The following is a 57,671-nucleotide window of genomic DNA, read 5'->3' as shown; positions in this document are numbered from 1 at the left end:
GGATTATGACATTGTTGCCGATGCAACCGATAACTATGTATCGAGATACCTGATAAGTGATGCCTGCGTACTGGCAGGAAAACCGGATGTGTTTGGTGCTGTACTTCAGTTTGAGGGACAGGTTACGGTTTTTGATCCTAATAATGGTCCTTGCTATCGTTGTGTTTATCCATCACCTCCTCCTGCAGGATTAGTACCTACCTGCTCATTAGGTGGCATTTTGGGAGTTCTGGTGGGTATTATCGGCAGCTGTCAGGCGGCAGAAGTAATAAAACTCATTGTCGGCACCGGTGATGCTCTCATCGGAAAACTTCTGGTGATCGACGCATGGCATTGGAAATTCACGGTTTTGGATATTCCTAAAGATCATGCATGTCCTATTTGCGGTGACAACCAGACAATAACGGATGTGCAGGAAGTTGACTATCAGGAACTCTGCGGTCTGGTTACACATGAAAAGGAAGAAGAACAGGTTACAGGAATTGCTGCAAAAGATCTGAAAGCAAGACTGGATAGAGGAGACAAGATCAATCTGGTTGATGTGAGAGAACCGCATGAAAGAGCTATTGTTAAATTTCCTGGAGCCGTAGTAATTCCTATAGGACAGTTGGCAAGAAGACAGAACGAACTGAATTCTGAAAACGACACTGTTTTTATATGTAAGGAAGGTAAACGGAGTATTCTTGCCATAAATACTCTGAAAGAAGCAGGATACAAGGGTAAATGCTTCAACCTTATAAATGGTATCAACGAATGGGCTAGAACCATTGATACCAGTATGGCCGTGTATTAAACATTATTTAATTATAAAGTTTAATTTCTTTTCCTTATATTCATTTGGAGATTTTTGAAATGACAGATACTACCAACAATCCTCTTAATGCTTTATCGCTTGAAGCTGCTCGTAACCTAGCGGATGTAACAAAGACCAGACCACAATTCGGTTCAATTACTCCTAGATGGCTCCCATCCCTTCTCGAATTCAAGGGTATCAACAACGGTGTATTCAGAGTAAACAAAGTTGTTGAAGGCGCTACTCCACTGGATGTTTTATGCAGCCAGACCAAGAAGAGTGACATCATTCCTCAGGGCTTTATCGATTATGAGCTTCAGCCTAGAGAATACCAGCTCAACTCTATTTCAACCATTCTTAATGTTAACACCACAGCTGATGATCTTTTCAGCAGTCCATATGACCAGACAAGAGAACAGCTTGCCCTGGCTATTGAAAGCTTACGTGAACGTCAGGAAAGCCAGTTAATCAACAACGATGACTACGGTTTATTAAAGAATGTTGCTGACAGCCAGAGAATTCAGCCTAGAAGCAGTTCAGGTGCTCCAACTCCTGATGATTTCGATGAATTAATCAGCAAGGTGTGGAAGGAACCTTCATTCTTCTTAGCTCATCCTCGCGCCATCGCAGCTTTTGGCAGAGAATGCACCAAGCGTGGCGTGCCACCTGCAACCGTAAATATTAACGGCGGCACCTTCCTTACCTGGAGAGGTATCCCTATCGTTCCTTCAAACAAGCTTCTTGTTGACGGCTTAAAGGAACCTAAGAGCCAGAGTGGCAAGACCAACATTCTGTTAATCAGAACCGGCGAAGCAAAGCGTGGTGTAATCGGTTTGTTCCAGCAGGGTTTAAAACACGAAAACGCTCGCGGTCTTTCTGTTCGTTTCCGTGGTATTGATGATAAGGGTGTTGCCTCTTACTTACTTTCTATCTACTGCTCTGCAGCTATTCTTGCTGATGATGCCATTGCCGTTCTTGAAGATGTGGAAGTAGGTGAATACCATGACTACGAATAACAACCCGCTCGGGTTCGGTTTTCCAAGCGAGGAGGATATTCTGAAGCTCATCACGGACATTCCGTCTGAAAGATGTGCTCAGCGTATTCACCAGGCTGAAGAAGCCGCCCGTGGCAATTACAACATAACGGACGCTTCCGGTGCACTGCAGGGTGATGCTGAAACTCTGCTTGCATCTGCGAATGTCCCAACAGATATCGATTCATCGCAAAATGATTATCAAAGTCTCGCAGACAGGGTTATTGACGAAGCTATCAACGCATCTTTGTCAGCAGGAACCCCTTATGTGCCAGGTAATGAATTAAATCGTGCAAATAATGAATCAAAGTTTCTGGTAGAAGAAAGTAGCGGTTATTCTCCTGTAGTTGTTTCTGCCGCACAGGCAGACGACTATCATTCAGTCCGCAACAATGATTCAAATCATTCTTCTACCAGCTTTTTAACAAACAAATCAGGTGTTACTGTAGGCGGCAGAAGTATTGAATCAATCCGAAATGATTTCCCTATTCTTGAAGAAAGAGTTAACGGACATCAGTTGGTTTGGTTTGATAACGGAGCTACCACTCAGAGACCGGAAGCTGTAATCAGCAGAATAGATCATTACTATCGTCATGAGAACTCCAATGTTCATCGTGCGGCTCATGAACTGGCTGCAAGATCTACTGACGCATATGAAAACGCCAGACAGACTGTTGCCGACTTCATAGGGGCACCGTCAAAAGATAACATTGTTTGGGTAAGAGGAACCACTGAAGGCATTAATCTGGTTGCCCAGTCATATGTCCGTCCGTTGCTCAGACCAGGTGACGAAATTATCGTATCTATTCTGGAACATCATGCGAACATAGTACCATGGCAGCTGGTTGCTCAGGCTACAGGTGCGGTTATAAAGGTTATACCTATCAATGCATCAGGAGATTTAGACCTGAAGGCATACGCATCCCTGTTTACTCCAAGAACACGCTTTGTGTCTGTAACTCAGGTGTCAAATACTTTGGGAACAATCACTCCGGTTGAAGAACTGGTTCAGATTGCTCACTCTCACAGTGTTCCTATCATGATTGACGGAGCTCAGTCCATTGCTCATCTGCCTGTAAATGTATCCGCCTCAGGAGCTGACTTCTTTGTGTTCTCAGGACACAAGGTTTATGGTCCTAACGGTATCGGTGCAGTATACGGACGCAAGGAATTATGGGAAGAAGCTCAGCCATATCACGGCGGTGGCAATATGATTCGAGACGTAACCTTCGAACGCACCATCTACAATCAGGCACCAAACAAGTTTGAAGCAGGTACAGGAAGTATTGCCGATGCCGTCGGACTTGGAGCGGCTCTTGATTACCTATCAGGTATTGGTATGCATGAAGTGGCACGTTATGAACATGAACTCACCACATATGCCGTGAAAGAACTGTCTAAAGTTAAAGGACTCACTCTTGTAGGTCGTCCGCTGAACAAATCAGGCGTTTTATCGTTTGTACTTGACGGACATTCTATTTCAGAGGTCGGTAGTTACCTGAACAGTTATGGTATTGCCGTTCGTGCCGGTCATCACTGTGCTCAGCCAGTGCTCAGACACTTAGGCTACGAAGGGACAGTAAGACCAGTATTAGGACTCTACAATACTCCTGAAGAAATAGATTATCTGGTTAAAACTTTATACGCCATCAGATAACACTGGATGACAGGAAACAACGGTCATTGCCGGAATTTTTCTACAATGGCCGTTTTTTGCCACTTTTGGATTAATTTTAATCTGTAAATCATTCGTAAAAAGGACTTACGGAGGGATTTAATATGACAGCCTTAGTTACCCACAAAATACTGACTATTGAGGAAAACATCCTCAATATTGCAACAGAAATCGTAAATGATTATTCCCACAAGAGACATGTGGATACGACCGGAGATGTTTTTAATCTGCTGGATCGAAATGTTATATTTGACTGCATCCGGGACTTAATAAGCATTATCTATCCAGGATACTATAAGACCAATGATTATAAGATATATAATCTTGGCACCTCTGTATCGCTTCTACTTGAAAATATCCTGTATCATCTTAGCCGTCAGATTGCAATTGCCTTAAATGAAGACGAAAACAATCACGGAATAAGTCCGGAGCTTATTCAGGAAAAATCATATAACATAGCTCTTCATTTTCTTGAGAAGATACCTGAAATACGCTCAAAAATTAATGATGATATCGATGCGGCAATGCAGGGAGATCCGGCAGCATTCAACGTTGGAGAAATAATCGTAACCTATCCGGGGGTCTATGCCATCACCATATACAGACTGGCTCATGAACTGTATAAAGCCGGAGTGCCTTTGATTCCAAGATGCATGAGCGAATATGCTCACAGTAAAACAGGCATAGATATTCATCCCGGAGCAGAAATTGGCAGGTTCTTCTTCATCGATCACGGCACGGGTGTTGTTATAGGTCAATCAACAATCATAGGGAACAATGTAAAAATCTATCAGGGAGTTACCCTTGGAGCAGTGTCAACCCATAATGTTGAAAAACTTAGAACAGCCAAACGTCATCCGACTATCGAAGACAACGTAACCATATACTCCAATGCCTCAATACTTGGAGGAAACACTGTTATCGGACACCACTCCGTAATCGGCGGAAATACATTCATAACCAAATCTATTCCTCCATACACCAGAGTATGCGCTAAGAATCAGGAACTTACAATTTCTGAATTAAAACAGGAAAACAAAAAAAAAACCACAGAAGAGTGTTGGTATTACACAATCTAATGTCACTGTATAAATTTCAAAAAACCTCGTTATCCGCTATAAAGCAATAACGAGGTTTCTTTATCCATAGGCTAACACCACGCCAGAACAGCACCACAGACTAAATTTGCCAGTGCCGCAGCAATAGATGTTTTTTTCAGCATTGGATCAAGCTCTCTGCCGGTATGCGCAGGATGAATGCAGTATACGGAAGCAATGGCAATAGGAATCAGTGAAATCCATGCAGACAGTCCGGTCATGGAACTGTCACTGAAATGATAAATCAGACAGATCAGCGCAGAAATCAAGGCACTTAAAATGAGCAAAGCATGATAAATCTTCCCCCCTTTAAGCCCCATCATGACAACAAGCGAACGCTTACCGTTTACTCTGTCACTTTCATAATCACGCAGATTATTAACGTTTAAAACAAGAGTAGCCATAAATCCGGCAGTAATCCCCCATAGAATACTTTCCATCGAAATATTTCCAGAGAGCATAAAGCTGCTACCCATTACCGCCACAAGTCCGAAAAATATAAAAACGGAAATGTCACCAAGGCCTTTGTAGCCATACACCAGTCCAACTGTATAAGTAATTGCTGCTATTACGGAAAGAGCCCCCAGCAGTACAAATACTGCAATGTTCACATAGTCTGTTCCAAAAGCCAGGAACAGAGAGGCTGTCCCCGTTATCAAGGCCATTACCGTTACTGCGACAATCCCCTTTTTCATTTCAGACATGGTCATATCCCCATTCTGAAGCGCCCTTCTCGGTCCTATTCTGTTATCAGAATCAACTCCTGATACGGCATCACCGTAATCATTGGCAAAATTGGATAAAATCTGAAGCAGTACGGCTGTCATTACAATCAGAATAAAGAGAATCAGCGACATTGCGGAAATACCGCTCTTTGATACCCCCATAAAGCATCCTGCAAGAACAGCTGAAAGTGATAACGGTAATGTTCTGAGTCTTGCCGCAACTACCCAATTTTTTATATTCATTTTCTTAACCTTGCAACAGACCGGATACAGTTATCCACCGTATCCGGTCTTAAGTTCTCATTAAATGATTTCTGTATTACGAAATTCTTGGTATCAGCTCACCTATAATGGCGCGACTTTCATTGATTTCCACAATTCGTACCTGAACTTTCTGTCCCAGACGGATTACCTTCTTCTCTCCGTCAAGAATTACTACTCCAAGACTATTGTTTCCTTCAATGCGCTTTTTGTCATTACAGATCATGCTGGTCGGAACAAACACTCTGGCACCGTTATCAAGCAGCATTGCCTTAATACCACCTCTTGATACATCCATTACCTCAGCTTCGAAAACAGTTTTGTTAATATGAGGCTTCAGATAATCCATATAAAGCCAATCCTTTACCTGTCGCTCTGCAGCACGATTGCTCTTTTTTGAAAGATTCATGCTCTCAATAACCTCATCACTCGGGATACGAGGCTTCTCAGTATTGGTAATGGCAGACTTAATCAGACGATGGTTAATCATGTCCCCATACTTTCTGATTGGAGAGGTCCAGGTCGCATAATAATCAAGTCCCATACCGAAATGAGGACCAGGAACAGGAGACATCTCAGCAAAAGCCGTGCACTTGTGAATTCTGGCATCAAGATATGCTGATTCAGAATCGTAAAGCCATCTCTTCAGTTTGCAGTAACCTGTCATGGTTTCAATCTGTTCAATGTCGTCTATTGGGTAACCGTTCTCTTCCAGAACCTCATTAACATCGGCAATCTTTTCATGATCAAGACCGCTGTGGGTATTAAAAATACCGGCGTTGAAGTGCTCAGCCAGAAATCTTCCTGCACAGGTATTGGCAAGAATCATTGCTTCTTCAACAATTCCGTTTGCCACCCTCTTGTGAACAACTTTGATTTCTTTCAGACCGCCGTTTTCATTCAGAACGAACTCATATTCAGGTTTATCTTTGAATACACAGGCATTGGTCTTACGATAATTGTATCTGACTCTGCTGAAATCCCTAAGCATATCGATCTGTTCCCGGATAACAGGTGAAGGACTGAATGAGGTCTCTTTTCCTTCAAGCAGGTCAGAAACTTCATCGTATACCAGTTTTCCGTGAGATTTGATTGTCGCCATCATGAAGTCGATTTTCTGATCGCAGCTACCGTCTGCACTGATATTGAATTTACCAACCAGAGCAAATCGTTCTTCATTTTCTCTCAATGAACACAGATCATCACTCAATGTTCTGGTAAGCATTGGAATGTCACGCCCAGGAAGATATATTGAAAAAGCTCTTCTGGCGGCATAACTGTCGAGCTCATCATCTTCATGAATATATCCAGTAGGATCGGCTATGGCTACCCACAGGCACCAGCCACCATTCTGTAAAGATTCAATATACAGAGCGTCATCCATATCCTGCGTCTTTGCAGAGTCAATGGTCACAAAAGGCTTATCAGTCAGGTCAACTCTAGGTAACGATTCATCTTTGTATTCGTATGAAGGCAGATCTTCAGGGGCGCTCTTTGGCAAATCAAGCCCGCGGAGAACAACCCACCAAGGAGTCTGTTCATCATTGGCATGTACTATAAACTCAATTACTTCAGCCATATGACCGTTTCTGTTTCCTTCAGATAAGGCATGCTTTGTTAAAACCGCAATAACCCAGTCTCCCTCACGCAGTGTTACCCCGTCAGGGACATGGTTTACGGCATTGATGTTAAAATTGATGCAGGGATGATCAGGCACTACAGTAAGCTTACCATTCACGTAAGCAACTCTGGCAACGAATCTTGACAGGAAAGGTTCTATCAGAGTTATTCTTTCAACTCTTGATTTCTCACCCTGGTATACCACGTAACCACTGATTTTATCTCCGTGCATAAGGTTTTTCATTTCCTTAGGAGGTATAAAGAAACTTTCACGGGATTCACTTTCTAGAAAACCGAAGCCTCGGTCATTAGCCTTAACAACCCCCTGTTCCATTGTCGAATTGGCATCGGCAGATATCTTAACTTTTTGGATATTCTGTCGTATTCTGTGCTCTCTGTGTTCTTTATTTTCTGAGCGGACTTTTACTTTGGCGGTATCTTCTTCAACGTATTCGCCACGTGATTTTTTTTCATCAATGCTTTTCTGCTTCAGTTGCATCAATATTGGATTGTCTTTTAATAGCATGTACCAAACCTATTCATTAATTGAAGATATCGTGTTCTGAATATCAAATACATGACATCAGCTATCTCGTCGGTAGTTATCCCACGACTGATAATATTCTTTATTTTTTTGTCTTTCAAAGGGTATAATTTTATCATATTTCGGAAAACAGTTATCTAACTTTATGATAGGCCGAAGATTTTTATTTCCTATTGAACCTACAAACAATTATCGACTATTCTGATTGAATATTTCTTCTATTAACGTATTAAAATAAAAATAACCATATCATGGATATGGTTATTTCATTCCTTAATGTACGGTACTACTAAGTAATCAAGACTTTGAATTTGTAATTCCGGAGTGTCTCAATAAAGGTTCAACTGAAGGTTTGCGACCTCTGAAACTGATAAAGAGATCCATAAAGTCCTTTGAACCGCCGTTACTTAAAATAGTTCTCACGAAGTCATTACCTACTTTAGGATTCAGAATCCCTTCCTCCTCAAAGCGGCTGAAAGCATCTGCTGACAATACTTCCGCCCATTTGTAGCTGTAATACCCTGCTGAATATCCGCCTGCAAATATGTGTGTAAAACTGTTCTGGAACCGATTGAAATCAGCAACAGGTATCACGCAAACATCCTTTCTCACTTCCTCTATAAGTTCCTGAGCCGGCTTACCTATCTTATATTCCAGATAGCTTCTGAAATCATAAATAGAGAATTCAAGCTGTCTCAGCATAGCCATGGCGGAATGGTAATTCTTTGAAGCAATCAGCTTATCCAGAAGATTCTGAGGCAGAGGTTCATGAGTATCAACATGCCCCGAGATCATGTTCAGAACTTCAGGTTGCCAGGTAAAGTTTTCCATAAACTGACTAGGAAGTTCTACCGCATCCCAAGGAACTCTGTTAATACCTGACACCTGACCGATATCAACGGTTGTCAGCATATGATGCAGAGCATGTCCGAATTCATGGAACAGAGTCTCAACCTCATCATGATTGAGAAGGGCCGGTTTATCGCCTATCGGAGGCATGAAATTAGCGACAATATAGGCAATAGGAAGCTGCAAAGTACCATCTGCTCTATAACGGCGATCGGCACAGTCATTCATCCACGCTCCGCCTCTCTTGTTTTTTCTTGCATAGAGATCCATGTAGAAGCCGCCAATCAGCTCACCGTTACGGTAAATATCATGATAAACGACGTCCGGGTGCCATACGGCAACACCGAAATGAGGTCTCACTTCTACACCGAAAATGCGATAAACAAGGGAGAATAGCCCGTTTACAACCTTGGTCAGAGGGAAATAAGGACGAATCTGTTCATCAGTTATGGAATATCTCTCCTGCTTTAACTTTTCACTGAAGTAGCTTATATCCCATGGTTCCAGCTCATATATAACACCAAGCTTTTTGGCATAATCACGGATTTCCTGTATTTCCCTTTTACCCTGTTCCTTTGAATGATCTACAAGGCTGTACAGAAAATTCATAACTTCTTCAGGAGACTTTGCCATTTTCTTAGCAAGTGACAGATGTGCTGCTGACGGATAACCTAAAAGTTCGGCCTGTTTGTCAGCTAAAGCAAGTTCCTCTTCAATAATATCGGTATTATCATATTTACCTGCTGTAGGCCCGAGTTCTGAGGCTCTGGTAACGTAGGCACGGTACATCTCCTCACGCAGGGCACGGTGATCGGCATACTGCATTACAGGAATGTATGAAGGATACTGAAGAGTCAGCACATAACCATCAAGATTTCGGTTTTCAGCCTCCTGTCTGGCTAAAGCCTTGGCACTTTCAGGAAGACCGCTCAGTTCCTTTTCATCAGTTATGTGCTTTATGTATGAATTGGTCGCATCAAGCACATTGTTGCTGAATTTTGAGGAAAGTTCTGACAATTTGGCTTCTATTTCGCCGAAAAGAACTTTTTCATCTTCAGGAAGAGAAATACCGCATAATTCAAAATCCTTCAGTTCCTCTTCTATTGCTTTCTGCTGTGCTCCGCTCAGCAGAGAAAATGAATCAGAATTCTTAAGTCTGAGATATGCGTGATACAAATCCTCATTCTGTCCGAGCCATGTATAAAACTCAGATACTTCAGGTAAAAGTTCATCATGAGCCTGACGTAACTCATCACTGTTTACCACACCATTTAAATGACCTACCACTCCCCACGCTCTTGACAGCTGATCCAGAGATTCTTCAATAGGTTTCACCAGACTATCCCAGGTAGGCTCGTTTTCTTCATCGGAATTGATATCGGTAATGTAAATCACCGTATCTCTGCATTTGTCAATCAGCTGTCTTATTGCCGGACGGATATCTGAAACATTTATTTTGTCGAAGTCCGGTAACAGCTTCATATTCAATAACGGATTTGCCATAAATTCCTCGTATACCAATATTAATTTATCTCAAGCTGATTATATCAAAAAACTTCCCCCACTCATGCTTTAACATCATGTCATGCTGTTCTTTATCAAATTTTTATATGGCTTTTAATCGCGGGAAACTGCTGTTTGGTCTATATTCGGAACTTAAAGCATTTTTCCGAGTCCCTGACTAAAGCTTCCACATAACAGTTATACGGCGTTTTTGTCTTTTTACTTTGCAATATTCCCGTTTTTTTGAGAATATTTCAAATAGAACTAAAAACACACAAATAAATCACAATCCTTAGGAAAAGAAAATGTACAAAAAAATACATCTGTATGCCATTGCCTTCATCGGCCTGATTATTACATTCTGTACCATATACAATATTTTTAACAACAATCATATTCTTGATGCGGGCAATCTTTTTCTTCTTCTGCTATACGTGTGTTTCGCCGGAGCATATGTGCTTATTTACCAGAGATTTCACTTCAGATTCAAATATTCATGGATTGCAGGTCTAGTGTCATATCTTCTGACGGTACTGTTTGCCGGACTGGCCGTATATAACCATTCATGGAGCGATTACGGACTGTTCTATCAGATACCGCTTGTTCTTGCTCTAACTTTAACTCATATATGTTTTGTTAATTTTTCCAATGCAAAAGGTTTATTTTACACTCTGATATCGGGACTGCTTAAATTCCTTGCCGTGGGCACCGCTGCTATAATAATTGTTCTTCTGTTCATGGGAGATTCAACTGCTGCAGACTTCTTGCAAAAACTGGCAGCATCTCTATTTATTATGCTGTTATTCGGTGATTTTATGGTTTTCTATGTTAATTATTTCTACAGCCCCGAAAATGATAACTATAATGTTCTTACTCTGTACAAATCGTACAGAGAAAATGTGTATGCCGATAAATACGGCAGGCTTTATCACGTAGAAGCAGAAGACGTACCTGCAGACAAACAGAATTAATAAAGCGGAGGATTAACTCTGTATGAATGAATATCAGAATTTCCAGTCAATGGACAACAATGAAACCTACGAGACCGACTCAACTCATTTAAGTCGTCTGGATCGACTCAGAAAGACTATGCAGCATATGAATCTCGACGCTCTTATTATTACCAGAACTGATGAGCACTTAAGCGAATATCTTTCTCCCGACAAGGAACGACTCGCCTATATTTCAGGTTTTACCGGATCTGCCGGAACAGCAGTGATTCTGGAAAATGAACACCTGATAGACAGACTCAAGAATAAAACCGTAAAAAATGCGGGGAACACTGACATCACACTGAAAAATCCAGCCGCTATATTTGTTGACGGAAGATACACAATTCAGGCAAGAGTCCAGACCAGCGAAACACTGTTTGACGTTTTTCATTTTACAAATGTCAGACTTGAAGACTGGCTTATAGCAACTTTAGGAAATACGGCCCGCATAGGCATAGATCCAAAATGCATCAGTTACAACCGCTATTCAGCCATTAAATCCGCTCTGAGTCCTTATCAACTTGAACTGATATTCACTGAAACCAATCTTATTGATGAAATTTGGACAGACAAACCTCAGGTACAGCCTTCCCCTGCACTGATATTCGAAGATCACTACAATGGCAACCCTAGCATTGAAAAAAGACACCTCATTGCTCAGAAACTGAAAGAAAAAAACATCGATGTCACCATTATCTCCAGCAGCGAATCGGTAAACTGGCTGTTAAACATTAGAGGCCGGGATGTTCCGAATCTTCCTATAGTAAACTGTTTCGCTGCAGTATACAGTTGCGAGGAAATCGAGTGGTTCGTTGATTTAAGAAAAATTCCTGAAGATAAAATATCAGATTTTCAGCATCATTTCGGTAATATAACCTACATGGAAGAGAATAAGCTTGAAGATCTTATAAATAGACTGGCCAAGCATAAATATTCTGTTTACATTGACGAAACATCCACTAACGCATGGATTATTGAAAAGCTCAAAAAAAGCAATATTCCACTGACCTTCGGACAGGATTTGTGTGAATACCCAAAAGCCTGCAAAAATCCCACCGAACTCAAGGGCATGAGAAACTGCCATCACAAGGATGCCGTAGCCATGTGCAGATTTTTGGCATGGCTCGACCACCTTACTGAAAATCTTATAAACGGGGAGCTCAAACCTCAGGCAGAAGAACTTGTCAAATCTCACAATGAAGCTACTTTGAGTGATCAGCTGTTTAAATTCCGTTCTGAACAGGACGGCTTTATTGAAACCAGCTTTGATACAATTTCCGCATTGGGTCCTAATGCCGCCATCATACATTACAACCATGTAAACCTTAACAGACCTAGAGCTTTAGGTAAGGATCCTTTATATCTTGTGGACAGTGGAGGACAGTATAACGAAGGCACTACTGATATTACCAGAACGGTTCTCGTAGGACCGGGACTTACCGAAGAGATGAAAGAGCGTTTCACTCTTGTACTCAAGGGAATGATAGCCCTGCATCTTGTAAAATTTCCGAAAGGTACTTTTGGTGGAGCATTGGACGTGCTTGCACGTGCACCATTATGGCAGAACGGTCTGAACTATGACCACGGAACAGGACATGGTGTCGGTCACTGCCTTAATGTTCACGAAGGACCTCAGGCCATTTCATACAGATATGGACAGACTCCGCTGGCCCCGGGAATGGTTACATCAGTAGAACCGGGGTATTACAAAGAAAATGAATACGGTATTCGTTGTGAAAACCTCTGTGTTGTAGAGACTGTACATGACACCCAAAATCAAACAGAGATGCTTGCATTTTTACCTATTACTTATGTACCATTTGACATCAGACTGATTAAAAAAGATTTACTGACGGATGATGAAAGAATATGGCTGAACAACTATCATCTTAAAATCAGGGAAATTGTCAGAGAACATCTGAGTGACATGGAAATAAACTGGTTACTTAAAGCTACGGCGGCGATTTAATAAATGAAAATTATAAACACTCTGCACGGTCTGTTCGGCAGTGCGAAACATAAAATCGAAAATTTATCCAAGATTGCGGTAAATGCGGACGCATACAATATTCTTGAGGATCCGAAAGTCTTCCGTGAACGTTTGCTGACCAATATCAGAAATGCAAAATCCCGCATCTGCATATGTGCGCTTTACTGGCAGAATGATGAAATGGGTCAGGAAATAATGCAGGCCGTAAATGAAGCCGTAAATAAAAATCCTAAATTATATGTTCGCATTTACGTGGATTTTCACAGAGCTCAGAGAGGTCTTGTGGGCAAGACAAATCAGGTCGTAAACAGTGACTGGTACCATGAACTTGCCAAGAAACAGTTAATTCATCCTATCATCTACGGCGTACCTGTAAAACGCAGGGAAATTTTCGGCGTTTTTCATCTTAAGGGTTTTGTTATTGACGATACTGTTCTGTATAGCGGAGCCAGCGTAAACAACGTCTATCTGCACAGACTGGACAAATATCGTATTGATCGTTACCACGAGATAAATTCACGTGAACTGGCCGATTCACTGTTCTATTACTGCGTTGATGTTTTCCACAGACACAATGCCGTTCAGGATTTTGCTCAGGATTCAATTCCAACATCAAAAGAACTTAATCTTGAAATCAAGAAGCAGCGTCGGGAACTGAGTACTGAAAGGTACAAAATCAACGACATGGAAATCGGAAGCCGACAAGTCGGTGTAACTCCGCTGGTCGGTCTTGGAAAGAAAAACAACATTCTCAATACTTCAATAATAAATCTTATTGAAGCTGCAACAGATGACATAACCATCTGCACTCCTTATTTCAATTTTCCAAGTCAGGTATTGAAAGCCGTAAACAGAGCCCTGACAAAAGGAGTAACCATCACAATCATAGTAGGAGATAAAGAAGCTAATGACTTCTTTATTCATGAAGGAGAACCTTATAACAAGGTAGGAGCAGTTCCTTACATCTATGAAATGAATCTCCGTGATTTCGTGAATACACATACAGGGTACATAAATGATGACAAGCTCAGAATCAGACTATGGAAAGACGGACTTAACACATATCACGTCAAGGGGATATCAGTAGATAACAGATACCATCTAATTACCGGAAACAACCTTAATCCTCGTGCATGGGGACTTGATTTGGAAAACGGGCTGCTGGTTGACGACGAACATCACCTTCTACTTGAAAAAATTACTCACGAACGCAATTATCTTTTAAGCAAAACCACTCCGATAACAACGCCGACGGAACTTCAGACAATAGACGATTATCCGGAAGACTATCGCAAAGTTATCCTGAAAGTTAGAAATTTCGGGGCACAGTGGTTATTACGAAAGCTGCTCTAGTTCATTTCCAAATACTTTATTGATGCAGAACCTTAGTGGTTCTGCCTGTCAGAGCAGCCATATACACATTGTTATACACAGACATAACGGTTACATATGGATATATCAGCTATTTCTATTGATGAACTGAAAGGCATTACAACCAAACAGGTATCAGCCTTGAATAAAATAGGCATCTTTACCGTTATGGATCTTCTGTTGCACCTTCCATATTCATATCTGGATCGAACCAAATTTACCGCGATAGATGAGCTTCCGGTTGATTCTTATGCCAGTGTCAGAGCAAAAATAATTTCCCGAACAACCGGCAGAAACAACATGCTCATTCTTACACTTTCCGATGACACCGGAGTTCTACGAGTTACTCTGTTTAACTGTCCAATATTTATAAACAGAGAACTGAAAACGGGAAACATTCTTATATGCCATGGTAAAGTAAGCATTTTCAATAACAGTCTGCAGATGACCAATCCAGAACTGAATCTAAATGATTCCGAACTGCCTAAACACTACACACCTATATACAGACTGACCAAAGGCATCAAAATGCAGTCTATGCGAAATCTTGTGCAGAAAGCGTTAAACGAACTGGATAATATAGATGTCTGTGAAGAACTGATACCTCCTGAATTAAATCATACCGGTCTGACATTTAAGGAGGCTCTACAACTTGTGCATGCCCCTAAAATAGGCTCGTCTCTTTCCGAACTGTCATTATTCAATTCTCCTCAACAGCAGAGAATTATCTGTGAAGAACTGATATCCCAATACATAACTGTGCTTAAACTTAAGGAAAGCAACAGATTTCTCAATGGAATTCCTTTAAAACCTGTTGATAACCTGATAAAAAAATTTTTATCAACATTACAGTTCAGTCCAACAAATGCTCAAATCAGAGTTTTTAATGAGATCAGCAGGGATCTTGCAGAAGCCCAGCCGATGAACCGACTGGTACAGGGAGACGTGGGTTGCGGTAAAACACTTGTAGCCGTTATGGCCTCCCTGCAGGCTGTAGGCAACGGCATTCAGGCAGCAATCATGGCTCCAACCGAAATTCTTGCTGAACAGCATTTTGTAAACATCCAGAATTTTTTAAAACCTCTCGGATTAGAAACAGCAATACTTACCGGAAGTCAGAAAAAGGCAGAAAAAAACAAACAGCTTGAACTGATTAAAAGTGGTAAGGCATCCGTTATTGTCGGTACTCACGCCATTTTTCAGGAACAGGTTAATTTTCACAGTCTCGGACTGATAATAATAGATGAACAGCACCGGTTTGGTGTCGAACAGCGAATGAAACTCAGAAGCAAGTGCAGCATAGAAAATAAAGTTCCCCACATGCTGGCCATGACAGCCACACCTATTCCCAGAACACTGGCACAGACCATATATGCAGACATGCATGTGTCCGTTATTGACGAATTACCTAAAGGTCGTAAACCTATTACCACCATCATGATCCCGGAAACAAGAAGAGATGAAATTATTGAAAGAATCGGCGTGAACTGTGCTGATAAAAAACAGGCATACTGGGTCTGCAGTCTTGTTAATGAATCTGAGGTTCTGGAATCTCAGGATGCGATTAATGCCTGTGATTACCTTACAAAAAAGCTCCCGAATCTGAAAATCGGCCTGGTTCACGGTCAAATGAAATCTGCAGACAAAGATTTCATTATGCGTGATTTCAAAAAAGGAAATATCGATGTACTTGTAGCCACTTCAGTTATTGAAGTAGGTGTTGACGTTCCAAATGCCTTCCTAATTGTTATAGAAAATGCTGAAAGATACGGACTAGCCCAGCTGCATCAGCTTCGAGGACGAGTAGGACGAGGACAGCTTGATTCATTCTGCTGTCTTATGTACTCAGACAAAATTAACAGCATAGGAATGGAACGCCTATCTACTCTTAAAAACAGTAATGACGGCTTTGTCATAGCCCAGAAGGATTTGGAAATCAGAGGACCGGGAGATCTGCTGGGAACAAGACAGACAGGAGAAATATCCTACCGCGTGGCTGATGCCATACGTGATTATCAGTCTATGGATAAATGTACAGAAATAGCCACGGAAATTTACCACAAACACAAAGACCTGACGCAAAAGCTGACGAAACGCTGGTTCCCAAACAGTGAAATCGTGAGTGTAATGTAGCTTCCACAAAAAAAGCATACTATTTTGGAGTATGCTTTTTCATTATCTAGTGATATTTTCTACTGCTTCTCATTTTGAAGCTGGAGTTTGTATTGCTTGTAACTAGACAAAGAAGCGGAAATTTCTGCTCCAAGCAGAACAATATACCAGTTGATATATGTCCATACCATCAGTAAAGGAAGTGCTGCTACGGCTCCGTATATCAGTGTATAACTGGTAAAATTCATAATGTAGTAGGTAAAAAACTGTCTCAGTAATTCCTGCACAAGAGCAGCAAATAAAGCGCCTATTACTGCATGAGTAAAATTTACTTTAGTACACGGAACAGCCGTGAACAATAAAGTAAAAACCACAAAGGTTAAAAAACATGGAAGCATCTTCATCCCCAAGGTATTCAGCCAGATTGCAGCAGAACTCTGCCCCAGATAATTGGATGCCAGAATAGAAGAAGAAACAACAATAGAAGCTCCCAGCAGAATAGGTCCCAACGTCAGCACGGTCCAATAGACTGAAAAAGTGGTTACCTTGGATCTGTTCAGCTTAACATGCCAGATTCTGTTAAGAGTGATATCAATTCGTCTAATCAACGCAAGAGCTATAAATATCAGCGTTATAACACCTACTGCCGTGGTTTTGGATGCATTTGAGACAAAAGAATCTATGTTCTCTTTTAATACCCCTCCTACCTGAGGCATCATATTGTTAAGAATATAATTCATCATTTCATCACGATAAGTAGTGAAACTTGGAGAAAGTGAGAAAACACTTAAAAGAACGGCCAGAACCGGAATGAGCGACATTATGGTAGTATAAGAAAGAGATGAAGCCAGAACATCTATTTCATCATCAGCTATTCTTTTGGATAAAAAGAATAGATAGGAGAGCTTTTTCTTCAGAAATTGATAAAAAGTAACAGCTTTCTGCTTCAATGAAGACTTTTTCTTATTCTGCTGTCCACCTTCCTGTACGTGAGCCGAGACTGTTTCAGGCTGTTCACGCTTTTCAGAAGTCGTTATCTCTTGTTCAGTCATTTTTCCCCACCAAAATGCAAATACAACACTGAAGAATGCAACTTTATTCTTTATGTCCTCAAAACAAAGATCAGTAAAAATAAAGACGCTTACTTCATTATAGACAAAAAAAATCTCTCAATACCTGCAATTCCTCTCTAATATGAAATTTAATCATCTAAAACCTGAATATAAGTTTTACGACGCACCTGAAATAGAAATACTGAATTCCATGTCTAACCAAGCTGAAAAACCCCATGTAATAAGACATTACACGGGGTCTCTTACGACACATCAGTCCAACTCTGTTATTTTCCCTTTACAGCATTGACTACTGCGCTGTACAGGAACTGAGTCATCTTTTCCCCGTGATTTTCCAGCATCTTAGGGAACATTGATATAGGAGTCATTCCTGGGAAGGTATTGATTTCATTTAACAAAATCTGATCTTCACCAACAAGGAAAAAGTCAATTCTGGATAAATCCTTTAATTTAAGAACCTTGAAAGCTCTGGCGGCATATTCTCGAATCTTTGCTTTGAGATTATCAGGAATGTTGGCCTCCACAATAGTGGTTGACTTTGAAGTACTGTTGTACTTTTCTTCAAAGGTATAGAAATCATTATCCGGGGTAACAATCTCCCCGGGATTGGTCACTACCAGCCTGCCTTCATATTCGTATGTGGCGACTTCAAGTTCACGCGGTTTTACAGCCTGCTCAAGCAGAACATCTTCACTGTATCCAAAAGCCTTTCTGATATACTCATCAAGTGAGGCTTCATCTGAAACCTTGTAACAGCCAACAGAAGATCCCTGAGAAGCAGCCTTAACAAAAACAGCTCCATACTGTCTGAAGAAATGATGAGCCTTTCTCAGATTCTCTTCATTATCTGAATCAATAAAACTGAAAGGTGTATTAGGAATGCCTATTGCACTTAGCCATAACTTTGTGCTTACCTTGTTAAAACATAGCTTGCTTGCTTCTGAACCGCATCCAAGATAAGGAAGATTCATGATTTCAAGCAGTGACTGAATATCTCCGGTTTCACCGGGAACACCGTGAATGCATGGAATCACGTAATCAATATGATACGAAGAATCTTTGAAAGACAGCTCATGATTATAATTTATACTACACTGATTACCTGACTCATCAACCCACTCGTTTTTGTGAATAACTACTTTTATTACATTAAATTCAGGAAATGTATTTAACTGCCGCTCAATATATGAGGCACTCACAAGAGATATTTCGTGTTCAGATCCGTCTCCGCCGCACAGGAGGAGAATATTGTATTGTTCCATGATTATGATTCCGTTGTTTAAGCATCCTTTGCTTATTATAAATACGCGATAATTATACTTTCATGTAATTATCGTTACAATCTGAAAAACCTAATGAACATCGATAATTTGACGACGAACAGCACAAATTTTTCGTTTTTTTAACCATTACTGATAAAATAAACCAAGTTTGAATTTTGTTGGATATGAACTGAAAATGAATTTAAGCAAAATTGTCGCATATGCAGTAATATCAGCTGTTATCACCACCGGTTGCGTTACCGTTACAGCTGACGGAAGAAAAATTAATGACAATAATGAGGTAGCTACAAATAATACCTCCAAAGAACTGTCACTTATGCTGAACACGTTAAAAGGTGATTATCTCAAGCTGAATACTCAAAAAACCAACAGGATTGTACAGGAAATTACTGATGGCAACCTGGATACCATAAAAATGGTCATGGATAACCCGAATGATTATGAACCACCTGTACTTTTTGCTTATGCTGATCAGGTATATAAATCCGGACATTATGACACGGCAATGTTCTGGTTCTACACGGCACAGCTCAGAGCCCGTTCCGATGCGAATAAATCTCTGGATAAATCAGTGCAGGAAGGTGTTACACGTTTAAGTTCTGTCTACAGCCAGACAATCGGTGTATACGCACTGGAACATCCCAATGAACTTGAATCAACCATGAAAAAAGTTTTGGAATGGGATGCCATCACCGAAAGAAACTACGATCCAAAATGGGTTGCGATTTTAGGCAACGAAGCCAAAATAAGTGATACCATTCGATTCTGCGAGCCTGAAAAATATAAATCCATAAATCAGGAAGTAAGACGCGGCTGGAAGATAGGTTTTGATGCAGCATTAAAAAAAATACGTGAAAGCAAGCTTGAAACACCGGATAATTAACCGAAGTTTCAACAAACACAACAGCTTCTTTTCTCAAATAAAAACATCCTGAAATATTGAAAATCAGGATGTTTACAATCTACACAGACAAAACCGTCATCCACAGAAGAACTGCCCCGCGGATATGTCAAGGCAATATCTTAAGCTGTTGCCTGCTCAATAAACTCTTTCATTTTCTGCTTGTTCAGGGCACCGACCTGTTTTGCAACAAGCTCACCATTCTTAAACACCAGTAATGTAGGAATATTTCTCACTCCGTACTGCGCAGCAAAATCTCTGCTCTGATCCACATTAACCTTAACAAAGGATACGTCGCTCATTTCCCCTGCCAAATCCTCAATAACAGGACCAACCATCTTACATGGTCCGCACCATGGAGCCCAGAAATCAACAAGCACAGGTTTTTTGCTGAACAGCACCTGTTCTTCAAATAAAGCATCATCAATTTCTTTTACTAAATCACTCATTTATATCTCCTTATAATTATTAAAAACCAGAGATCCCATTGGCATAACAGAAACCAGCCAAAGAATATTACGACTTGTTATAACCAACTTTATAACGATGCACATTTCGGCTTACCCAACTGACACATAAACAGAATTCCGGCCGGCATACATCTGGAAACATTTCAAGCCCTCAATATAACATATTGACAGCTTATTTTTTGTTAAATTCCCCCAAAAAAGATTATTTCTCCTTTTTGTGAACTTATGCCAAGAAACTAAAGTGAATAAAAAAATAATCCACACAGAGCATCACTATATTAATCCAGTAACTGACATTTTTACCTGAATATTGAAACCAATGCAATAATTTGTGATAAAAAGCTAATGAAAAATCCATTTAAACACAAGCCGATACATATAATGTATACTGTAAATAACTTTCAATCATATACTAAGATCTGGCCTTCTTTCACTCTCATTCAAAAGTCAGACTGGAAAAAAGCAGAATTTAAGGAATACGGATATGCCTGGTTCTTCTCCTTTATATGCAGCAATAGATTTGGGATCAAACAGCTTCCACATGCTGGTTGTCAGAAATGTCTCCGGCGCAATCAGAGCTGTTTCCAGAGTTAAACGCAAAGTTAAACTGGCTCAGGGGCTCGATGAAAACAATATTCTTTCTGACGAAGCAATCCAAAGGGGGCTCGACTGCATCCGTCTTTTCTCAGAACAGCTAAAAGATATCCCGGAACAGAATATCCGAATCGTGGCCACTGCGACATTGCGTCTTGCGAAGAATGCATCCGTTTTTATTGAAAAGGCGGAAAAAATACTGGAACACAGCATTGAGATCATTTCAGGAGAAGAAGAAGCCAGAACAATCTACCACGGAGTCGTCAGCACCTCCAGTGCATCAGGTAACGTACTCGTTATTGATATCGGCGGGGCATCAACGGAACTTATCATAGGTCAAGGGCTTAATGTAAAGGTTCTCCACAGTACTCAAATGGGGTGTGTAACCTGGTTAAACAATTTCTTCACCGATGATGAAATCACCGAAGATAAGTACGATAAAGCCATTGAAGCGGCAATAGAGATATTATCTCCTCTGGCTGATGAATACCTGAGAGAAGGATTTGCAACATGTGTCGGGGCATCCGGCACAATTCAGTCACTTCAGGAAATTATGATATCCAACGGCGAAAGTGAGGTGGTAACACTCGAAAAGCTTATTCATCTGAAGGAAATGACCCTTGAATCCGGAGCTTTTTCCAAACTTAACATTGCCGGCTTATCTGCTGAAAGACTGACTGTTTTCCCTTCAGGATTATCAATTTTAATTGCCATTTTCAGAATACTTGATATCAAGGGAATGACTTTGGCCGGAGGAGCTCTGCGTGAAGGGGTTATCTACAGGATGCTGGGAGATTACGCTCCGAGAAATATCAGGACCAAAACCGTGGACAGCCTGATTACCAGATATCAGATTGACAGGGAACAGGCTGAAAGAGTAACGAAGGTATCATTATTTGCTTTTGACAATCTCAAGGAAGCTTGGCAACTTAACGACCCTTCGGCAAGACCTGTTTTAAAATGGGCATCCATGCTGTACGAAATAGGCCTGTGCATCGAATATAAAAAAGCCCCTAAACATGCATCTTACATAATCGATAACATTGAAATGCCTGGTTTCACCAATGCACAGAAACATCTTCTCAGCGCTCTTCTGCTTAATGAAAGAGATGCCTTTAAGCTTGAAGCCCTAAAAAAACAGAGTGCCGTATCTTATGAAGAAGCATGTGCTCTGGCAAGAATATTACGTCTGGCCATTATAATATGTGTTCGTCGCAGTCCTGATGCCATTGACGGAGAGATCAGTTTTAACATGCCTGAATACGGCAGACTAGAGCTTGTCACTACTAAAGACTGGCTGGACAATCATTACCTGAGAGCCACCCTGCTGAAAGAAGAATGTCAGAGGCAGCAGGAACTTGGCTGGTCAATGACAATCAGAGAAAAATAAAATGCAGATTCAACCCATACTCCTGGTAGCTGCCGGTGGGGCAATAGGAGCCGTATGCAGGTACTTGACCACTGGTGCTATCACTTCATTTTTCGGAAAAGAATTTCCCTATGGAACAATAACAGTAAATATCATAGGCTCCTTTCTGATTGGACTGCTTACCTCCGTACTCAGTCAAAACTATTTGGAACCACAGCTGAAGCTTCTTTTGATTACCGGGCTGTTGGGTGGATTTACGACTTTCTCGACATTTTCTCTCGATACAGTTAATCTAATTCATGCATCTGATTACATCAAATTATTCCTTTACATTGCCGGAAGTATTGTATTGGGAGTCGGCGCGGCCGTTACCGGTCTGCTTATCGGAGAAGCCATAAAAGCTCATTAGTTTTCACAGAAAAAAAATATCAACACATTAAATTACTGAAATAGGATTTTACATGGCCACAAATTCACAGTTAGTACTCATTGACGGTAATAACTTTCTGTACCGTGCCTACTACAGCACGGCCCGTTCCGGTCTGACCAACAGTAAAGGCGAACCCACCGGAGCCACAAAGGTTTACATCAGCATGATTCAGAAACTGGAAAAATCATACCCCAATGCACTCATTGCGGTAGTATTCGATGCTCATGGTCCATGTTTCAGACATGAATTGTTTCCCGATTATAAAGGAACGAGAAAACCAATGCCTGACGACCTCCGAGCCCAGGTAGATACCATAAAAAAAATAATTACAGCCATGGGAATTCCTTTGATTTCCGTACCTTGTGTTGAAGCTGACGATGTTCTCGGAACATATGCAAAACTAGGTTCAGAATCAGGAATGGATGTATTCCTTGCAACAGGAGACAAAGATCTTGCGGCAATGGTTAATGAACATGTATTCATTGTAAACACCATGGACGACACTGTTATGGATCGTGACGGTGTAATAGCAAAATTCGGGGTTCCACCTGAGCTTATCAGTGATTATTTGGCACTCAAGGGAGACACTGCCGATAACATTCCAGGAATGACCGGCATAGGTGATAAATCAGCAACTGTACTGTTAAATTCCATTGGCTCAATTGAAAAAATTGCTGCCAACCTTGATGAGGTAAAAAATCTTAATTTCCGCGGCTCAAAAACATTTGCGGAAAACTTCATTAAACAACAGGAAAACGTCAGACTGTCCAAAATACTCACAACAATTAAGACAGATGTGGACGTACCGCTGAAACCGTCAGAACTTGTAAGACAGAAAACCGATCACAAAACGTTGCTGGAAATATACACAGCTTGTGAATTCACTAAATTAATCGCCACCGAAAAAGCATGCATCGCCAATGAAGCCAACGGAGATCTGTTTTCCACTCAGCAGGAAAGCACAAACAGTGAAGACGCCATTACTGACAATCGCAGTTCAGAAAACATCAATTTGTCTCAAAAGAAACATATCCGTGTAACCGTAAGCAGCGAAAATACACTGAAAATGCTTATAGCAGAGCTGAAAATCAGTGATTCCCCTGTTCTTTATCCTTTAAGAACATGGATTAACGCAGTAAATTCCTGTTTAACAGGGCTTGCAATAAGGACAATTAATTGCGACTTCTACATACCACTGGGACACACATATTTAGGAGCTCCGGCTCAGCTTGAATACTCAGAGGTGTTCTCGGCTTTATCTCCAGTCATCAACAACGGACAGAAGGAAATAATCTCATACGACATCAAAGATCTGATGCATACTTTGGATAAGTATGGTATTGAAATAACAATGCCATATCAGGATATAATGAATGAACTCCACAGCTTTAATTCGGCAGCAGATACGGATTTATCCAAAGCATCAGAAATCTTCTTAGGCCAAAGTCTTGATGACGAACAGGAATTATGTTCTGTAGCCGTACCATCAAGCAAAAGAAAACAGAAAATTCCTCTGACAGAAGTAGAGGTTGAAAGAGCAGCTGAATTTGCGTTCAAACACCTTGAGGCAATACAGAACCTTCATCAGATCATAGGTCAAAAATTAAATGAAATGCCTGAAAACAAACAGGCTTATCTCGTTCAGGAATTACCACTGATAAAAGTTCTTTACAAAATGGAAAACAATGGTTTTTATCTGGATAACAACGAGTTTTCAAAACAGAGCTTATCCCTTAATCAGAAACTGAGGGAAGTTAAAGACAATATACTCATGCTGGCCGGAGAGGATTTCAACATCAACTCAACCAAGGAAGTATCATACATTCTGTATGATAAACTCGGTATCGACTGTCCCAAAAAAACTCCTACAGGTCAGCCATCAACATCAGAAGAAACTCTTTCTCTAATTGCCGAGAACTATGAAATAGCCAGACTTATCCTTAATTACAGAGCTCTGGCAAAACTTATCAACACCTACGTTGACAAACTTCCTGCTCTGGTTGATGCATCCACCGGAAGAATTCACGGCTTGTTCCATCAAACAGGAACATCAACAGGTAGATTATCTTCAAGCGATCCAAATTTACAGAACATTCCGGTAAGAACACCGGAAGGAAGAGCCGTTCGAGCAGGTTTTGCAGCAAAGCCTGGATACAAAATCGTAGCAGCTGACTATTCCCAGATTGAGTTACGCCTTATGGCTCATATCGCCAACGAGCATAACATGATCAGATCATTCAATGCTCATGAAGATATTCACAGATCAACAGCAGCTCAGATTCATAATATCAGCTTAGATGATGTTACTTCCGATATGAGACGTTCAGCCAAAGCTATTAATTTCGGACTGATTTACGGTATGAACCGTTTCGGTCTGGCTAAACAACTCAATATTTCCAACGATGTTGCCAAAAACTACATAGATAATTATTTCGCCAAATACCCTGGAGTAAAAACATATATGGCCGAAATCAAAAAATCGGTTCATGAAAATGGATATGTTTCAACCATAAGCGGAAGAAAGCTGAATTTTGATGCCATACATACCGCGTCAAAAATGGCACTTTCCGGGATAGAAAGAGCAGCAATAAATGCACCAATGCAGGGAAGCGCGGCTGAAATTATCAAATCAGCAATGATCCGGATAGATGAATGGATGAGCAAACTCCCGGATGACAACATAAAAATGCTTTTACAGGTTCATGACGAATTAATTTTTGAAGTTAAAGCAGAATTTGTAGAAGAATATAGCAGAATTATTTCAGAAATCATGTCTTCCGTGATAAAACTTGAAATACCTCTTGAGGTCAGCGTTGGAGTGGGACAAAACTGGAGCGAGGCACACTGATTATGATAAAGAATTTATTATTTACTCTTTTTATGTGCGGTATGACATCTACCGCAATGGCAGTTGATCTGACCGCCACAAACGATCTGGAAGATGTATCAGAGGCTCTGATGTACATGCCTTTAATCGAAAGAATGGACGATATCAGAGCAGAGATATTTCTTAGCAATACTCCTGACGCACTGGCTAAGAACTCCAACGATATGATGAAACTAAAAAAGGTGTCTCTTGATGAAGACAAACTGGAAGTAGTTTACGATTTTGAAGTCATCATACCAAAGGAAATGAAAACAGAATCCATAATTAGTGATTATGCACAGGATATAAAGAAAATCACAACAGAAGAAGACTGTTCATCAATGAACTTTTATCACGCTAATGTAGCCAATCACTATATTATAAAAACAGCTGACACAGGCAACGTTATTGCGGACTATGTGACTTCCTATGGTTTCTGCAGAAATAAAGTACGGATTCCGTATGCACACTAAACTTTTATTCTGATTAACAAAATATAAAAGGCATTTCCGATGGAAATGCCTTTTGAATAATAATTATATGATTAGGGTAAAATTAGAAATTCCTTTTTTCAATGGTTATTGAAGGTCTATTTTCAGGATTAACCTTATCATACTCAATCTTTATATAAGAAAATCCTCTCTGATTCCAATCGCCTGTATCCATAATAAGATACTGATTATCAATCATAACTTCTTCAGCATTATGGGTATGCCCGTGGATTAACACATCTGCTCTGATTTTTTTCATAAGCTTAACAGCCTTGTCAGTATTTATCATCCGCTTAACAAAATTGGCAGCAGCAAAATTACGTATGCTCCTGTCACGCATGTTCATGGCGATTTCCGCCCGATAACTGTACGAGGTGCACACATTAAAAAGCCACTGCATAAAACCGCAACGGCTAAACCACCTGAAGAAACGATATCCCAGTGATTCATCACAGAGTTCATCACCGTGAACCATGGCAATTACGGAACCATTAATCTCCACTCTGCTGATATCTTTAAGAAGCTGAATTTTAAAATAACTGGCATCTCTGTTATTAAGCAGAAAATCTCGATTTCCATGGATAAAATACACCTTGCCACCTCTGGAAATTATGGATGAATTAATTTCCCTGACAGCAGTATGCACCTTATCATCAGGATTTATACCGACATAATAATTAAAAAGATCCCCTAGAATGTACAGTTCATCCTCAACCGAAATCTCGTCAGCGAAAGCCCTGAATTTATCGAGTAATTCAGGAGTATCCACTGACAAGTGGAGATCTGCAATAACAAAGACTCTCACTATTTTACTTGGCCACTACTTCGTTAATTACGATATCCTCTACAGGAACGTCGCCGTAAGGTCTGAACTTATTGGTTGTTTTTACTGATTCAATCTTATCAACAACATCAAAACCATCAACAACCTTACCGAAAACGCAGTAACCCCAACCATGAAGATCTTTACCTGAATGATTAAGAAAATCATTATCCTTGGTGTTAATAAAGAACTGAGAGGTAGCTGAATGAGGATCCATGGTTCTTGCCATTGCAATGGTATACTTATCATTCTTTAAACCATTATCAGCCTCATTTTCTATCGGAGCTCTACGGGAAGCCTTATCCTTTAAACCTGCTGTAAGGCCTCCTCCCTGGATCATAAAACCCTTGATTACACGATGAAAAATAGTTCCTTCGTAGTAACCATCAGCAACATATTTTAAGAAATTATCTACGGTTACAGGAGCTTTTTCCGGATTTAATTCAAGAGTGATATCACCGACATTTGTTTTAATAATTACCATTGACATACGACAAAACCTTAAAAAAAACAAAAACAAAGCTGCAAACAGGCACAGCCATTTAACTGTCATGCATTATACCACAACAGAAATAATGACTTATAAACATATAAAGACAGAAATTATCACCGGTACTCTCGCCATGTTAAAACCGAAGAAGGAGATTACAAAGACAGCAAAATATCCCCCTGCATAACAATGATTCGGTTAAAGGAAGAAATTTTGGCACCAAAAAAGAAGTTTTTCTCTTATAACAGACAAAAATTTAATAATTTTCTATAGACTCAACGTCTTAAATTATTAAAAAACACATAATTTTGTATAAAATTATATCTTTTGCTATACAGATCACATAAATAAATGTACAATAGCCCCGAATTTTAATAATAGCAGAGGCTGGTATGTTAGAAAAACTTCGTAATATTGCCATTATTGCTCACGTAGACCATGGCAAGACAACTTTAGTAGATAAATTATTACGCCAATCCGGAACTCTCGATCGTTCCCTGGATGGACAGGAACGAGTAATGGACTCCGGTGATATTGAAAAGGAAAGAGGCATTACCATATTAGCTAAAAATACTGCTATTGAATGGAATGGCTACAGAATCAATATCGTAGATACTCCGGGTCACGCTGACTTTGGTGGTGAAGTAGAACGTGTTATGAGCATGGTAGACTCTGTTCTGCTTCTTGTTGATGCAGTTGACGGTCCTATGCCACAAACCAGATTCGTAACCCAGAAGGCTTTCAAGCAGGGACTCAAGCCTATCGTGGTTATCAACAAAATCGATCGTCCTGGTGCAAGACCTGACTGGGTTATTGATCAGGTTTTCGATCTGTTTGACAATTTAGGCGCCACCGATGAACAGCTGGACTTCCCTATTATTTATGCATCAGCTTTAAATGGTTACGCAACTTTAGATCCTAATACTCCGTCTGATGACATGACTCCTTTATTCCAGGCGATAATTGATAACGTTGAACCACCTAAGGCTGATCCAGATGGTCCTTTCCAGATGCAGATTTCTCAGCTTGACTATACATCATATGTTGGCGTTATCGGTATCGGTCGTATTACTCGCGGTACAGCAAAACCAAACGCTGCTGTTACCATTGTTAGTCCAGACGGTTCAACCAGAACAGGTCGTATCGGTCAGGTACTTGGCTACATGGGTTTACAGCGTTCTGAAGTTGCTGAAGCAAAAGCCGGTGACATAGTCGCTATTACAGGCCTTGGGGAGTTACAGATTTCAGATACCGTTTGTTCAAATGACAAGGTAGAAGCTTTAACCCCGTTATCTGTTGATGAACCAACTGTTACCATGACCTTCCAGGTTAACACCTCACCATTTGCAGGTCAGGAAGGTAAGTTTGTAACATCAAGAAACATTTGGGAAAGATTACAGACTGAGCTCGTTCACAACGTTGCTTTACGTGTTGAACAGACTCAGGATCCAGACAAATTTAAGGTTTCCGGCAGAGGTGAATTACATCTTTCAATCCTTATTGAAAACATGCGTCGTGAAGGTTACGAATTGGCGGTATCACGTCCTGAAGTTATTCTCAAGGAAGTTAACGGCGTCAAGATGGAACCGATGGAAAATCTTACCATTGACATTGAAGAGCAGCATCAGGGTTCTGTAATGGAACAGCTTGGTGTAAGAAAGGCTGACCTCAAGGATATGGTTCCTGACGGAAAGGGACGTGTAAGACTTGACTATGTTATTCCATCAAGAGGTTTAATCGGCTTCCAGACCGAATTCATGACTCTTACATCCGGTACCGGTTTAATGTATCACACCTTCGATTCATATGGTGAATGGCGTGGCGGAAACATCGGTCAGAGAAAGAACGGTGTTATGATTTCAAATGAAACCGGTAAGGCCTTAGGTTACGCAATATGGTACTTGCAGGACAGAGGCAGAATGTTCATTGAACATGCACAGGAAGTTTATGAAGGTCAGATTGTAGGTATCCATAATCGTGAAAATGATCTGACCGTTAACTGTCTGAAGGGAAAGAAGCTTACCAACGTTCGTGCTTCAGGTACCGATGAAGCCATTGTACTGGTTCCACCTGTACGTCTATCACTTGAGCAGGCACTTGAATTTATCAATGATGATGAACTTGTTGAAGTTACTCCTACAAGTCTCCGTTTACGTAAGAAGTTACTTACCGAACTTGACCGAAAGAGAGCTTTCAGAGCCGCAGGCGGAAAGGAAGCCAACAACGAATAATAGTTACGTGTAACTTTAATATCATCCAAAACGGGGCTTTAAAAGCCCCGTTTTTTCAAAAAATTACGATCCACATTCAGAAAGTAAACAATTAACAAAATCTTAACTACAATTTCTTATATAATTGCCGTAAAACAAAGATAACATCACTCTAAATATTTTTCAGTCGATGTAAAATAACGGAATATCATTATATTTGCTATTTACCAATTGCTTTACCGTCAGGACGTGTCACTTGCTCAGTACAACTAAAGCAATTCATTTATTAAAGAATTTACTTTTGAAGGTCTAATATGAATTTTCATTTTAAGAAATATGTCTCTGTAATTTCAGGCGCTCTATTATTAGCCTCACTTCCAATTACCAGCTGGGCTCTTGATAATAATTACGGCGTAAGAACCATCAACAAGGATATAACCGCCTCTCAGTTGGAACATAAAGCAATTGACGGGTACAATTTCATTTTTTCCGCAGCCTTTGTAACAAAGGGAGCCTGGGGATATGACAATCCAAATAATTTCACTAAGTTAATCACTATTCTGGAAAAGGCTCAGAAAGAAAAGGAACTTACCAGCGAAGGTGCCAATTTACTTGCCGCCCTATTGAAGCTGAAACCAAAAATTCTTGCCAATCCTAACGATGCACTTACCATGACGGGTATAAACTCTGTGAATCAGCTGGGAACCAGTTACGCACAGACCAGAAAGAATCTGCTGTTATCACACAAAACATTCGATAACAACATTGACGTTCTTTTTGCATATGACGGAAGCAACATATCTCTGAAAACCGGGGAGCAGTTCGTTCTCGGACTTATTAAGAGCTTCACCAACGACAAAATCCAAATTGAATACATTCAGGACGAGCAGCCTGATGTTCTGGCATACTATGAATCCAGAGAATTCAGAGACTGGGTTAATTCTTACCCGGATACACACAGATTACTCGGTAAGATAAAATACAGTTCACAACAGAAATCAAATCAGATTAAAAATTATGTTGATAACGTTAACCAGCGTATTTTCAAAAAGAAGTTTCTTAACAGTGTCAATGGTAACAGTCTGATAATTGACTCATCACGAGTTGAACCTCGCGACATTGTTGATTATATTTTCGAAATATACAAATTCTTACCTAGCATCAATATTCAGGAAGCTAATGATTTCAATACTGTTCTTGATGACATCATGAGAAATGAAGAAAGACGTCAGTTCAGTGCCATAGATAATGCAAACCTGTTTACTACTGTAGGACCTAGTGTAACCGGTCAGATTCAGACAACTGAACAAGGAAGAAGGCTTTTCAACGATCTGCACATAACACTGCAAGACTTTTTAGAAACCAATGATGAACCTGTAAAGCTTTATTTTATTGACCCTAGAGCCTTGCTGTCTTTCCTTACCCTGCTTGAAGGATCAAAGCTCGGCAATACTCTGGGACCTAACGAGGACTATTCATATACCGCAGACACGTTCAAAGTTGGAGATCTTTCTCCGCTGAACTCTATACTTATTTTTGATTTTTATAAAAACAGAGATAACAAGATTCTGGTGAAAATCAACCATAACGGCAAAATTCTTACATTAAAAGACACCTGTCAGTCATTAGAAAATACTGCATATAACTGGGAAGATTTAGCAAAGTGTCTCACAAACTAGTTGATTGTACTAACAACTAAATTCTGGTTACAAATCAAAAATCCTCCCTCGGGAGGATTTTTTAACTAATAAGACAAAACTTACAGTTACACAAACAGAATATTACGGCTCAACAAAACAAACTCAGTAGATAATGCGTGCTACAATATAGCAAGAATAATTCAAGGAGATAACTTTATGTATTGTGGAAATTTTAACGATCTTCCAGAAAAAGAACATGATACCCCTTTAGTTAAATACATCAGAGAAGCTGTGGCTCTAAATGCATCCGGCCGGGTTGAGCTGAAAAAAGGACTGGTTTATGCCAATTTTGATACCAGTAGAACCGAACTGACTGCTAATCGTAAATTTGAATATCACAAAGATTTCCTTGATGTTCATGTAATTCTTACAGGTTGTGAGACCATTGGGTTCACACTAAAAAAATTTCAGGAAAACTCCGGTATAAAACATACTTTTGACAGTGAAAAGGATTTAGGTTTTATTGAAGAAGAATTACCTGCATGCTACGTGACACTTCATCCTGGTGATTTTGCAATATTTTTACCTGAAGAACTTCATAAACCGCTCTGTGCAGTCAATGAACAGCCGATTGAAATTAAAAAGATAGTGCTTAAGGTTCACAAAGACTTCTACGCCCGCTGTCTCAGCCTCAGCGTTTAACTATAATTATTTTCCGCGAAGTACATGACAAGTACCGGAATAAGCAACAACCATACAGATAAAACACAACTAAAAGAAAACAATATGGAAATTACAGATAATTTAAAATACAGGTTCAGAGGTCCACGTGCTCTTTACGGAGAAGAGGCTGTAAACAAATTCGCGCACAGCCACGTATGTATCGCCGGTACCGGAGGAGTGGGTTCATGGGCAATAGAATCTCTCGTAAGAACAGGGGTTGGACATATCACAATCATAGATAAAGACACTATTGATGAATCAAACACCAACAGACAGCTTCATACTATGCAGAGTACCCTTGGAGAATACAAGGCTGAAGCAATGAAAAGCAGGATGAAAGACATAAATCCTGATGTACAAATCGATGTAATTACAAAATTACTTACGATCGATAATATTCCGGATATTATTTCCAATGTAAACGCAGATATCTATATAGACGCTATCGATGATTTATCAGCAAAAGCCGCATACATACATCATATACACAGAATAATGAAGAAAACAGTGATTGTAGCTGGCGGAGCAGGAGGAAAAACCAACCCTCTTCTTGTTACCAAAGGAGACCTGTCAGAAACAAAGGGAGATAAACTGCTTGCCAGATTACGGGCAAAATTCAGAAAAGAATACGGATACCCTCAGGCAGGGAAAAAAATGAAGCTGACAGCCGTTTACAGTACCGAACAGGGTAAACTTGCAAAAGATGTAAACGACGCAGATGACGTTCCTGTTTTTGGAGCCGCAATGTGTGTAACTGCCGTAGTAGGGCTTAATATCGCTGCACTTGTACTGGAAAAACTCAGAGGTTAATATGGACCGCGAAGAAACCAAGCAAAAACTAAAAGGTTTTTTAGTTCAGTATTTATTGAAATATAAAGGAATTAACAGCAACGATTATTTTTCATGCCTGAATCCAGACCATCAGAATTCAGGGAAATCAATGCATTTTAATCCCAAGGATAATACAATTCATTGCTATGGTTGCGGCTGTACCTACGATATTTTTTCATTGATAGGAATTGATTTTAATCTGCCTCACTTTCAGGATCAGCTTGATAAAGCCTGTGAACTGTTTCTTGATACCAGAAAGATCAACAATCCCAAAATAACACCTAATGAGATTACAAACATGTCAGACCGAGGAACAAAGATCGTAGATTACACATCTTTCTTCAGAATATGCGCCAAACAGGCACAAGCCACAGACTATTTTCATGAAGCGGGAATCACTGATGAAACAGTATCACGATTCAATCTCGGGTATGATCCTGAATTTTCCATTGGCAACAATCAGCAGATTAAAGCAATGATTATTCCTAACGGGCCATACGGATTCTGGGCAGTCAATACAGAAACCGACCCTGATGACGATTGCCTTTTTTATTATGGAAAAGATGCTTTATTCTGCCCGCATATTAACGATAACATAGATGACGTTTTTATAACAGACAACATTATAGATACACTGTACATGTGTCAAAGCGGAGTCTGTTCTATGGTCATTTCTAATGAAATTCAGTTAAATGAATTTGTTTATCTGCTTTCACAGCAGGTAAAAAAAAGGAATTACTATATCACTGCCGAAAGTGATAATCGCATAACCGGTCTGATTATCAGAGAACTCATTAATTATGAACAGCCAAATCATCTGATTGACCTTGCCTACCCCACAAAGTCAGTCAGTGAACTGATTATGGCCTGTCCTGACAAATTCACGGACAGGATAAGAAACATCAAAAAACTTCTGGGCATAACCCCCAGAAAACTGCTTGCACGTAAAACATATGATCTGATTTCTGATGAAACATCCTTCTGCGAAATATACTATTCCAAAGGAGTATACGGTATCTCTACCGATGTATTAACTAAACGGAAGCTTCTGTCAAACTGGATTATAGATTCTTCAGAAGACACGGATTTTATTTACCACACATGTATATCAGAATGGAATATTCTCAGTGTTGAACTTGATGCCAGAACCACTGATATCAGCAAATCATACTATTCACTTCTCCCCAAAATAGGCTTATCCGAAAACACCGGAAATCCTGATGCTGATGCCGGCAATCTCCTGACTGTGTTCGCATCTAAAAAAATCCGCAGACAGGAAGGAAGCGTACTCGTTATAAATCTCCAGAACTGCAGTGTGGAATATATAAAAAAGCTGGTCAATCGACTCATGACAGAGCTTAGAAACTACAATCATTCTATTATCTTCTTCTGTCAGGAGGATAACAGATCACTTATCGAAGAATTCTGTTGGCAGACATTCACTGTTAAGCCTGATATTGATCCTGATTCAAACGACGATGATGATTTCAGCAGTCATGACTATCGCGTCGTTGCCAACAATGCTGTCTCAGGAAAAATTCATTTTTATACCACTCTGGAGTAGCAAGTGCAACTTAATGAACAGCAGCTTGAATCTGTTTACTATATCAGCGGTCCATGTCTGGTACTGGCCGGAGCGGGGTCAGGAAAAACCCGCGTAATTACTGAAAAGATTATTCATCTGATTCAGGACTGTGGATACAAGCCGTATAACATATTCGCTGTTACCTTCACAAACAAGGCGGCCAGAGAAATGAAAGAGCGTATAAGCGCCTCTCTAAGCAGTGATACCATTAAGGGGCTGCACGTATCAACATTTCACTCCGTAGGTTTGGATATTCTGAGGCAGGAGCATCATTACGCAGGTATCAGGCCTAATTTTACTCTTTTTGACGAATATGATCAGATGACTGTTATCAAGGAAATTCTGCAGGAACTGCAGGGAACCTATGCAGATAAGGATCATCTTAAAGACGAATGTCAGTTCTGGCAGAACAAAATCAGCAGCTACAAAAACGACCTTATCGGATATGACGAAATTGACCAGGAGCTCAATGACACCAACCAATTAGCAGCCATTATCTACAAGCGCTATGAAGAAACGCTCAGAGCCATAAACGCAGTGGATTTCGATGACCTAATTTATTTACCTGTACGAATGTTTCAGAATCATGAAACAGTTCTGGAAAAATGGAGACAGCGAGTAAGATACCTGCTGGTAGACGAATATCAGGATACCAATGCAAGCCAGTACCAGCTTATAAAACTGCTGGTAGCCAAACGTCAGAGATTTACCGTTGTTGGAGATGATGACCAGTCAATATATTCATGGAGAGGTGCAAGACCGCAGAATATCAGTCTGCTTAGAGAAGACTTCCCAGAACTTAAGGTTATTATGCTGGAACAGAATTATCGTTCATGCGGACGTATTTTGAAATGCGCCAACCAGCTTATATCTCAGAATAAACATGACTTCGTTAAACAGCTTCATTCTAAACTGGATTATGGTGCAAGAATAAACGTTATAGAAGTGCCTGACGCTTCTCTTGAAGGAAAAACACTGGTAACCGAACTTCTGGCTCATCATTACATGAATAAGACCAAATACAGTGATTACGCCATTCTGTATCGAGGAAATTATCAATCAAGAGAAATTCAAAAAGCATTACAGGAAAGCAATATACCATTCAGAGTCGTTGGCGGAACAAGTTTCTTCGCTCAGGCTGAAATCAAGGATTTCATGAGTTACCTGAGAATTATAGCCAACGATGACGATGATAAAGCATTCTTACGCATAATCAATATTCCCAAAAGAGAGATTGGACCGACATCAATAAGCTATCTTGATACGTTTGCGAAAAAATACGGCATCTCGCTGCTTCAGGCCTGTAATCATCCTGAACTTATAAATGAAGTAAAACCAAAAACCGTTGCAATCTTCAGAAGCTTTTACGATATGATTGACAGTATAAGAACTGATTTAAATGGTGCCGAATGGGAAAAACATCTTGAAGAACTGCCAGAACGACTTGGATATACTGACTGGCTTTATCTTGATTCAAGCAGTGAAAAAGCAGCAGAAGTACGTTTGGAAAACGTAAGAACCCTCCTTAAATGGGTGAACAATGCCGTTAACGGAGATGATAATGAATTCATTGGAGACATGCTGATAAATGACGCCATCAATAAGTTGTGCGTAAGAGAACTGCTGGACAGAAATGAGGAAGAATATGAACTGGAAGAAGTTCAACTCATGACTCTGCATTCATCAAAAGGTCTTGAATTTCCATATGTGTTTCTTATAGGAATGGAAGAAGGATTGCTTCCTCATGAAACCAGTATAGAAGAAAACAATATTGAAGAAGAAAGGCGTTTAGCATATGTCGGTATTACCAGAGCCAAAAAAGAACTATATCTGATGTACTGCAAAAACAGAAAATCCAGAAAAAGACTTGAAACCAAAGTTGAACCCAGCAGATTTCTCTTTGAACTTCCTGAAGAAGATCTGCATTGGCCTGCAAAATTAAAAGATAATCGTACTGAAGAAGAAAAAAAACAGACTATGGACAGCCTGTTTGAACAATTATTAAACACTTTAAAGTAAAAAGATGAAAATATCGCCTAAAAATTCACATTTCAGGATTTTTGGTAGTAAAATTATGCAAAGAGTGGTTGACATGCAGTCATAAGTATTTATAATTGTACTTCGTTGACTACTTCCGTAGCTCAGTTGGATAGAGCATCGCCCTCCGATGGCGGAGGTCGCGGGTTCGACTCCCGCCGGGAGTGCCAGTATACAAGACAATGCGAATGTGGCGAAATTGGTAGACGCGCTAGGTTCAGGTCTTAGTGCCGCGAGGCATAAGGGTTCGAGTCCCTTCATTCGCACCATATCTTTTTAATATCTTTATATTCCTCTTTAATCGATTCTTAGCTTGTTGGTTTTAAATTTTTTTTGTTTCTTGACAATATAGAATTTCACCTATATCAGACATGTCGGTAATGAGCTTCAGAAATAACCTTTTACGAAATTATTCAGTATTATTCTAAAAATCGTCAAAGACGGGCTGATTCGTATGCGTGTAAGTAATTAGGGTTATTTAAAATTGAAGCTCACTGTGCTACACCACAGTGAGTTTTTGATGTTGTAAAGGTTTAGTCCTCGGAAGCTGTTTCAGCCTGACGCAAGTCTTCCAGATTATTTGACCTGCATGAACTGCCTTCAGTGTTATCATCAGTAGACGGTTCTTTACATTTAGCGGAACCACCGCTGATAAGACCGAGTTCTCTCAATTTGCTGATTCTTTTCAAATAGGTCTTATACGATATTCCCTGTTCTGAAGTCCACTGCGTGGTGCTTAGACCGCGGCTCTGCTGTTCATAATACTGATTCAGCCACTGCTGATGCCTTGAATGTGTTTTAGTCATAAGATTATCTCCGTAAAATACGGTGACATCTTAAAGCGTTGTTTTTGGAAAATGAATAACCCTAATTGCTTACACTGATTCGCCTGTTATCTTGAATTGTAAACGTAATATTCCAGATAATCCTTGTCCAGTTCATCGAAAAACATACTAGCTCCCCCCGAAAAGAAATTACCGAAACTCATTCTCATATCAGCAAAGGTAAGCACAAGGTTGTTTTTTGCCCTGGTTATAGCCACATACGCAAGTCTTCGTTCTTCATCGAGCTTCTTGCTATCTCCAAATGAATATTTGTTGATTCCGTGAGGCATAAGTCCTTCCTCAAATCCGGCAACAATCACACACGGAAATTCCAAACCTTTGGCACTATGTATGGTCATGAGATTAACACCGGTATCCCCTGAATCATCATCATTTTTAGAGTTACCAAGATCATTATCTCCGTTCATAGCAACGGTTGTAACAAAACCTCGAAGAATATCTTTTGGGGTCAGCGCCTGTCTATCTGAAACATGTTCCTCCGGAGCAGAAACGGTATCAGCTGACGGTTCAGGCAGTATGTTTTTTTCTTTCCTGTTTTCCGCAATATCACTTACATTCTGAGCGCTGTTTTCGTTCTCTGTAACAGAGTCTTCATCAGGGAAATCCAGCTTGTTATCAAAATCCTCTACATCCAGATTACTGATTACGTCAACAAGTTCTCTGATGTTATTACTGCGATTCAATTCATCATGGTTTTCATCAATATCTTTCTGACGATAATATTCTATAAGTCCGCATTCCACCAAAAGGTTCATAACCTGATCACCAATACCGAAATCTCTGCTCTTTTCATCGAATTCATTCCCTGCTCTCAGAATAAAATCGACAAAATTCTTTATACCCAGTGATTTCTTATTGGCCTTGCAGTAAAGCATACATGCATCAAATAATGATACCCCCTGCTGTGAAGCAACAGTTTTAATTTTAGATAAGGTAACTTTACCTATCTTACGTGATGGAACGTTAATAATACGTTCAAGAGAAGCATCATCTTCATGATCCAGAATAAGACTAAGATAGGACAGAGTATTCTTTATTTCCTCTCTATCATAGAATCGCAAACCTCCGATAATCCGGTGAGGAATTCCAGCATTCACAAATGCAGATTCAATAGCTCTTGACTGCATATTAGTACGATATAAAACAGCAAAATCTGAATTTTTATAATGATATGCCGCTTTGTACTTCTTAATAATCTGCGCAATGATTTCCGCTTCCTTGTCAGGACTACCCGTCTGAATTACTCTGACCTTATTTGTATCATGTCTTTCAGTAATCAGGTTCTTTTCCGTAAATCTTGACTGGTTATAACCAATAAGCTTGTTGGCATTAGCAAGAATGGCACTGGTTGAACGATAATTTCTGATAAGCTTATGTAATGTTACGTGAGGATAATCATTATAAAATCTATTGAGAATATCCATTACCGCTCCGCGCCAACCGTAAATCGACTGATCATCGTCACCTACAATTAAAACATTACTGTTCTCTCCGCTTATGAGCTTTAACCATTCATACTGAATTGAATTTGTATCCTGAAATTCATCAACCAGAATCTGTTTGAATTTTCCATTCAGAAAATTCTTTACATCCGGATTGGAACGCAACAGTTCCACACATCTTAGAATCAGCTCGGAAAAATCCAGAACATTTGTTTTATTACACTTATCCTGATAAAGAGCATATACATCATCAAGCTTATAAATATCGCTTAACCCGCCAAAATCATGATGAGGTCTAAGCCCCTTATCCTTAAGTTCTGAAATGTATGATGCGTACTGTTTTGGGGAAATCTCCTTTGTCTTTTCAATTTCCAGTTCCTCAAAACACTCCTTAACAACTCTGGTCTGTTCCGCAGTATCCAGAATCTTAAAGTTTGGTCTCAAACCTGCCTGATTCGCAAAATTTCTCAGGATCTTGCAGCAGGCTCCGTGGAAGGTACAGCACCACAGATATCTAGTATTCTGTTCACCGATAAAATCATGAATTCGCTGATTCATTTCCTTAGCAGCCTTATTGGTAAAGGTCACCGCAAGAATGTTATGAGACTGAATCTGATGTCTGATAATAAGATACGCCAGTCTTCTTACCAGAACCGTGGTTTTTCCGGTTCCCGCACCAGCTATTATCAGCATGTTTGATAACGGCGAAGTTACAGCCTTAAGCTGTTCCGGATTCAACCCCTTAACGATATTATCAACAAATCCTAATGACATTATGACAAACTCTCTTTACATAAAACAAGTTCTGGTCTGAACTCAAAAAAGCAAATCATGTAATTCATACATTTTTGATTTACAAAACCATGTTATATTTATTATACTCGATATCCACCCAAACTTATCATTATTACAGCAATAAATCCGTTAGTTCAGCGATATTGTTTATACACACATGAGGCAAAATTCTTAACTCAGAATTGTCACAGTGATACTGAGTCTGGCGAACACTCATTGCCCCCGCTTTTATCGCACCTAAAACATCAGTATTCTCGTTATCTCCGATGTGACAGACTTCAGATATGTCTACTCCGACATACATTGCCGCATAAAGAAACATGGCAGGATTAGGTTTTGAAGGCATATTCACCGCAGCAAGTATAACTTCATCAAAACAATCTTCGTATCTGGCCAGCTTCGGGCTGGAATTTCCGTTAGTAAGACCTATCAGGGGATATCGTTGTTTTAAACGATATAAAACATCTAATGTTTCACGTGGAACATTAATGCGTGAACGGACTTTTATAAAATCATGCATCAGATCCTCAGCTATAGCCCCGGAGTCATCAGACGACTTACCTGCTCGCAGAAGCAGTTCCTTGAAAATAAAGTACCTGAGCATTGAAACATCGTACTCAAGTTCAGGACATACAGATAACATCTCCTGACGTACAGAGGAATAGACCTCATTGCTTAACCTGTTACCGTCCAGATATTCAACTCCAATTCTGGTTTTAATGTAATCTTCAGCATAATCAATCACAGGACCATTATCGTATAAGGTATCATCGAGATCCAATGTGAGCACACGAGGTGTATGCCAGTCACGATAAAAAATCATAGAAATCTCCACCCCCGTCTCATAAATTCACATAAAAAATACACGGCCTGTTTTCTGCTTATTTTAACTGATATTCACTATTTTATCCGATAATAAATATAAAACGGAATAAACAAACAGAACCACTTTTCTATTCTTTCTGCTCTGAAGTATTACCATCCATTAAAGCCAGAGGATGAGCTTTAGTATAAACATCTTTAAGTCTTTCAATATCCAGATGGAGATATATCTGTGTCACCGACAGGGAAGTATGCCCCAAAATTTCCTGAACAACTCGTATGTCTGCCCCTCCTGCCAACATTTCTGTAGCAAAGGAGTGTCTCAATTTATGTGGAGTAATCTTTAAAGGAATATCTGCGGTCAGCCCCATCTTTTTTATTGAAATCTGTACTGCTCTGGTTGTCATCTGTTCCCCGAATCTGTTTACAAACAGATAATCACAGTCAGGTGCTGCCAGCAGATCCCTCACAGCGAACCATTCCATCATTGCCTGGAGGGAATAACTGCCGAATGGTACTATTCTTTCTTTATTGCCTTTACCGATAATTCTGATTTCCATCTTCTCAAAATCAATATCACTGATTTGAATACTCACCAACTCGGAAACACGGACTCCACTGGCAAAAAGAAGTTCTACTATTGCCCGATCGCGATAATCCTTAGGAGACGGATCATCAGGTAATCTGGATAATTTTTCGAATTGTTCGTATGTAAGATAAGCAGGAAGATCAGCTGTAAATTTCGGAGTTTTTATGTCAGCCATGGGATTAATCTTTATCTGTCCCATTAACACCAGATACTTATAAAAACTTTTTAGTGTGCTTACCAGATGAGCTCTTGAACGATTGCTGATATTTTCCTTTTTGGAAACAAGAGATGTTGTTTCTCTGATCCCCAATCTTAGATCATGTTCTGATGCATCGGCAAATGAGGTTAATTCAGACAACTTTTTATTTAGAACTTCTATAAAATGATGAAGTTCCCTTTCATAGCTTTTAACGGTATGAGCGCTGTATCTTTTTTCGTAAGTAAGATAATTAATGAAATCAGATACTTCCTCGTAAAAAAGGCTGTACTTTGTATTCTGCATAATCCATTCTCCAACGGTTAAGCCAATGGCTACGGTATAATGGAAACCTGCAGAGGTATAAGTGAATCAATGTAATTAAAATTCAATTACACCATCATAAACTAGAGTCGCAGAACCTTTCATCATTACCGGATAACCTTCCCCCTGCCACTCTATCGTAAGTTCACCGCCATCAGAAATAACGGTAACAGGAGATTTTAAAACCCCCTGTTCTATACCAACTGCAACTGCGGCACAAGCACCTGTTCCACATGAAAGGTTTTCACCGTTCCCGCGTTCATAAACCCTTAATTTAATTTTATGTACGTTAATCACCTGCATGAAACCGACATTTGCTTTTTCAGGAAAACGTTCGTGAACTGATATCTTTTCCCCTAATCCTAAAACGTCAGCAGTATTAATATCATCTACAGTAAGAATGCAGTGAGGATTTCCGGTAAAAACCACTCCGCACAGTATATGACTGGAATCAACCTGCAGAAGGTATGTCTTGGTACGATTCTGCGCTCTGAACGGAATTTTTGCAGGTTCAAATACGGGATTCCCCATATTAACAAGAACCTGATTGTCATTGAGCATGGTCAGCACCAGTTTACCGCCCAATGTGCTGACGTGGATATCCCGATGGTTAATAAGTCTTTTCTGAGTTACAAACATTGCAAGACATCTGGCACCATTTCCCCCCATTTGGATTTCCGTACCGTCTGAATTGTAAATCCGATAATGGAAATCCATCTCTGGATCGTAGGGAGGTTCAACTACAAGCAGATGATCAAACCCCACTCCGAATCTGCGATCGGCAAGACTTTTAATCTTGTTCTCAGACATGAAAAACTTCTGGGTAACGGCATCGATTACCATAAAATCAGTGCCACAACCATGCATCTTGGAAAAATTTATCAGCATATCCACTCAGCTTACATGATTAAAGTTTGTGTTCGTTACGCCATAAATCAGATACTGATTCACGATCACGAATCACATGTACTTTGCCTCCTTCAACCATTAACTCTGCAGCTCTAGGGCGAGAATTATAATTTGAAGACATGGCAAAGCCATAAGCACCTGCACCATGCATAACCAGAAAATCGCCTTCCTGAACCTTTAAAGATCTTTCCTTACCAAGGAAGTCACCTGTCTCACAGATAGGACCTACAACGTTATACACGTTTTCTGGACGATCAAGGTTATGATCCGCTTCTTCAATACGCATCCAAGCACTATAAAGTGAAGGTCTGATCATATCATTCATAGCAGCATCAACTATACAGAAATTGCATACTTCACCCTGCTTCAGATACTCACATCTGGTAACCAGTACACCTGCATTTGCGACCATTGATCTTCCAGGTTCACATATAAGCTTTAAATTTCTGCCTGCAAGCTTTGACTTAACAACCTTCAGATAATCACTGACAGCAGGAGGTACTTCATCCTTATAAACCACACCGAGACCACCACCTATATCGATGTGTTCAAGCTGAATCCTCTCAGCAGCAAGTCTGTCAACAAGAGCCAGAATACGATCCAGAGCATCCACAAACGGTGTAAGAGAAGTCAACTGAGAACCGATATGACAGTCAATACCAATAACTTTTACGCCTTCAAGAGTAGCAGCATGTTTATATAATTCAAAAGCTGTTTCAACAGGTACACCGAATTTGTTGTTCTTTAACCCGGTTGAAATATACGGATGAGTTCCTGCATCAACATCCGGATTTACACGAATTGAAATAGGAGCTTTGACTTTCTTTGAAATTGCAATACTGTTAATACGTTCAAGTTCAGCCGGAGATTCAACATTAAAACACAGAATCTGCTGATCCAGAGCATATTCGATTTCACTAAAAGTTTTTGCCACACCGGAATATACAACTTTCTTAGGATCTCCACCCGCTTCGATAACACGTGCAAGTTCACCGCCAGACACAATATCAAAGCCTGTTCCCAGAGAAGCCATTAACTGTAAAATGGCAATGTTACTGTTAGCCTTAACTGCATAACATACTAAGTGCTCCACATCTGAGCTTGCGGCATTATAAGCATTCAGATGCTCTTCAAGCTGAGCCTTAGAATAAATATACAGAGGTGTGCCATATTTCTGTGCCAGTTCCTTAACTGCCAAATCCTCTACAGAAACCAACCCATTACTTTTAGTTGAAATAAAACTCATATAAACTCCCGACTGAGTATTGTCCTTATCAATAACCGGAGGAAAAATACGACCACTCCCCGTTTTTTCAAATTTTACTATATTTTGGAAAACTTGTTATATTTTTATGCAAATACCATACACATTATGATGTTTTTGTGTAAAACAACTTAACTTTTTTCTTCCTCAGTATAAAGCATGTTTTTTATATTGTCCGCCATATGATTATTACATCATCAGTTAAACCCGGCAGCACGTAGGCACATTATTATCATGGATAATTTTTATCTTCACCTGCATATCTCTCTCCATTAATAAAAAAGGTACGTTTTTAGAAAAATATCGTTCACATGACTTCCTATACTTGTAACTGTTAAGGGATGAAAAACCTAACTGAAACAAAATCATCTAAACAATGGAGAATAAAAATTATGTCAAAATCATTTTCTTACTCAGGTCACGGGTACACCTCAAGAGGTACCGCATCACGTTCATCCGGCTCTTCACATACGTTTTCAGGCACCACCCGTTACTCTAGCGGTTATTCCCGCAGCTACCACGGCAGCGTAAACTTTAACGGTGACAGATACAAATGTACAACACATTACAGTGACGGCACTACAAAATATCACTCAGGATCAATTAAAGGAGGCAGCGGCAGGTAACTTTCTGGCAGATCATTACAACCATTTACAACTAACAATAACAGGACAACATATATGAAATTAATTATCTTAATTATTATAGCAATCATTATGGATGCGACATTACATCCCGCATTGGCTGAATCTGACATAAAGGCATGCATTAAATTTCAGAGACAGGATTATTCGTGGAGTCATGCCTACGCTGTCAGAGGTTTTACAATAAGCGGTTACGATCTTAACAGATTCGCACGCGAAAAAGGTTATAAAGCCCATTACAGCAGCTATTCAACCTACTTTATCGTTCCATGGGACAATGGTGGGTATATTAGTCTGGACATCGGTAGCAGTTATGTACCTTCATATGAGAAAATTGTTACGGACCAGAACAGTATCAACTGGAAAATCAAAGAAGGGGGGAATTACTGCGACTGAGATAAGGAAAAAAGTCTGATGAATATTCTAAAATATTTGCCAGCTGTTCTACTGTTAAGCGTTTGGGCTAATTCTGGCTGCTCAGGCGTTCAGTATAGCAGGCATAACTATTATCAAAACACACATAAACAACAGAAATATAAACATTATGATATAAATGATGTTTTTCAGCCGGTTATTGACGTTTTAGATCAGAAAACCAGGTCTATGCAGGAAAGAAGCATGCAGTACCGCCGAGCATCAGAAGACATAAGAAGAACAAACAATATGAACTGCTTGGGTAAACCATTCTGTACTATGCTATAAAGATCTGCGTAAAAATGCCGGTTGCATATCTGATACTGCCGGCATGAGAGTCTCTTTTATATTCGGAATTCAAAAACTGAATCAATCTGAATTTTCTGATTTGTTCCCCGAGCCTTCAGCATCCTTTTCTGCTACGGTGTTTTCACTCTGCACTTCATTTACCTGTACCGTTTTATTCTTCTGTTCTCTATCCTCGGGTAGATACAGGGAGCCTCTAAGACCGCAGGCCTGAGTCATCAGCATGGCAGTAACAGCGACTGCCCCCACCAAAAATATTTTTTTGTTCAACATAACGGAATTACCTCATTAAAGCGGAGATATCGTATTATTGGCTACGTCAACAAGGAAGAATTGAGGAAGATTAAAGTACTGACGATATTTGTGCTTCTCTTTTTCCTTGGCAAATTTGCTCTGACTGTGAGTATAGTATGATGTTATATCCAGAATCAGTTCGCTTATTGAAGCCTTGAAATTGTCATAAATTTTCAATTCCTGATTTTCAGATGAATTAAAAATCTGATAAGAATCATTATCATTCTTCACAAAGAAGTACTGAGTCAGGCCATACATGCAGTTTGCCTCTATTATGGACGGAACCAAATCCTTATTAGCCTCTCCGCCATTAATGATTTCAGCTTTTATAGGATTCTTCTCCTTCACTTCCTCCGCCCTGACAAGATTCATTGCTCGTGAGTTGAACTGCAGAATATAATCAACTTTGCCGATGGTTATGTTTTTGCTGGTCAAAAGTTTTTTATGCAGATTGTTCATGCACAGGTTAATCAGATTTTCCATATCAGGTCTGACCATAACATCCCCCATGTGTGTACTGAAATCAAGTACAGTGGTGGATACAGGCAATGCTGCACCTGGTATAAAAATATGGGACATTTCTTTAAGAAAATCCACTACGGCATCCTGACCTTCGTAATGATTACAGATAATCTCATTCCATGAGTTAGACATAATCACTGATAAGGATCCAATTAAACACTCATTTGAATTACCATAGGAAAAAGTGCTCATTGAAGATCTGTCCATTCCCCCCTGGAATTTGTGATTTCTGGTAGGGTCCTGAGTAAAATTAACAAGAACTATCATGGTTTTAACATTAGTAACACCGAGCAGACTGTTATTTCCCACTACAGAAGGATAGTTCTCAAACTGGGATTTTAATTCATTGCATATTCCACGTACTCTTTCTGAAGTAATGTTTTTATTAGGAGTATGCACCTCAATGACTGTCTTTTTGTTAATCAGAGCATTAAAGTAGCACGTAGCTACTGCAGATACCAGATTACTGAAATAAAAAATCGGAGGAGTACCAATAAGTGAAGGATCATTAAGAGATTTGTTGTATACATACCACCCTTTCTTCAGTACGGTACTGTCTCTTGCCTCAATAAAGGAAATATTCTTTTCAGCCAAATTAAGCTTGTTACTGAGCAGATACTGTTTAACCTTGCCGGGGAAACTGTCAAATACCACGAACAGTTTACGGGAAAGAACACTGAGATCCCTGTAGCTGATGGCATCGGTAACTTTGTATTCCACACCGAAAGTAAGCAGAGCATGGTAACTTTGAATCATCACATTAAACACACGCTGATATATATTAACCACATCAACAATGTTCCATGTGTTTCTATTGCTTAGTCGGCCAACTGTTTCCATACTCCATCCCCATGCTTCTATCATATTGTTGATTAGAGTACGGCGCCCGGCCTGAGCCTGAGGATCTACTATCTTTGCAAATCCTTCATTGATCTTCTGGAAGAAACAGATTCTCAGAAGTTCCAGTCTTTCATAGTCATTATGATTTCTCAGGAACCTGCTGATTTTTTCAAAAACCATGTAGTAACTGTCAAGGTTCAGACTGTAGCCTTCATTATTCTGCATCCAGTCCTTGACTCTCATGGAAATCAGCTGTGTCTGCGGATATTCGGCACTATAGGTTTCCATAAGCAGTATTTTTATTGAAGCTTTAAAAGGTGAATCAATTCCTTTGTAAAGCAACCATAAAGCGGCACCATAATACTCATTGGAAGGAATATCACCTATACATCCAAGATCCAGCCACTCATCGCGAGAGATAATTCTTTTGGCGTACAGTTGCCTCACATATTCATTGTAATCATGCTCATGGCTACATGGAACTATCATCCAGGTCAGCATCTTTCCTGCTACACATATGGCACTGCGATAAAATTCATCTAAAAGGAACATATGCAGAGCTGTGCCACAGTTTTCCTCATCGACCCCCATTCCGCAATCAATAAGGTCTTCTGCGTTCTTTTTGTCTACATTGAGATGCTGTTTAAACTTATCCGTTTTCACGATAAAGAAATTGACGTCCAGCTTATATTCACTGCTTGCAGCCATTTCTTTTATGAATTTACACTTTTTCTCTAAAAGTCTTATGCGTTCATTGGGCATGTATTCTGACACACACACCCAGTAATCAAAATCAGAGTTTGGACTCTGCCCCACTGAAGCTGTACTACCCATGCAGTACAAACCAAGAATAGATTCTTCTGCTGTATTGATGTCTATAACTGATGCTGTAGCGACAGAATAATCATCTAAAACCTGTCGCTGAATATCATTGAGTTTGAAGTTGCAGATACCATGTGGCACATCACCGGCCAGCGCACATGGAACAGCTGAATTGTTCAGATGTAGCATGAGAGGAACCAGATTGAAAAACAGTTTCCCTTTTTCATTTACAAATTCCTGAGCTTTAGCTAGACGATATTCGTTTAATTCACGATATCTCTGCTCATATAATTTGACTTTACTAAACAATTCAAAAACCCATTATACGAATACAGCCTTTACCAGAATAACTGACCAAGGCTGTATGGATTAACTACTTACTTAAATTGTACTACATATGTGACATATATCAAATATTAATCATCATTTTGAGCCTGTTTATAGTACATTGCAGCCTTCTGATACCCGCCCAAACGCTGATAACATTGAGCTAAACGACTGAAATAATCCGAACACGGAGCACTGGTAACCAGTTTTTCATACAAATCCACAGCTTTCTCATATTCGTTCATATTCATATACATGTTAGCAAGAGCAGACATAAGATCCGTGTTATTAAGATGTTCAGATTCATTCTTCTTTAACTTTTTCTCAAAGTATTCAGTCAGCTTATGATTTGCTGTATTCCATTGAGATAAATTGTTGTATATTCTTGAAGAATCAACCGTACTCTTCAGGGATCTCATTATTATCTTTTCTGCTTTAACCTCTTCACCGAAGCGGTTATAAGCCAAAGCAAAAGCATTTGATACGTCAATGTTATCGCATATATCGTCAGGCAAATCATTGAACATCTGATCTACAACATATCTGTCGTTAGCTCCTTTTATCTGTTCAACAATCTTCTCGGAAACATAACGTCTGTATGAATCATCCGACAGCAGACCATTACTTAAGAATTCTTTACGGTTTTCAACAATTTCATTGAACTTCCCCATACGTTCAAGACATTTGTAGTACAGTGAAGAAATCATCTTTGAAGGTTTACCGGTTCTTCTCAAAGAGGTAATGATGTTCAGAGCCTTTTCGTTTTCTCCGGCTTCAAGATACATTTTTACCCTTAAAATACTGATTGCTTCGGCATGACCACTGAGAACCTTCTGAGCCTCATTAAACAGCTTATTACTGGCCTCGATGTTGCCGCTCTTATAATTAGCAACAACACCTAAAATAATGTTCACATACTGAACATCACTCCACTTTTTCCCTTTTTCCGCTAAAGCAGCAGCGCCGGCATAATCACCTTCAATGTACTTTGAAATGGCATTCTCAAGAATCTTTTTGGATTTATCGGAACGGCTGTTTCCATACCAGCTCAGCAATCCTTTTCTAACCTTAAAGATTCTACCGATAACAGCTGTCAGCAGGTATACAGCAAGATAGGCAAGAATCAGAATAATAACCATTGAAACCAGACTCAGCTGAATCACATGACTTCCGGTATCAATGTACACAAAACCCTGATTATTTGCCAGCATAGGCGCCGCTATCATTAAACCTGCGAGCACCAGAAGCATTATCACTAATTTAACCATTCTAGATCCTACTTTCCTGAAAACTCGTTAATAAAATTACTGATTTCCACAGTACTGTTAAGATATTTCACATCTTCTGTGGCAATCTTTTCAGAAGCGGTTTCAGTAATTCCCTTGAGTGTATTCACAACAACCGGATCCGTATTATCAAAATACTTTTCTACCAGTTCATGAGCTTTAGTCAGGTACTGTGTATACAATTCCTGTTCTCTGTAGAAACAGGCCTTTGCCGCCAGAAGAAGATAGTTTTCAAGATTTGCCCTGAGAAAAGCTTCATTATCCGGAGCTATTAAAGCAGTATCGGTTACTTCCTTTCTCTTGATAACCACAAAACTGTTAACAAATGAACTGAATGAAGCCTTAAGATTGCCCCACCAGTCATCCACATTTCCTGAAACTTCACTGCTTTCAAGCAAATCAACCTTCTTTAAGCCTTTGATTCTCATCTTAGATACATTACCGATGAGCTCATTAATGCGCAACAGAGTCTTTTCATGATCAATTGAAGGAATGTTACCAAGAACATTCAGATCTGAAGCAATGCTTTCTCTTATTTTTCTTGTGCGAGGATCGTTTATACCTGCAATTACGGTATCAGCCTCCTTAAGCAAAGAAATCGCAGTAACGTAATCGCGATCTATAACCACCTTTCTGTTAGCAAGAGTAAGCAGATATTTGGCATCAAATACCGCCCAGCTCAGATTAACGGTTTTTTCTTCACCGAGCTTTGCATTAATCTTGGCTATTTCCGCCTGAATGGCACTAAAGGAATTATCAATTCCCGATAGCTGTGCATTTACACTTCCCAAAGCACCTGAATCAAGCTTTGTACTGAGTCCGCCGGCAATATTTTTTACTGACGAATCCATGGCACTCATACTGCTCTTCAAATTGCTGATATCACTGCTGTAATCAATCTGGGGAGGAATCTTAACTTCAGGACGGGTTAATTCATAACCGGCAAATCCAAAAAGCATTACTGCCAGTACAAATATACATACCGTGTTTCGTCTCTGCTTTCCCTGTAGTCTCTCTAATGACTCCAGAAATTCACCTTCATTCTGGTTTTCGTAGGTCTTACTTGCTTCAGCCCCCTCACTTACTCCTTCGTTTTCAGTGGTGTTATCTGCTACTTTAAGATCTTCTGTCATATCTTCTTTGCTCATGGCATTTCCATAATTTTTTTAATACAAGAACTAGAGAGTATTATAACAAAAAAGAAATGCTAAATAGACAAACACACCGGGGGTTTTGCGTATTAATTGAACTGTGTTTTAGAAATTTTGATTAATCTTGAAATATCACTGACTTCAGCCTCACCACAGACATTTATCAGGACAGCATAGTCATCTTCCCTGCTGACCACTGTGGCACATGGCAAATTACCAACATAGCTGTATTCCCATCCTTTAATCTTTGGAACAGGTCGAAGGTTTTTTCCTTTGACGTTCTTCATAAACTCCAAAGCTATGTTTCTAGTGCTTTGATTGGGATTTGAAAGTTTATATTTGTAATACGAGAATTCCGCTTTAGGGACTGCTTTTTCAAAAAAGATATAGCCGGCCTGTCGAGAGGACAGCTTCCAGTCTGCAGGAATCTCGTCATTTGCTGATAAGACATCGGGTAACAATGTCGACATCAGTACCAGAATTCCATATATACTGAAAGTTTTCTTCATAGGTCCGGCTTTCTTTTCTAATCTTATTAAGGTTTCATGTACTGAGTATATGAAAGGTCATCAGACACGTCATTATACTCATAACCAAGCTCATTAAGATGACGGTTAAGTTCATCTACTTCACTATCATCAACTTCAAATGCACACAGCACACTGCCGTATTCCATACCGCGTGAACGATAGTGGAACATGGTAATGTTATACTCAGTTCCTACTGTTTCAAGGAAATTAAGTAAAGCATCACGCACTTCAGGGAATTCAAATACGTAAGCTCTTTCATTTACCTTAACAGGAGTATGACCACCTATCATATAGCGAACATGATTCTTTGCCAGTATATTGTTGGTCATGTCTGATACTTCGTATCCTGCATTTCTGAGACTTTCAATAATACTGTCAAGTTCTTCCCTGCCGTTTGTCAGATGAACTGACACAAAAATTCTGGCAGAATCAACCTTAGCAAAACGGTAGTTGAATTCTGTTACTGCCCTGCCCCCGAGTTTCTTGCAAAATTCAAGGAATGCACCTTTCTTTTCAGGAATCTTAACAGAAATTATACCTTCACCCATTTCACCAATTTCGCAACGTTCTGAAACGAAACGAAGAGTATGGAACTTGGTGTTGGCTCCTGAGAGAATGGCTGCCATGGTTACTGATTCATCATTTTTGAGCTCAGGATGAAGCTTAACATACTTCTTCAGACCGGCCAAAGACAGAGCACCACTAGGTTCTGAAATAGCGCGGGTATCTTCGAAGATATCTTTCATGGCTGCGCAGATTTCATCATTGGTACAGGTAATAATATCATCTATACTGTCTTTCAAGACTCTGAATGTTTCGTCACCAATTCTCTTTACAGCCACACCATCAGCAAACAAAGATACTCGGTCGAGAGTTACAGGCTCTCCGCTCTTGAGTGCTGCTTCAAGACAGGCGCTTCCGTCAGATTCAACAGCAATAACTTTAACACTAGGCATTACCTGTTTAATGTATACAGCTACACCTGCGGCAAGTCCACCACCGCCGACCTGAACAAATACATGGGTTATATGAGAATCCTGCTTTAAAAGTTCCTGTGCAATAGTTCCCTGACCAGCAATAACGTCGGCATCATCATATGGAGGAATTAAAGTATATCCTTTATCCTTTGAGATACGGATGCATTCTGCATACGCTTCATCGAATGTTGCTCCAAAAAGAACAACGTTACCACCTAAACGTCTTACCGCATCAACCTTAATATCAGGAGTAGAATTCGGCATAACAATAGTAGCCTTGATTCCAAGCTTTTTACCTGTTAAAGCTACCCCCTGAGCATGATTACCAGCAGAGGCTGCAATAACCCCTTTGGCAAGCTGTTCCTTGGTCAGACCGGCAATCTTATTGTAGGCGCCACGAAGCTTAAATGAATGAACTGACTGGAGATCTTCTCTTTTGATAAGGACGTTAACACCTACTTTTTCGCTAACCTTATCAAGTCTCTGCAAAGGCGTTACCTTCGCCACGTCGTAAACTGGAGAAAGAAGTATCTTACGGAGATACTCTTCTTTTGTTGGCTGTTCCATTTTTATCTATCCTTTAAATACGACAGCCATAAATGACTGTCGATATCATAAAAGCTTTATATTAAAGCTTGCTGACGTCTCTTACACCGCCCTTATCAGCACTTGATGCTAAAGCAGCATAAGCCTTTAAGGCTCCTGAAACAACACGCTGTCTGTTCAGAGGTTTCCAAGCCTTGTTACCTAATGCTTCCATTTCAGCACGACGCTTCTGTAATTCTTCATCAGAAATACGTACTGCAATAGTTCTGTTAGGAATATCGATATCAATAATATCATTTTCCTTGATAAGACCGATATTACCACCGTTAGCAGCTTCAGGGGATACATGACCGATTGATAAACCAGAGGTACCACCAGAGAAACGACCATCGGTAATCAGAGCACACTGCTTTCCTAAACCTACAGACTTAAGGTAAGAAGTAGGATACAGCATTTCCTGCATACCTGGACCACCCTTAGGACCTTCGTAACGAATGATAACTACATCACCTGCTTTGATCTTGCCACCGAGAATGCCGTTAACAGCATCTTCCTGACTTTCAAATATACGCGCAGGACCGCTAAACTTATAAATTGAAGGATCTACACCTGCGGTCTTAACGATACAGCCGTTAATTGCTAAATTACCATAAAGAACAGCTAAACCACCGTCCTGGTTATACGCATTTTCCTTGGATCTTATACAACCATTAACACGATCAGTATCCGCTTCATCATATACTTTGCTCTGGCTGAAAGGACTTATATTCACAACTCCGCCTGGAGCAGCGAGGTACATCTTTCGAACATCTTCTGAAGCATTACGATCAATTGAATACTGATCAAGTTCCTCACCCATGGTTATACCTAAACAGGTATGAACATCCCTGTGAATAAGTCCGCTTTTATCCAGCTGACCAAGTATGGCCATGATGCCGCCAGCTCTGTGAACATCTTCCATGTGGTAAACAGAAGTTGATGGAGCAACTTTACAGATGTGAGGAACATGTCTTGAAAGGCGATCAATATCCTTCATGGTAAAATCAACACCAGCTTCCTGAGCTACAGCCAAAAGATGAAGAACAGTGTTGGTTGACCCCCCCATAGCAATATCAAGAGTCATTGCATTTTCAAATGCAGCCTTTGTTGCAATGCTGCGAGGTAAAACAGATTCATCATCGTGTTCATAGTAATCCTTGGCCATCTTAACAATACGCTTAGCGGCGTTTACGAACAGATCACGACGGAAAACATGAGATGCCAACAGAGAACCGTTACCAGGCTGAGAAAGACCTAATGCTTCGGTCAAACAGTTCATTGAATTCGCAGTAAACATGCCTGAGCATGAACCACATGTCGGACATCCGTAATTTTCAGCGATGTTTATCTGTTCATCAGTAATATTCTTATCAGCTGCCATAACCATAATATCAATAAGGTCGAGCTTCGAATGACCGGCAATAGGTTCCTTAACCTTACCGGCTTCCATTGGACCGCCTGATACAAAAATGGTAGGAATATTCAAACGCATGGCGGCAATAAGCATGCCTGGAGTTACTTTATCGCAGTTTGAAATACAAACAAGCGCATCTGCCTTATGGGCATTACATGAGTATTCAACGCTATCCGCGATAATTTCACGGCTAGGTAATGAATACAACATACCAGAATGTCCCATGGCAATACCGTCATCCACTGCAATGGTGTTGAATTCTTTAGCTATACCACCGGCCTTTTCAATTTCCTTGACAACTAACTGACCGATATCATGAAGATGAACATGACCCGGAACAAACTGAGTAAAAGAATTGGCAACAGCAATAATCGGCTTACCGAAATCACCATCCTTAACCCCGGTAGCACGCCATAATGCTCTAGCGCCAGCCATGTTACGACCTTCGGTAGTTACAGAGGAACGATATTTAGGCATACTTAGCTCCATTTATAAAATAAGAAAACAAAAATCAATTTGTATAATAATAAAGAAACCAAAAGCTATTGTAAACAATGAACTTTTGGCTTCGGTTAATACGGATAATGTAAAGCTGATTACTTATTTACAGGATATAACCAGTTCCACTTATCTTCTGTCTGACCATTGAACAAGCCAAAGAAAGCATTCTGTAATTTTTCAGTGATTGGACCACGAGCACCACAACCAACAGAAAGACCGTCAACACTGCTTACAGGTGTAATTTCAGCAGCAGAACCAGTCATAAATACTTCATCAGCAAGGTATAAAGCCTCTCTTGGAATTCTTTCTTCTCTTACTTCAATACCGAGATCCTTGGCAAGCTTCATTACACAGTCTCTTGTAATACCTGGTAACAGACTGCAGGTAATAGGAGCAGTATAGATTACGCCATCCTTAATCAGGAACACGTTTTCGCCAGAACCTTCTGCAAGGAAGCCCTGAACATCAAGAGCAATACCTTCAGTGTATCCGTTTTGCTTAGCTTCGTTAGAAATTAACAGAGAAGAAAGGTAATTACCACCAGCCTTTGCACCGGTTGGAATAGTGTTCGGAGCAAGTCTGTTCCAAGATGAAACACCAACTGCCACACCCTTCTTCATGCCTTCCTCACCGAGATAAGCTCCCCAAGGCACAACACCGATAATAACTTCAATCTTAGCATCTGCAGGAGGCTTAACACCAAGACCAACATCACCGATGAAAGCCAGAGGACGAATATAACCTGCTTCGATACCATTTTCTCTTACAGTCTTGCAGCATGCTTCACATAACTCGTCAAGAGTGTAAGGAATATTGATACGATAAATATGAGCGGAATTAAGAAGACGCTGCATATGTTCACGAAGTCTGAAAATAATAGTTCCGTTAGGAGTCTTATAGAAACGAAGACCTTCAAATACAGAGGTACCATAATGAAGAGCATGGGTCATTACATGAACCTTTGCTTCATTCCAAGGAACCATTTCACCATTAAACCAAATATACTTAGTTGTTGCTTTTACTGACATACATTCATCCTAATATTCTTAAAGACTTGAATGCTTAAACATTTGCACAGTTACATTCAAAAAAAATTTCAAACATTGGTATTTTACATCAGATACAAGTTAAATGTTATACCTAGAATTAAAAAACATTAAAAAATGTCAATTACATTAAAAAACATCAAATAAATAAATTAAACAACAATAAAAAACCGCATTATCAATATTATGATAATGCGGTTACCAGCTTAATTTATTATACTATTTCTTATCAGAATTTTTTGAGTCATCAAGAGTGAGTAAATAATTTACCAGAGCAAGATATTCGTCAGTACCATTAATTGAACCTGTAACAATTTTGTATTTCTTATTAACAATAACAGTAGGAACACCTTCTATTCCCATATCGTCAGCCAACTGATCATACTGGCTAACCTGACTCATAACAGGGAAAGACTTGTACTGTGCTTCAAAAGTTTCCGCAGGTACCCCTAATTCCTCAAACCAGGCAACAATATCCTCATGCTTCTGAGGAACCTGATGTTTGTTAAATATATTGTCATCGACTTTATCAACAAAAGCGTCTGTAACTCTAAGATTTACTGCTGATGCATACGCCCTCTGCATTTCAGGTCCCATAGGCCCGCCCAGATACTTTACATGATTACCAACAAAAGCAACATCTTCAGGTAAAGCAAGGCTCACTTGTCTGATAACAGGAAGAAAAGCATGGCAATGACCACAGAAGAAAGAGAAGAATTCACGAATTTCCTTATTTTCAGAAACTTCAGCGCCTTCAATAACTTTATAATGAACACCTTCTTCAAACTTTGTTGTAACCTTCTTTGAAGCTTCCAGAAGTTCCTGAGGTGTATCATATACAACTGGTGATTCTCCATTGTCTGCAGCTAAGGCAGATGAAACAGAAAAAGCTAAAACTGATAGAATAGCGGTAATCTTCTTCATACTAAATAACATAATAAACCTCATCACAAAATTATTTCCAGAAACTAACTTTTTTACTAATCTCTTCGCAATTTCTGATAGTTGGAGAAAGCTTTGTTCCTGAACAACGCTTAGTCATAAAATCAATCGCGTAATTACACCAGCCAAAATATTTGTAGAAAAAGTAAAGTTTTTTAACTTCTTTTCTGGTTATTTTAATTTCCTTAGAATCTTTAAAACCAGGATTAGCCTGAATGTTTCTAAGAGTGAGTATAGCCATGGCATTAGTTAATAGACAAAATCTCCTAATACCTAACTGTAAGACAGGCATTCTCTTAATAAATTCCATAGACTGTAAACAATGTCCGTAAGCAAGAGAAATATATTCCTGAACTTTGGCATCTCTATCAGGATCATCATTCTTGATAGGTAGCCATGTTACACCACGTTTTAAATCGTCCCAAACATCTTTTAGTATATTAGTTAACTGGAGAGCTTCGCCAAAAGAAACGGCATACGGTAGCTGCGAATCAAGATTTTTCTTCATGGCAGGACAATGTTCTGCAAAAAGAGAAATAAGAAGCTCACCAACGACACCAGCTACGCTATAGCAGTAATGATCCACTTCATCAACTGAATCGATCTTTGCCCATCGTTCAATCTGAGACATTCCCTTTGCCATGATTGTTACGGTATGTCTTAAAATGTACTGAACTTCTGAAGAGTAGGAATAGTACCTACCTACAACTTCAGGAATTGCAGCCATCAATTCATTTTCATGCTCATTAGATGAACTTCTTACAAGCTCACATATCTCTTTTGTCCACTGCTCAAGTCCTATAGGGGAGGAAAGCAAGGAAGCAAACTTATTCATGTGAAACTTTTTTAATTCATTATCCAAATAAACGGCATCTTCAATAGTATCTGTTATTCTACATAATAAATATGAATTACCAACCCAATCCTCCAACTCCTTAGGAAGCAAGGGGATGGTAAGCGCAAAAGTTCTAGATACCGTAGATAAAAAATACTGCTGACGCTCTAATGTAAGTACTTGCATAATAAAATCACTTCTAAAAAAACATTCACTGTGATTATACAGAAAAATAAAAATATAAAAGATTTAATTAAAGACTTTTATAAAAATTTAAACAGTCTATCACTATTTTAAAAATAAGCCCAGAATATCCGAAAATAGCTAATCTCAGGTTCATCAAACAAAATATACAATAAATAAAAGGAATACAGTAGAAACAAAAAAACCGACTGTAAAAGTCGGTCCTCTGAATTAGTGGCGGAACGGACGGGGCTCGAACCCGCGACCTCCTGCGTGACAGGCAGGCATTCTAACCAAGCTGAACTACCGCTCCGCATAAAAAAAATGCCTGGCAATGACCTACTCTCACATAGCGAATGCTACACTACCATCGGCGTGACCGCTTTTCACTTCTGTGTTCGGAATGGGAACAGGTGGTTCAACAGCACTATCTTTACCAGGCGTATCCTGTACAATTTATCAGCTTACTTATCCGAGCCCTTCT

General features: G+C 39.7%; 45 protein-coding genes, 3 tRNA genes and 1 rRNA gene (1 of these 49 running past the window's edge). 23 read left to right on the top strand and 26 right to left on the bottom strand.

Going from position 1 to position 57,671, the window contains the following annotated elements; translation table 11 throughout:
* The 4 genes from moeB to epsC all read left to right on the top strand — a co-directional run.
* Positions 1-793 carry the 3' portion of a molybdopterin-synthase adenylyltransferase MoeB gene (gene moeB, locus T489_RS13420; RefSeq protein ID WP_037318521.1) on the top strand. The gene continues 713 nt to the left of window position 1, outside the view, so only the last 793 of its 1,506 coding nucleotides appear in the window; its start codon lies beyond the left edge, outside the window; it ends in the stop codon at positions 791-793.
* A gap of 59 nt (positions 794-852) precedes the next feature.
* Positions 853-1,809 carry a family 2A encapsulin nanocompartment shell protein gene (locus T489_RS0102645; RefSeq protein ID WP_031578490.1) on the top strand — a complete coding sequence of 319 codons (957 nt, stop codon included), beginning with the start codon at positions 853-855 and terminating at the stop codon, positions 1,807-1,809.
* Positions 1,796-3,484: a cysteine desulfurase gene (locus T489_RS0102640; RefSeq protein ID WP_084155375.1), complete on the top strand. Its 1,689-nt coding sequence runs from the start codon at positions 1,796-1,798 to the stop codon at positions 3,482-3,484. The genes T489_RS0102645 and T489_RS0102640 overlap by 14 nt, the downstream gene beginning before the upstream one ends.
* A gap of 122 nt (positions 3,485-3,606) precedes the next feature.
* Positions 3,607-4,581 carry a serine O-acetyltransferase EpsC gene (epsC, locus tag T489_RS0102635; RefSeq protein WP_031578488.1) on the top strand — a complete coding sequence of 325 codons (975 nt, stop codon included), beginning with the start codon at positions 3,607-3,609 and terminating at the stop codon, positions 4,579-4,581.
* 71 nt (positions 4,582-4,652) lie between these two features.
* Here the strand turns inward: epsC and menA are convergent, their stop codons facing one another.
* The 3 genes from menA to T489_RS0102620 all read right to left on the bottom strand — a co-directional run bounded on the left by menA (position 4,653) and on the right by T489_RS0102620 (position 10,101).
* Positions 4,653-5,567 (bottom strand): 1,4-dihydroxy-2-naphthoate octaprenyltransferase, encoded by a 915-nt coding sequence (menA, locus tag T489_RS0102630; protein ID WP_031578487.1) that lies wholly within the window; start codon positions 5,565-5,567, stop codon positions 4,653-4,655.
* A gap of 76 nt (positions 5,568-5,643) precedes the next feature.
* Positions 5,644-7,731, bottom strand: coding sequence for an exoribonuclease II (locus tag T489_RS0102625; protein ID WP_031578486.1), 2,088 nt, complete (start codon positions 7,729-7,731; stop codon positions 5,644-5,646).
* A gap of 315 nt (positions 7,732-8,046) precedes the next feature.
* Positions 8,047-10,101, bottom strand: coding sequence for a M3 family metallopeptidase (locus T489_RS0102620; RefSeq protein WP_031578485.1), 2,055 nt, complete (start codon positions 10,099-10,101; stop codon positions 8,047-8,049).
* 305 nt (positions 10,102-10,406) lie between these two features.
* Here T489_RS0102620 and T489_RS0102615 point away from each other — a divergent pair, with 305 nt between their 5' ends.
* From T489_RS0102615 to recG, 4 genes are all read left to right on the top strand, one after another.
* Positions 10,407-11,072 carry a hypothetical protein gene (locus T489_RS0102615; protein ID WP_031578484.1) on the top strand — a complete coding sequence of 222 codons (666 nt, stop codon included), beginning with the start codon at positions 10,407-10,409 and terminating at the stop codon, positions 11,070-11,072.
* Between the two features lie 22 nt (positions 11,073-11,094).
* The gene (locus T489_RS0102610) at positions 11,095-13,062 is read left to right on the top strand and encodes an aminopeptidase P family protein (RefSeq protein ID WP_232218270.1); all 1,968 of its coding nucleotides are present in this window, start codon (positions 11,095-11,097) and stop codon (positions 13,060-13,062) included.
* Between the two features lie 3 nt (positions 13,063-13,065).
* A complete protein-coding gene (pssA, locus tag T489_RS0102605) occupies positions 13,066-14,436 on the top strand; it encodes a CDP-diacylglycerol--serine O-phosphatidyltransferase (RefSeq protein WP_051621727.1) in 1,371 nt (456 codons plus the stop codon).
* Between the two features lie 96 nt (positions 14,437-14,532).
* Positions 14,533-16,587 (top strand): ATP-dependent DNA helicase RecG, encoded by a 2,055-nt coding sequence (gene recG / locus T489_RS0102600; RefSeq protein WP_031578480.1) that lies wholly within the window; start codon positions 14,533-14,535, stop codon positions 16,585-16,587.
* A gap of 59 nt (positions 16,588-16,646) precedes the next feature.
* On the opposite strand, the gene T489_RS0102595 is transcribed toward recG, so the two are convergent.
* Both T489_RS0102595 and T489_RS0102590 read right to left on the bottom strand, forming a co-directional pair.
* Complete coding sequence (locus T489_RS0102595; protein ID WP_084155374.1) at positions 16,647-17,618, bottom strand: YihY family inner membrane protein; 972 nt, start codon at positions 17,616-17,618, stop codon at positions 16,647-16,649.
* A 287-nt stretch (positions 17,619-17,905) separates the two neighbouring features.
* Positions 17,906-18,901, bottom strand: a complete 996-nt coding sequence (locus tag T489_RS0102590; protein WP_031578478.1) for a D-alanine--D-alanine ligase — start codon at positions 18,899-18,901, stop codon at positions 17,906-17,908.
* 196 nt (positions 18,902-19,097) lie between these two features.
* On the opposite strand from T489_RS0102590, the gene T489_RS0102585 reads away from it, so the two are divergent.
* Positions 19,098-19,805 (top strand): hypothetical protein, encoded by a 708-nt coding sequence (locus tag T489_RS0102585; protein ID WP_031578477.1) that lies wholly within the window; start codon positions 19,098-19,100, stop codon positions 19,803-19,805.
* Positions 19,806-19,945: 140 nt separating this feature from the next.
* On the opposite strand, the gene trxA is transcribed toward T489_RS0102585, so the two are convergent.
* On the bottom strand, positions 19,946-20,272 hold the full coding sequence (gene trxA / locus T489_RS0102580; protein WP_031578476.1) for a thioredoxin: 327 nt from the start codon (positions 20,270-20,272) through the stop codon (positions 19,946-19,948).
* Between the two features lie 505 nt (positions 20,273-20,777).
* Between trxA and gppA the strand changes: the two genes are divergently transcribed.
* From gppA to T489_RS0102560, 4 genes are read left to right on the top strand one after another with little or no spacing between them, the layout of a single operon-like run.
* The gene (gppA, locus tag T489_RS0102575; RefSeq protein ID WP_031578475.1) at positions 20,778-22,277 is read left to right on the top strand and encodes a guanosine-5'-triphosphate,3'-diphosphate diphosphatase; all 1,500 of its coding nucleotides are present in this window, start codon (positions 20,778-20,780) and stop codon (positions 22,275-22,277) included.
* Position 22,278: 1 nt separating this feature from the next.
* The gene (gene crcB, locus T489_RS0102570; protein WP_031578474.1) at positions 22,279-22,665 is read left to right on the top strand and encodes a fluoride efflux transporter CrcB; all 387 of its coding nucleotides are present in this window, start codon (positions 22,279-22,281) and stop codon (positions 22,663-22,665) included.
* A 52-nt stretch (positions 22,666-22,717) separates the two neighbouring features.
* Positions 22,718-25,534 (top strand): DNA polymerase I, encoded by a 2,817-nt coding sequence (polA, locus tag T489_RS0102565; protein WP_031578473.1) that lies wholly within the window; start codon positions 22,718-22,720, stop codon positions 25,532-25,534.
* A gap of 2 nt (positions 25,535-25,536) precedes the next feature.
* Positions 25,537-26,025 carry a hypothetical protein gene (locus T489_RS0102560; RefSeq protein ID WP_031578472.1) on the top strand — a complete coding sequence of 163 codons (489 nt, stop codon included), beginning with the start codon at positions 25,537-25,539 and terminating at the stop codon, positions 26,023-26,025.
* Positions 26,026-26,107: 82 nt separating this feature from the next.
* Here the strand turns inward: T489_RS0102560 and T489_RS0102555 are convergent, their stop codons facing one another.
* Positions 26,108-26,848, bottom strand: a complete 741-nt coding sequence (locus tag T489_RS0102555) for a UDP-2,3-diacylglucosamine diphosphatase (RefSeq protein ID WP_031578471.1) — start codon at positions 26,846-26,848, stop codon at positions 26,108-26,110.
* 4 nt (positions 26,849-26,852) lie between these two features.
* Entirely contained in the window at positions 26,853-27,350 is a 498-nt protein-coding gene (locus T489_RS0102550; protein ID WP_037318529.1) for a peptidylprolyl isomerase, read from the bottom strand.
* A gap of 398 nt (positions 27,351-27,748) precedes the next feature.
* On the opposite strand from T489_RS0102550, the gene typA reads away from it, so the two are divergent.
* The 8 genes from typA to T489_RS0102510 all read left to right on the top strand — a co-directional run bounded on the left by typA (position 27,749) and on the right by T489_RS0102510 (position 36,651).
* Positions 27,749-29,587: a translational GTPase TypA gene (gene typA, locus T489_RS0102545; protein ID WP_031578469.1), complete on the top strand. Its 1,839-nt coding sequence runs from the start codon at positions 27,749-27,751 to the stop codon at positions 29,585-29,587.
* 293 nt (positions 29,588-29,880) lie between these two features.
* Positions 29,881-31,245, top strand: coding sequence for a hypothetical protein (locus T489_RS0102540; protein WP_031578468.1), 1,365 nt, complete (start codon positions 29,881-29,883; stop codon positions 31,243-31,245).
* Positions 31,246-31,422: 177 nt separating this feature from the next.
* Complete coding sequence (locus T489_RS0102535; protein WP_051621726.1) at positions 31,423-31,908, top strand: NanQ anomerase/TabA/YiaL family protein; 486 nt, start codon at positions 31,423-31,425, stop codon at positions 31,906-31,908.
* An 84-nt stretch (positions 31,909-31,992) separates the two neighbouring features.
* Positions 31,993-32,739 (top strand): tRNA threonylcarbamoyladenosine dehydratase, encoded by a 747-nt coding sequence (locus tag T489_RS0102530; RefSeq protein WP_031578466.1) that lies wholly within the window; start codon positions 31,993-31,995, stop codon positions 32,737-32,739.
* Positions 32,740-32,869: 130 nt separating this feature from the next.
* Positions 32,870-34,324 carry a hypothetical protein gene (locus T489_RS0102525; protein ID WP_157608036.1) on the top strand — a complete coding sequence of 485 codons (1,455 nt, stop codon included), beginning with the start codon at positions 32,870-32,872 and terminating at the stop codon, positions 34,322-34,324.
* Positions 34,325-34,327: 3 nt separating this feature from the next.
* Positions 34,328-36,364 (top strand): UvrD-helicase domain-containing protein, encoded by a 2,037-nt coding sequence (locus T489_RS0102520; protein WP_031578464.1) that lies wholly within the window; start codon positions 34,328-34,330, stop codon positions 36,362-36,364.
* Between the two features lie 111 nt (positions 36,365-36,475).
* Positions 36,476-36,552 (top strand) — tRNA-Arg (locus T489_RS0102515).
* Between the two features lie 14 nt (positions 36,553-36,566).
* Positions 36,567-36,651: transfer RNA gene (locus T489_RS0102510), tRNA-Leu, on the top strand.
* A gap of 264 nt (positions 36,652-36,915) precedes the next feature.
* On the opposite strand, the gene T489_RS0102505 is transcribed toward T489_RS0102510, so the two are convergent.
* The 6 genes from T489_RS0102505 to lysA form a co-directional block, all read right to left on the bottom strand.
* Complete coding sequence (locus T489_RS0102505) at positions 36,916-37,188, bottom strand: hypothetical protein (protein ID WP_031578463.1); 273 nt, start codon at positions 37,186-37,188, stop codon at positions 36,916-36,918.
* 86 nt (positions 37,189-37,274) lie between these two features.
* Positions 37,275-39,443 carry an ATP-dependent helicase gene (locus T489_RS0102500; RefSeq protein WP_031578462.1) on the bottom strand — a complete coding sequence of 723 codons (2,169 nt, stop codon included), beginning with the start codon at positions 39,441-39,443 and terminating at the stop codon, positions 37,275-37,277.
* A gap of 133 nt (positions 39,444-39,576) precedes the next feature.
* A complete protein-coding gene (locus T489_RS0102495) occupies positions 39,577-40,287 on the bottom strand; it encodes an HAD-IA family hydrolase (RefSeq protein WP_031578461.1) in 711 nt (236 codons plus the stop codon).
* Positions 40,288-40,417: 130 nt separating this feature from the next.
* The gene (gene xerA, locus T489_RS0102490) at positions 40,418-41,377 is read right to left on the bottom strand and encodes a site-specific tyrosine recombinase/integron integrase (protein ID WP_051621725.1); all 960 of its coding nucleotides are present in this window, start codon (positions 41,375-41,377) and stop codon (positions 40,418-40,420) included.
* A gap of 75 nt (positions 41,378-41,452) precedes the next feature.
* Complete coding sequence (dapF, locus tag T489_RS0102485) at positions 41,453-42,283, bottom strand: diaminopimelate epimerase (RefSeq protein ID WP_198020398.1); 831 nt, start codon at positions 42,281-42,283, stop codon at positions 41,453-41,455.
* Between the two features lie 19 nt (positions 42,284-42,302).
* On the bottom strand, positions 42,303-43,550 hold the full coding sequence (gene lysA, locus T489_RS0102480) for a diaminopimelate decarboxylase (RefSeq protein WP_031578458.1): 1,248 nt from the start codon (positions 43,548-43,550) through the stop codon (positions 42,303-42,305).
* A gap of 410 nt (positions 43,551-43,960) precedes the next feature.
* Between lysA and T489_RS0102475 the strand changes: the two genes are divergently transcribed.
* Together T489_RS0102475 and T489_RS0102470 are read left to right on the top strand one after the other, a co-directional pair.
* Entirely contained in the window at positions 43,961-44,194 is a 234-nt protein-coding gene (locus T489_RS0102475) for a hypothetical protein (protein ID WP_031578457.1), read from the top strand.
* Between the two features lie 54 nt (positions 44,195-44,248).
* Positions 44,249-44,608 (top strand): hypothetical protein, encoded by a 360-nt coding sequence (locus tag T489_RS0102470; RefSeq protein WP_031578456.1) that lies wholly within the window; start codon positions 44,249-44,251, stop codon positions 44,606-44,608.
* A gap of 387 nt (positions 44,609-44,995) precedes the next feature.
* On the opposite strand, the gene T489_RS0102460 is transcribed toward T489_RS0102470, so the two are convergent.
* The 12 genes from T489_RS0102460 to rrf form a co-directional block, all read right to left on the bottom strand.
* Positions 44,996-45,205, bottom strand: coding sequence for an LptM family lipoprotein (locus T489_RS0102460; RefSeq protein ID WP_031578454.1), 210 nt, complete (start codon positions 45,203-45,205; stop codon positions 44,996-44,998).
* 15 nt (positions 45,206-45,220) lie between these two features.
* Complete coding sequence (locus T489_RS0102455) at positions 45,221-47,719, bottom strand: class I adenylate cyclase (RefSeq protein ID WP_031578452.1); 2,499 nt, start codon at positions 47,717-47,719, stop codon at positions 45,221-45,223.
* A 107-nt stretch (positions 47,720-47,826) separates the two neighbouring features.
* Positions 47,827-49,005 (bottom strand): heme biosynthesis HemY N-terminal domain-containing protein, encoded by a 1,179-nt coding sequence (locus tag T489_RS0102450; protein WP_084155371.1) that lies wholly within the window; start codon positions 49,003-49,005, stop codon positions 47,827-47,829.
* Positions 49,006-49,013: 8 nt separating this feature from the next.
* Entirely contained in the window at positions 49,014-50,171 is a 1,158-nt protein-coding gene (locus T489_RS0102445; RefSeq protein ID WP_031578450.1) for a uroporphyrinogen-III C-methyltransferase, read from the bottom strand.
* A gap of 92 nt (positions 50,172-50,263) precedes the next feature.
* Positions 50,264-50,683 carry a hypothetical protein gene (locus tag T489_RS0102440; protein ID WP_031578449.1) on the bottom strand — a complete coding sequence of 140 codons (420 nt, stop codon included), beginning with the start codon at positions 50,681-50,683 and terminating at the stop codon, positions 50,264-50,266.
* 26 nt (positions 50,684-50,709) lie between these two features.
* Positions 50,710-52,248 carry a threonine ammonia-lyase, biosynthetic gene (ilvA, locus tag T489_RS0102435; RefSeq protein ID WP_031578448.1) on the bottom strand — a complete coding sequence of 513 codons (1,539 nt, stop codon included), beginning with the start codon at positions 52,246-52,248 and terminating at the stop codon, positions 50,710-50,712.
* 61 nt (positions 52,249-52,309) lie between these two features.
* Positions 52,310-54,157: a dihydroxy-acid dehydratase gene (gene ilvD, locus T489_RS0102430; RefSeq protein WP_031578447.1), complete on the bottom strand. Its 1,848-nt coding sequence runs from the start codon at positions 54,155-54,157 to the stop codon at positions 52,310-52,312.
* Between the two features lie 119 nt (positions 54,158-54,276).
* Positions 54,277-55,209: a branched-chain amino acid transaminase gene (locus T489_RS0102425; RefSeq protein ID WP_031578446.1), complete on the bottom strand. Its 933-nt coding sequence runs from the start codon at positions 55,207-55,209 to the stop codon at positions 54,277-54,279.
* Positions 55,210-55,446: 237 nt separating this feature from the next.
* Positions 55,447-56,163, bottom strand: coding sequence for a thiol:disulfide interchange protein DsbA/DsbL (locus T489_RS0102420; RefSeq protein WP_198020397.1), 717 nt, complete (start codon positions 56,161-56,163; stop codon positions 55,447-55,449).
* A gap of 19 nt (positions 56,164-56,182) precedes the next feature.
* A complete protein-coding gene (locus T489_RS0102415; RefSeq protein WP_031578444.1) occupies positions 56,183-57,190 on the bottom strand; it encodes a squalene/phytoene synthase family protein in 1,008 nt (335 codons plus the stop codon).
* A 232-nt stretch (positions 57,191-57,422) separates the two neighbouring features.
* Positions 57,423-57,500, bottom strand: a tRNA-Asp gene (locus T489_RS0102410).
* Positions 57,501-57,513: 13 nt separating this feature from the next.
* Positions 57,514-57,628: ribosomal RNA gene (gene rrf / locus T489_RS0102405) — 5S ribosomal RNA — on the bottom strand.
* Positions 57,629-57,671: the final 43 nt, after the last annotated feature.

The organism is Ruminobacter sp. RM87, from assembly GCF_000701925.1.
GTDB classification, from domain to species: domain Bacteria; phylum Pseudomonadota; class Gammaproteobacteria; order Enterobacterales; family Succinivibrionaceae; genus Ruminobacter; species Ruminobacter amylophilus.
This window is presented reverse-complemented; position numbering and strand designations above follow the sequence as displayed.

Bases quoted from the DNA above. Each gene is read 5' to 3' on its own strand.
- recG (WP_031578480.1), top strand. From the start codon at position 14,533: ATGGATATATCAGCTATTTCTATTGATGAACTGAAAGGCATTACAACC.
- T489_RS0102625 (WP_031578486.1), bottom strand. From the start codon at position 7,731: ATGCTATTAAAAGACAATCCAATATTGATGCAACTGAAGCAGAAAAGC.
- T489_RS0102585 (WP_031578477.1), top strand. From the start codon at position 19,098: ATGAATTTAAGCAAAATTGTCGCATATGCAGTAATATCAGCTGTTATC.
- T489_RS0102440 (WP_031578449.1), bottom strand. From the start codon at position 50,683: ATGAAGAAAACTTTCAGTATATATGGAATTCTGGTACTGATGTCGACA.
- T489_RS0102610 (WP_232218270.1), top strand. From the start codon at position 11,095: ATGAATGAATATCAGAATTTCCAGTCAATGGACAACAATGAAACCTAC.
- T489_RS0102470 (WP_031578456.1), top strand. From the start codon at position 44,249: ATGAAATTAATTATCTTAATTATTATAGCAATCATTATGGATGCGACA.
- gppA (WP_031578475.1), top strand. From the start codon at position 20,778: ATGCCTGGTTCTTCTCCTTTATATGCAGCAATAGATTTGGGATCAAAC.
- T489_RS0102415 (WP_031578444.1), bottom strand. From the start codon at position 57,190: ATGCAAGTACTTACATTAGAGCGTCAGCAGTATTTTTTATCTACGGTA.
- T489_RS0102525 (WP_157608036.1), top strand. From the start codon at position 32,870: ATGCATTTTAATCCCAAGGATAATACAATTCATTGCTATGGTTGCGGC.
- T489_RS0102450 (WP_084155371.1), bottom strand. From the start codon at position 49,005: ATGGTTAAATTAGTGATAATGCTTCTGGTGCTCGCAGGTTTAATGATA.
- T489_RS0102550 (WP_037318529.1), bottom strand. From the start codon at position 27,350: ATGGTAATTATTAAAACAAATGTCGGTGATATCACTCTTGAATTAAAT.
- T489_RS0102500 (WP_031578462.1), bottom strand. From the start codon at position 39,443: ATGTCATTAGGATTTGTTGATAATATCGTTAAGGGGTTGAATCCGGAA.
- T489_RS0102620 (WP_031578485.1), bottom strand. From the start codon at position 10,101: ATGGCAAATCCGTTATTGAATATGAAGCTGTTACCGGACTTCGACAAA.
- T489_RS0102445 (WP_031578450.1), bottom strand. From the start codon at position 50,171: ATGAGCAAAGAAGATATGACAGAAGATCTTAAAGTAGCAGATAACACC.
- epsC (WP_031578488.1), top strand. From the start codon at position 3,607: ATGACAGCCTTAGTTACCCACAAAATACTGACTATTGAGGAAAACATC.
- T489_RS0102595 (WP_084155374.1), bottom strand. From the start codon at position 17,618: ATGACTGAACAAGAGATAACGACTTCTGAAAAGCGTGAACAGCCTGAA.
- crcB (WP_031578474.1), top strand. From the start codon at position 22,279: ATGCAGATTCAACCCATACTCCTGGTAGCTGCCGGTGGGGCAATAGGA.
- T489_RS0102475 (WP_031578457.1), top strand. From the start codon at position 43,961: ATGTCAAAATCATTTTCTTACTCAGGTCACGGGTACACCTCAAGAGGT.
- T489_RS0102460 (WP_031578454.1), bottom strand. From the start codon at position 45,205: ATGTTGAACAAAAAAATATTTTTGGTGGGGGCAGTCGCTGTTACTGCC.
- T489_RS0102535 (WP_051621726.1), top strand. From the start codon at position 31,423: ATGTATTGTGGAAATTTTAACGATCTTCCAGAAAAAGAACATGATACC.
- T489_RS0102505 (WP_031578463.1), bottom strand. From the start codon at position 37,188: ATGACTAAAACACATTCAAGGCATCAGCAGTGGCTGAATCAGTATTAT.
- pssA (WP_051621727.1), top strand. From the start codon at position 13,066: ATGAAAATTATAAACACTCTGCACGGTCTGTTCGGCAGTGCGAAACAT.
- trxA (WP_031578476.1), bottom strand. From the start codon at position 20,272: ATGAGTGATTTAGTAAAAGAAATTGATGATGCTTTATTTGAAGAACAG.
- xerA (WP_051621725.1), bottom strand. From the start codon at position 41,377: ATGCAGAATACAAAGTACAGCCTTTTTTACGAGGAAGTATCTGATTTC.
- dapF (WP_198020398.1), bottom strand. From the start codon at position 42,283: ATGCTGATAAATTTTTCCAAGATGCATGGTTGTGGCACTGATTTTATG.
- T489_RS0102425 (WP_031578446.1), bottom strand. From the start codon at position 55,209: ATGTCAGTAAAAGCAACAACTAAGTATATTTGGTTTAATGGTGAAATG.
- menA (WP_031578487.1), bottom strand. From the start codon at position 5,567: ATGAATATAAAAAATTGGGTAGTTGCGGCAAGACTCAGAACATTACCG.
- ilvD (WP_031578447.1), bottom strand. From the start codon at position 54,157: ATGCCTAAATATCGTTCCTCTGTAACTACCGAAGGTCGTAACATGGCT.
- typA (WP_031578469.1), top strand. From the start codon at position 27,749: ATGTTAGAAAAACTTCGTAATATTGCCATTATTGCTCACGTAGACCAT.
- ilvA (WP_031578448.1), bottom strand. From the start codon at position 52,248: ATGGAACAGCCAACAAAAGAAGAGTATCTCCGTAAGATACTTCTTTCT.
- polA (WP_031578473.1), top strand. From the start codon at position 22,718: ATGGCCACAAATTCACAGTTAGTACTCATTGACGGTAATAACTTTCTG.
- T489_RS0102540 (WP_031578468.1), top strand. From the start codon at position 29,881: ATGAATTTTCATTTTAAGAAATATGTCTCTGTAATTTCAGGCGCTCTA.
- T489_RS0102530 (WP_031578466.1), top strand. From the start codon at position 31,993: ATGGAAATTACAGATAATTTAAAATACAGGTTCAGAGGTCCACGTGCT.
- T489_RS0102590 (WP_031578478.1), bottom strand. From the start codon at position 18,901: ATGGAACAATACAATATTCTCCTCCTGTGCGGCGGAGACGGATCTGAA.
- T489_RS0102420 (WP_198020397.1), bottom strand. From the start codon at position 56,163: ATGTTATTTAGTATGAAGAAGATTACCGCTATTCTATCAGTTTTAGCT.
- T489_RS0102640 (WP_084155375.1), top strand. From the start codon at position 1,796: ATGACTACGAATAACAACCCGCTCGGGTTCGGTTTTCCAAGCGAGGAG.
- T489_RS0102495 (WP_031578461.1), bottom strand. From the start codon at position 40,287: ATGATTTTTTATCGTGACTGGCATACACCTCGTGTGCTCACATTGGAT.
- T489_RS0102560 (WP_031578472.1), top strand. From the start codon at position 25,537: ATGATAAAGAATTTATTATTTACTCTTTTTATGTGCGGTATGACATCT.
- T489_RS0102615 (WP_031578484.1), top strand. From the start codon at position 10,407: ATGTACAAAAAAATACATCTGTATGCCATTGCCTTCATCGGCCTGATT.
- lysA (WP_031578458.1), bottom strand. From the start codon at position 43,550: ATGAGTTTTATTTCAACTAAAAGTAATGGGTTGGTTTCTGTAGAGGAT.
- T489_RS0102645 (WP_031578490.1), top strand. From the start codon at position 853: ATGACAGATACTACCAACAATCCTCTTAATGCTTTATCGCTTGAAGCT.